63 protein-coding genes and 1 other RNA gene (1 of these 64 cut by a window edge) are annotated in these 56389 nt (G+C 45.9%); 28 read left to right on the forward strand and 36 right to left on the reverse strand.

Annotated elements, in window-relative coordinates; all coding sequences use genetic code 11:
- Positions 1 to 214 (forward strand): hypothetical protein (locus tag MiSe_RS15180; RefSeq protein ID WP_226580972.1); only part of this gene is annotated, 214 nt, incomplete at its 5' end.
- Between the two features lie 132 nt (positions 215 to 346).
- Here MiSe_RS15180 and MiSe_RS15185 read toward each other — a convergent pair.
- Positions 347 to 1246, reverse strand: coding sequence for a tetratricopeptide repeat protein (locus MiSe_RS15185; RefSeq protein WP_226580975.1), 900 nt, complete (start codon positions 1244 to 1246; stop codon positions 347 to 349).
- Positions 1247 to 1420: 174 nt separating this feature from the next.
- Positions 1421 to 2653 (reverse strand): tRNA preQ1(34) S-adenosylmethionine ribosyltransferase-isomerase QueA, encoded by a 1233-nt coding sequence (gene queA, locus MiSe_RS15190; RefSeq protein WP_226580978.1) that lies wholly within the window; start codon positions 2651 to 2653, stop codon positions 1421 to 1423.
- 230 nt (positions 2654 to 2883) lie between these two features.
- Here queA and MiSe_RS15195 point away from each other — a divergent pair, with 230 nt between their 5' ends.
- Entirely contained in the window at positions 2884 to 3273 is a 390-nt protein-coding gene (locus tag MiSe_RS15195; protein ID WP_226580980.1) for a hypothetical protein, read from the forward strand.
- A gap of 556 nt (positions 3274 to 3829) precedes the next feature.
- On the opposite strand, the gene MiSe_RS15200 is transcribed toward MiSe_RS15195, so the two are convergent.
- Positions 3830 to 4462: a YraN family protein gene (locus MiSe_RS15200; protein WP_226580982.1), complete on the reverse strand. Its 633-nt coding sequence runs from the start codon at positions 4460 to 4462 to the stop codon at positions 3830 to 3832.
- Positions 4463 to 4499: 37 nt separating this feature from the next.
- Here MiSe_RS15200 and MiSe_RS15205 point away from each other — a divergent pair, with 37 nt between their 5' ends.
- Positions 4500 to 5000, forward strand: coding sequence for a pentapeptide repeat-containing protein (locus MiSe_RS15205; RefSeq protein ID WP_444980503.1), 501 nt, complete (start codon positions 4500 to 4502; stop codon positions 4998 to 5000).
- 83 nt (positions 5001 to 5083) lie between these two features.
- Here the strand turns inward: MiSe_RS15205 and dnaG are convergent, their stop codons facing one another.
- Together dnaG and MiSe_RS15215 are read right to left on the reverse strand one after the other, a co-directional pair.
- Positions 5084 to 7003, reverse strand: coding sequence for a DNA primase (gene dnaG / locus MiSe_RS15210; RefSeq protein WP_226580986.1), 1920 nt, complete (start codon positions 7001 to 7003; stop codon positions 5084 to 5086).
- 849 nt (positions 7004 to 7852) lie between these two features.
- Positions 7853 to 8623 (reverse strand): hypothetical protein, encoded by a 771-nt coding sequence (locus MiSe_RS15215; protein WP_226580988.1) that lies wholly within the window; start codon positions 8621 to 8623, stop codon positions 7853 to 7855.
- 123 nt (positions 8624 to 8746) lie between these two features.
- Between MiSe_RS15215 and MiSe_RS15220 the strand changes: the two genes are divergently transcribed.
- Both MiSe_RS15220 and MiSe_RS15225 read left to right on the forward strand, forming a co-directional pair.
- Positions 8747 to 9244: a DUF4385 domain-containing protein gene (locus MiSe_RS15220; RefSeq protein WP_226580990.1), complete on the forward strand. Its 498-nt coding sequence runs from the start codon at positions 8747 to 8749 to the stop codon at positions 9242 to 9244.
- A gap of 150 nt (positions 9245 to 9394) precedes the next feature.
- Complete coding sequence (locus MiSe_RS15225; protein ID WP_226580993.1) at positions 9395 to 10057, forward strand: class I SAM-dependent methyltransferase; 663 nt, start codon at positions 9395 to 9397, stop codon at positions 10055 to 10057.
- Positions 10058 to 10373: 316 nt separating this feature from the next.
- Here MiSe_RS15225 and MiSe_RS15230 read toward each other — a convergent pair whose 3' ends face one another.
- Entirely contained in the window at positions 10374 to 10997 is a 624-nt protein-coding gene (locus MiSe_RS15230) for a DJ-1/PfpI family protein (protein WP_226580996.1), read from the reverse strand.
- 154 nt (positions 10998 to 11151) lie between these two features.
- Between MiSe_RS15230 and MiSe_RS15235 the strand changes: the two genes are divergently transcribed.
- Positions 11152 to 11346, forward strand: coding sequence for a hypothetical protein (locus MiSe_RS15235; RefSeq protein ID WP_226580998.1), 195 nt, complete (start codon positions 11152 to 11154; stop codon positions 11344 to 11346).
- A gap of 206 nt (positions 11347 to 11552) precedes the next feature.
- Here MiSe_RS15235 and MiSe_RS15240 read toward each other — a convergent pair whose 3' ends face one another.
- From MiSe_RS15240 to bchL, 15 genes are all read right to left on the reverse strand, one after another.
- Positions 11553 to 11912: a DUF4926 domain-containing protein gene (locus tag MiSe_RS15240; RefSeq protein WP_226581000.1), complete on the reverse strand. Its 360-nt coding sequence runs from the start codon at positions 11910 to 11912 to the stop codon at positions 11553 to 11555.
- Positions 11913 to 12002: 90 nt separating this feature from the next.
- Entirely contained in the window at positions 12003 to 12218 is a 216-nt protein-coding gene (locus tag MiSe_RS15245) for a hypothetical protein (RefSeq protein ID WP_226581002.1), read from the reverse strand.
- Positions 12219 to 12295: 77 nt separating this feature from the next.
- A complete protein-coding gene (locus MiSe_RS15250) occupies positions 12296 to 12574 on the reverse strand; it encodes a hypothetical protein (protein WP_226581004.1) in 279 nt (92 codons plus the stop codon).
- 13 nt (positions 12575 to 12587) lie between these two features.
- The gene (locus MiSe_RS15255; protein ID WP_226581007.1) at positions 12588 to 12773 is read right to left on the reverse strand and encodes a hypothetical protein; all 186 of its coding nucleotides are present in this window, start codon (positions 12771 to 12773) and stop codon (positions 12588 to 12590) included.
- A gap of 112 nt (positions 12774 to 12885) precedes the next feature.
- Positions 12886 to 13644 (reverse strand): tetratricopeptide repeat protein, encoded by a 759-nt coding sequence (locus MiSe_RS15260; protein ID WP_226581010.1) that lies wholly within the window; start codon positions 13642 to 13644, stop codon positions 12886 to 12888.
- A gap of 155 nt (positions 13645 to 13799) precedes the next feature.
- Positions 13800 to 14960, reverse strand: a complete 1161-nt coding sequence (locus MiSe_RS15265; RefSeq protein ID WP_226581013.1) for a hypothetical protein — start codon at positions 14958 to 14960, stop codon at positions 13800 to 13802.
- A gap of 211 nt (positions 14961 to 15171) precedes the next feature.
- Positions 15172 to 15387 carry a hypothetical protein gene (locus tag MiSe_RS15270; protein ID WP_226581015.1) on the reverse strand — a complete coding sequence of 72 codons (216 nt, stop codon included), beginning with the start codon at positions 15385 to 15387 and terminating at the stop codon, positions 15172 to 15174.
- A 174-nt stretch (positions 15388 to 15561) separates the two neighbouring features.
- Positions 15562 to 16179, reverse strand: a complete 618-nt coding sequence (locus tag MiSe_RS15275; protein ID WP_226581018.1) for a retropepsin-like domain-containing protein — start codon at positions 16177 to 16179, stop codon at positions 15562 to 15564.
- Positions 16180 to 16409: 230 nt separating this feature from the next.
- On the reverse strand, positions 16410 to 17234 hold the full coding sequence (locus MiSe_RS15280) for a DUF4231 domain-containing protein (protein ID WP_226581020.1): 825 nt from the start codon (positions 17232 to 17234) through the stop codon (positions 16410 to 16412).
- 108 nt (positions 17235 to 17342) lie between these two features.
- A complete protein-coding gene (locus MiSe_RS15285; RefSeq protein WP_226581022.1) occupies positions 17343 to 17579 on the reverse strand; it encodes a hypothetical protein in 237 nt (78 codons plus the stop codon).
- Positions 17580 to 17611: 32 nt separating this feature from the next.
- Positions 17612 to 17830 carry a hypothetical protein gene (locus tag MiSe_RS15290; protein ID WP_226581025.1) on the reverse strand — a complete coding sequence of 73 codons (219 nt, stop codon included), beginning with the start codon at positions 17828 to 17830 and terminating at the stop codon, positions 17612 to 17614.
- A complete protein-coding gene (locus MiSe_RS15295; protein WP_226581028.1) occupies positions 17775 to 17933 on the reverse strand; it encodes a hypothetical protein in 159 nt (52 codons plus the stop codon). Before MiSe_RS15295 ends, MiSe_RS15290 begins: the two co-directional genes overlap by 56 nt.
- A gap of 44 nt (positions 17934 to 17977) precedes the next feature.
- Entirely contained in the window at positions 17978 to 19375 is a 1398-nt protein-coding gene (locus MiSe_RS15300) for a ferredoxin:protochlorophyllide reductase (ATP-dependent) subunit N (protein WP_226581031.1), read from the reverse strand.
- 181 nt (positions 19376 to 19556) lie between these two features.
- Entirely contained in the window at positions 19557 to 20456 is a 900-nt protein-coding gene (locus tag MiSe_RS15305) for a DUF5331 domain-containing protein (RefSeq protein WP_226581034.1), read from the reverse strand.
- Between the two features lie 33 nt (positions 20457 to 20489).
- Positions 20490 to 21356, reverse strand: a complete 867-nt coding sequence (bchL, locus tag MiSe_RS15310) for a ferredoxin:protochlorophyllide reductase (ATP-dependent) iron-sulfur ATP-binding protein (protein ID WP_226581037.1) — start codon at positions 21354 to 21356, stop codon at positions 20490 to 20492.
- Positions 21357 to 21931: 575 nt separating this feature from the next.
- Between bchL and MiSe_RS15315 the strand changes: the two genes are divergently transcribed.
- The 7 genes from MiSe_RS15315 to MiSe_RS15350 all read left to right on the forward strand — a co-directional run bounded on the left by MiSe_RS15315 (position 21932) and on the right by MiSe_RS15350 (position 30262).
- The gene (locus MiSe_RS15315; protein ID WP_226581051.1) at positions 21932 to 22915 is read left to right on the forward strand and encodes an ABC transporter ATP-binding protein; all 984 of its coding nucleotides are present in this window, start codon (positions 21932 to 21934) and stop codon (positions 22913 to 22915) included.
- A gap of 146 nt (positions 22916 to 23061) precedes the next feature.
- Positions 23062 to 23850 (forward strand): ABC transporter permease, encoded by a 789-nt coding sequence (locus MiSe_RS15320; RefSeq protein ID WP_226581053.1) that lies wholly within the window; start codon positions 23062 to 23064, stop codon positions 23848 to 23850.
- 58 nt (positions 23851 to 23908) lie between these two features.
- Positions 23909 to 24691: an ABC transporter permease gene (locus MiSe_RS15325; RefSeq protein ID WP_226581055.1), complete on the forward strand. Its 783-nt coding sequence runs from the start codon at positions 23909 to 23911 to the stop codon at positions 24689 to 24691.
- Between the two features lie 194 nt (positions 24692 to 24885).
- Positions 24886 to 26535 (forward strand): MBOAT family O-acyltransferase, encoded by a 1650-nt coding sequence (locus tag MiSe_RS15330; protein WP_226581057.1) that lies wholly within the window; start codon positions 24886 to 24888, stop codon positions 26533 to 26535.
- A complete protein-coding gene (locus MiSe_RS15335; protein WP_226581059.1) occupies positions 26501 to 27673 on the forward strand; it encodes a hypothetical protein in 1173 nt (390 codons plus the stop codon). The genes MiSe_RS15330 and MiSe_RS15335 overlap by 35 nt, the downstream gene beginning before the upstream one ends.
- A gap of 482 nt (positions 27674 to 28155) precedes the next feature.
- Positions 28156 to 28545 carry a hypothetical protein gene (locus MiSe_RS15345; RefSeq protein WP_226581061.1) on the forward strand — a complete coding sequence of 130 codons (390 nt, stop codon included), beginning with the start codon at positions 28156 to 28158 and terminating at the stop codon, positions 28543 to 28545.
- A 10-nt stretch (positions 28546 to 28555) separates the two neighbouring features.
- Positions 28556 to 30262: a caspase, EACC1-associated type gene (locus MiSe_RS15350; RefSeq protein ID WP_226581063.1), complete on the forward strand. Its 1707-nt coding sequence runs from the start codon at positions 28556 to 28558 to the stop codon at positions 30260 to 30262.
- 10 nt (positions 30263 to 30272) lie between these two features.
- Here the strand turns inward: MiSe_RS15350 and map are convergent, their stop codons facing one another.
- From map to MiSe_RS15390, 8 genes are all read right to left on the reverse strand, one after another.
- Positions 30273 to 31028: a type I methionyl aminopeptidase gene (gene map, locus MiSe_RS15355; protein WP_226581066.1), complete on the reverse strand. Its 756-nt coding sequence runs from the start codon at positions 31026 to 31028 to the stop codon at positions 30273 to 30275.
- Between the two features lie 107 nt (positions 31029 to 31135).
- Positions 31136 to 32020 carry a DNA cytosine methyltransferase gene (locus MiSe_RS15360; RefSeq protein WP_226581068.1) on the reverse strand — a complete coding sequence of 295 codons (885 nt, stop codon included), beginning with the start codon at positions 32018 to 32020 and terminating at the stop codon, positions 31136 to 31138.
- 13 nt (positions 32021 to 32033) lie between these two features.
- Entirely contained in the window at positions 32034 to 33008 is a 975-nt protein-coding gene (locus MiSe_RS15365; protein ID WP_226581071.1) for a BsuBI/PstI family type II restriction endonuclease, read from the reverse strand.
- Positions 33009 to 33237: 229 nt separating this feature from the next.
- On the reverse strand, positions 33238 to 34293 hold the full coding sequence (locus MiSe_RS15370) for a DNA cytosine methyltransferase (protein ID WP_226581074.1): 1056 nt from the start codon (positions 34291 to 34293) through the stop codon (positions 33238 to 33240).
- 97 nt (positions 34294 to 34390) lie between these two features.
- Entirely contained in the window at positions 34391 to 35143 is a 753-nt protein-coding gene (locus tag MiSe_RS15375) for a DUF364 domain-containing protein (protein ID WP_226581077.1), read from the reverse strand.
- A gap of 188 nt (positions 35144 to 35331) precedes the next feature.
- Entirely contained in the window at positions 35332 to 35442 is a 111-nt protein-coding gene (locus tag MiSe_RS15380; RefSeq protein WP_226581080.1) for a helix-turn-helix domain-containing protein, read from the reverse strand.
- A gap of 3 nt (positions 35443 to 35445) precedes the next feature.
- A complete protein-coding gene (locus MiSe_RS15385; RefSeq protein ID WP_226581085.1) occupies positions 35446 to 35715 on the reverse strand; it encodes a helix-turn-helix domain-containing protein in 270 nt (89 codons plus the stop codon).
- 7 nt (positions 35716 to 35722) lie between these two features.
- A complete protein-coding gene (locus tag MiSe_RS15390) occupies positions 35723 to 35962 on the reverse strand; it encodes a helix-turn-helix transcriptional regulator (protein ID WP_226581090.1) in 240 nt (79 codons plus the stop codon).
- A gap of 210 nt (positions 35963 to 36172) precedes the next feature.
- On the opposite strand from MiSe_RS15390, the gene MiSe_RS15395 reads away from it, so the two are divergent.
- The 4 genes from MiSe_RS15395 to MiSe_RS15410 all read left to right on the forward strand — a co-directional run bounded on the left by MiSe_RS15395 (position 36173) and on the right by MiSe_RS15410 (position 38488).
- Positions 36173 to 36388 carry a hypothetical protein gene (locus MiSe_RS15395; protein ID WP_226581093.1) on the forward strand — a complete coding sequence of 72 codons (216 nt, stop codon included), beginning with the start codon at positions 36173 to 36175 and terminating at the stop codon, positions 36386 to 36388.
- A gap of 100 nt (positions 36389 to 36488) precedes the next feature.
- A complete protein-coding gene (locus MiSe_RS15400) occupies positions 36489 to 37211 on the forward strand; it encodes a pyridoxine 5'-phosphate synthase (RefSeq protein WP_226581096.1) in 723 nt (240 codons plus the stop codon).
- Positions 37212 to 37311: 100 nt separating this feature from the next.
- Positions 37312 to 37641, forward strand: coding sequence for an MgPME-cyclase complex family protein (locus tag MiSe_RS15405; protein ID WP_226581109.1), 330 nt, complete (start codon positions 37312 to 37314; stop codon positions 37639 to 37641).
- 61 nt (positions 37642 to 37702) lie between these two features.
- Positions 37703 to 38488 (forward strand): hypothetical protein, encoded by a 786-nt coding sequence (locus tag MiSe_RS15410; protein WP_226581112.1) that lies wholly within the window; start codon positions 37703 to 37705, stop codon positions 38486 to 38488.
- Between the two features lie 3 nt (positions 38489 to 38491).
- Here MiSe_RS15410 and MiSe_RS15415 read toward each other — a convergent pair whose 3' ends face one another.
- The 4 genes from MiSe_RS15415 to MiSe_RS15430 all read right to left on the reverse strand — a co-directional run bounded on the left by MiSe_RS15415 (position 38492) and on the right by MiSe_RS15430 (position 41212).
- Complete coding sequence (locus tag MiSe_RS15415) at positions 38492 to 38947, reverse strand: divergent PAP2 family protein (RefSeq protein WP_226581124.1); 456 nt, start codon at positions 38945 to 38947, stop codon at positions 38492 to 38494.
- A gap of 57 nt (positions 38948 to 39004) precedes the next feature.
- Positions 39005 to 39934, reverse strand: coding sequence for a geranylgeranyl diphosphate synthase CrtE (gene crtE, locus MiSe_RS15420; RefSeq protein ID WP_444980504.1), 930 nt, complete (start codon positions 39932 to 39934; stop codon positions 39005 to 39007).
- A gap of 158 nt (positions 39935 to 40092) precedes the next feature.
- The gene (folD, locus tag MiSe_RS15425) at positions 40093 to 40965 is read right to left on the reverse strand and encodes a bifunctional methylenetetrahydrofolate dehydrogenase/methenyltetrahydrofolate cyclohydrolase FolD (RefSeq protein WP_226581130.1); all 873 of its coding nucleotides are present in this window, start codon (positions 40963 to 40965) and stop codon (positions 40093 to 40095) included.
- A gap of 100 nt (positions 40966 to 41065) precedes the next feature.
- Positions 41066 to 41212 carry a ribbon-helix-helix protein, CopG family gene (locus MiSe_RS15430; protein ID WP_226581133.1) on the reverse strand — a complete coding sequence of 49 codons (147 nt, stop codon included), beginning with the start codon at positions 41210 to 41212 and terminating at the stop codon, positions 41066 to 41068.
- 37 nt (positions 41213 to 41249) lie between these two features.
- On the opposite strand from MiSe_RS15430, the gene MiSe_RS15435 reads away from it, so the two are divergent.
- The 6 genes from MiSe_RS15435 (at position 41250) to mutS (ending at position 48227) form a co-directional block, all read left to right on the forward strand.
- Positions 41250 to 42512 (forward strand): RNA-guided endonuclease InsQ/TnpB family protein, encoded by a 1263-nt coding sequence (locus tag MiSe_RS15435; RefSeq protein WP_226581136.1) that lies wholly within the window; start codon positions 41250 to 41252, stop codon positions 42510 to 42512.
- Positions 42513 to 42608: 96 nt separating this feature from the next.
- Positions 42609 to 43025: a hypothetical protein gene (locus MiSe_RS15440; protein ID WP_226581139.1), complete on the forward strand. Its 417-nt coding sequence runs from the start codon at positions 42609 to 42611 to the stop codon at positions 43023 to 43025.
- Between the two features lie 37 nt (positions 43026 to 43062).
- Positions 43063 to 43494, forward strand: coding sequence for an NUDIX hydrolase (locus tag MiSe_RS15445; RefSeq protein ID WP_226581142.1), 432 nt, complete (start codon positions 43063 to 43065; stop codon positions 43492 to 43494).
- 22 nt (positions 43495 to 43516) lie between these two features.
- A complete protein-coding gene (locus MiSe_RS15450; RefSeq protein WP_226581152.1) occupies positions 43517 to 44785 on the forward strand; it encodes an AAA family ATPase in 1269 nt (422 codons plus the stop codon).
- A gap of 144 nt (positions 44786 to 44929) precedes the next feature.
- A complete protein-coding gene (locus MiSe_RS15455; protein WP_226581155.1) occupies positions 44930 to 45379 on the forward strand; it encodes a hypothetical protein in 450 nt (149 codons plus the stop codon).
- A 94-nt stretch (positions 45380 to 45473) separates the two neighbouring features.
- Positions 45474 to 48227 (forward strand): DNA mismatch repair protein MutS, encoded by a 2754-nt coding sequence (gene mutS / locus MiSe_RS15460; protein WP_226581158.1) that lies wholly within the window; start codon positions 45474 to 45476, stop codon positions 48225 to 48227.
- Between the two features lie 40 nt (positions 48228 to 48267).
- On the opposite strand, the gene MiSe_RS15465 is transcribed toward mutS, so the two are convergent.
- From MiSe_RS15465 to MiSe_RS15470, 3 genes are all read right to left on the reverse strand, one after another.
- Positions 48268 to 49434 (reverse strand): serine/threonine protein kinase, encoded by a 1167-nt coding sequence (locus tag MiSe_RS15465; protein WP_307731436.1) that lies wholly within the window; start codon positions 49432 to 49434, stop codon positions 48268 to 48270.
- Positions 49435 to 49596 (reverse strand): hypothetical protein, encoded by a 162-nt coding sequence (locus MiSe_RS52020; RefSeq protein ID WP_307731437.1) that lies wholly within the window; start codon positions 49594 to 49596, stop codon positions 49435 to 49437.
- A gap of 346 nt (positions 49597 to 49942) precedes the next feature.
- A complete protein-coding gene (locus tag MiSe_RS15470; RefSeq protein ID WP_226581162.1) occupies positions 49943 to 51127 on the reverse strand; it encodes a GNAT family N-acetyltransferase in 1185 nt (394 codons plus the stop codon).
- 247 nt (positions 51128 to 51374) lie between these two features.
- Here MiSe_RS15470 and MiSe_RS15475 point away from each other — a divergent pair, with 247 nt between their 5' ends.
- From MiSe_RS15475 to glgP, 5 genes are all read left to right on the forward strand, one after another.
- Positions 51375 to 51614 carry a hypothetical protein gene (locus MiSe_RS15475; protein WP_444980505.1) on the forward strand — a complete coding sequence of 80 codons (240 nt, stop codon included), beginning with the start codon at positions 51375 to 51377 and terminating at the stop codon, positions 51612 to 51614.
- 150 nt (positions 51615 to 51764) lie between these two features.
- Positions 51765 to 52155: a transfer-messenger RNA gene (gene ssrA, locus MiSe_RS15480) on the forward strand.
- Between the two features lie 46 nt (positions 52156 to 52201).
- Complete coding sequence (locus tag MiSe_RS15485; RefSeq protein WP_226581168.1) at positions 52202 to 53164, forward strand: hypothetical protein; 963 nt, start codon at positions 52202 to 52204, stop codon at positions 53162 to 53164.
- A gap of 67 nt (positions 53165 to 53231) precedes the next feature.
- Positions 53232 to 53732, forward strand: a complete 501-nt coding sequence (locus MiSe_RS15490; protein WP_226581170.1) for a universal stress protein — start codon at positions 53232 to 53234, stop codon at positions 53730 to 53732.
- 735 nt (positions 53733 to 54467) lie between these two features.
- Positions 54468 to 56389 carry the 5' portion of an alpha-glucan family phosphorylase gene (glgP, locus tag MiSe_RS15495; protein WP_226581173.1) on the forward strand. The gene runs 709 nt beyond the window's last position, so only the first 1922 of its 2631 coding nucleotides appear in the window; its start codon is at positions 54468 to 54470; its stop codon lies beyond the right edge, outside the window.

Here is a 56389-nt window from a genome sequence, read left to right on the forward strand (position 1 = left end):
TCTTGCCCGCCTTGGTTGCCCATGCCACAAGAGAAGAATTTTGCTTGTGGGGTGGGCATCTTGCCCGCCTTGGTTGCCCATGCCACAAGAGAAGAATTTTGCTTGTGGGGTGGGCATCTTGCCCGCCTTGGTTGCCCATGCCACAAGAGAAGAATTTTGCTTGTGGGGTGGGCATCTTGCCCGCCAAAGTTTATCGGTGCAAGATGTGAGATAAGGTACACCTCTCGTTTGTATAGCGGCACCATTAATGGTGCCGCTATACAAACTCAGCCTTTTGGCTTTGCTTCACTCGCTGGCAATCCGCTGTAAAATCTGCAATCTTAAATCTACAATCTGCAATTCCCCTTCATTTTGCCTGAATTTCCCGCACAAACTGGTCGATTTGATCTGCTGTTTCCAGGTCGCCTTGCTGTCTATATAAATCTCTCGCTCTTCTCAGTCGCCCGCTGGCATCTCGAATGCGGCCTAAATTATACAAAGCCATGCCCCAGTTATAGTTAGCACTTGCATTATTAGGCTGGCGGTTAACGGCTTCCCGATAGGCAATTATTGCGGCTTCTAACTGGTTTTGTCTCGCTAAAACGTTCCCCAAACTATTTCGCGCCGCCACAAAACGAGGAGCGAGATTAACAGCTTGTTGATAAGCAGAAGTTGCCGCTTTTAATTGACCTTCTTTCTCCAAAGCCAATCCCAAATTATAATAAGCATTGGCATTATTGGGAGCCAATCGAATTGCTTGCTGGTAGGCAGTACTGGCTTGAGAAAACTGCTCTTGTTCATACAAAGTCAATCCCCAATTGTAGAAAGCATCCGGATTGCCGGGATCGATTTGAATCGCTTGTGCAAAAGCGGCGCTGGCTTCTTGCAGTTCGCCTTGTTGATACAAAGCGACGCCCAAGTTGTAGTAAGCTTGTGCCAAACTCGGATCGAGTCGCACCGCTTCCCGAAAAGCTGGGATCGCACCGGGAAAATTGCCTTGTTTGCTTTGAATAATCCCCAAGTAATGGTACGCTAGAGCAATATTAGAGTCGCGTCCCAGTGCTTGACGAAATGCGCGACCTGCTTGTTCAAAGTCGCCTTGGTTGTAAAAATTCACCCCTTGCTGGAACGAACGCGCCGCTTCCAGGTTTTGCGTTAAAACACCTTCCACCAGTTGTTTATTACCGGCGGTGGCTGGATCAAACGGCGTTAAGACAAAACTGGTAACCGCAGCAACAAGATAAATCGACAAGGACTTTTTAAACATTTTTGGTAATTGCTAATTGGTAATTGCTAATTGGTAATTGCTAATTGGTGATTGGTAATTGGTGATTGGTAGATTTTAGCCGTTACCCATTACCCGTTACGGTAATTGGTGATAGGTAGATTTTATCCAATGACCCATTACCCTCGTGACCCAGGCGGTCGCCTGGGAACGCCATTATCCATTACCAGATGTTGGCAAAATCAACATGGCATCGCCAAAGGAATAGAAGCGATAGTTGTGTGCGATCGCTTCCCGATACAAATCTAGCAGCCTCTGACGCCCCACCAACGCACTCACCAGCATCAGCAAACTAGACCGAGGCAGGTGAAAATTAGTAATCAGTCCATCGACGACGCGCCACTCATATCCCGGATAGATAAACAAATCCGTCTGATCGCAAAATGTTTGCAATTCGCCCGTTACCGCTGCCGCCCCTTCCAACGACCGCACGACGGTAGTCCCGACAGCAATCACCCGCCCCCCTCGCGCTTTGGTAGAGCGGATTTTTGCTACGGTTTCCGCCGATACTTCTACCCATTCCTCGTGCATTTTATGCTGGGTTACGTCTTCCACCTCCACAGGTCGAAATGTCCCCACGCCGATATGCAGCGTCACAAACGCTCGCTCAATGCCCCTTTGTTCTAAGATTTCGAGTAACTCTTCGGTAAAGTGTAACCCCGCCGTAGGCGCAGCTGCCGACCCCGCTCGAGAGCCATAGACAGTTTGATACTGTTCTGGTAAAGCTTGGGAGTTTGTAATATAAGGCGGTAACGGCACATGTCCGAATTCCTCCAACAACTCGGTGAGGGATTTCCCTTCAGGGATATCAAACTGCAAAATGCGTCCCCCAGTCGCCTCATCTACCTCCAGAACCTTGGCACTGAGTGAGGAAGACGCGGGGACAAAGGGACGCTCTGACGCGGAGAGTAAAGATATCTTTCCCTCCTCACTTGTCTCATTTTGCCTATCCTCTTCCCGACTAGATGGCGGTTCAAAAATAATCTTCGCACCCACTAGAAGGCGTTTACCCGGTCTGACCAAGGCTAGCCAAGTGTTTTTTTGGCGCTCTTGGAGCAGTAAAACTTCCACCGATGCGCCGCTGATTTTCCGCCCGTAGAGTCTGGCTCTGATGACGCGGGTATTGTTGAGTACCAGTAGATCCCCCGGTTGGAGCAGATCCGGCAAATCGCGAAATATGCGGTGGGCGTGGCTTTCTGGAGCGACGACGAGCAGGCGGGCGCTATCCCTGGGCGTGACGGGATTTTGAGCGATCAGATGCTCTGGAAGAAAGTAGTCATAGGCGGCGAGGGTGCGATCCGCTTCCCTGTCAGGAGCGGGGGTGGGTGTCGTTGTATCGATCGGATGGGCAATTTTAATATTGGCTTTAGAAAATTCGTTCACTTGCATGGGATCGCTCCGGGTACAATAAGATTCCTGGCAGATTTTTGTCGCGGTAAAGCTGCGTCATCTATCTAAGGATACAGATGGATACGATCTCAACGCACCCCTGGATTGGGGGTAGAAATTGGGTAAAACTCCCCAGTCAAAATTGGGGGCAAATCCCCTAGTTTTTACCTGTTGAGCTGGGGAAAATAATATCAGTAAAGTATTGGCTTGGCCCCCCAAGTACAAACATAATGGAATACCTCTATTTCCTCGCGAATGCCAGCCTAACGCAGAGAGTCGTTGATTTCCTACACGTAACCCGCCAACTCCCGGTGCATTCGGTCACAGTCCTTCATCAAATTGATGGCTGGGTGGTGAAGGTCAAAATGAGAGAACCCCTGAAACCACAACAAGATGGGGACTTTAGGGCGTTCTTGAACGAAATAGGCATTCCCTATCAACCGGAAGTCCGAGTCAAAATGGCACTCTGGAGTTTGGATGCGGGACAATCACCCATTGAGGTGATGCGTCGCTATCAGGTAGCCGTGGTTTCTCACGGTCATCCGGATCGGGAGGAAATTGAAGCTTTTCGCAAGCAGTTTGTCAATGGATTGGGATACTGTCCCGAAACGCTGTCTTAAGACAATTAAACACTTAAAAATTAAAGATTAAGACAGTTATTTCTTGGTTTTTAATTTTTAACTAACCTCGCGGAATTCCCCATCCGCCGTTAGCGGTGGGGATGGATAGCGACGGCGCTCTCAGAGCCAATCTCTCTTGGGAATCTCCAAGCAAATCAGGTAAACTTGTATTGGTCGATGACCCGCCTGACTGTATGGAACATCAAGGCTAATTCCGAAGTAGCGGTAAGACGCTAGCCGTTCGCGTCAGCGTGGCGTAAGCCATAGAAACATCAGAGATCAGGGAAAGAACTTCTCCCACTTCTCGCCATTGCAGAAATCCACGAGAAGTTGTACGTACAAAGCTTAAACAACCTGTGGAAGACGGGTTGCTGCCTGTGGAGGCAAAGTAAGACCATCATCGGACCCTAGCTCCGAACTCGTAAGAGTCCCTAACGTGGCATTTGCCTGTGAGACGGGAAATCCCGAAGACGAATAAGACCGTCGCTGAATTGAGTTGTTGTTGGAGAGCCACCAACCTCAGCTTGAGCAGGTTGGGGTACTTCAGTTTGACACTTCAGTTGTCGAAGGCTGACTGGATGTAGTCTCGCAAGAAGAGGCGATATCCAGGTATCTGTAAGGATCTATCAGAAATGATGTCGTTGGCGATCGCTGCTTCAGATAGCTTACGGGATAGCCGTTGATAGCCAACGCAAGCAACGTCAAATCGGCAGGGGTATTCAGCTTTCTCTGGATAGGCTGCGAGAAAAGCAGTAGCAGCACTCCAGAGTTTAGCTTGTTTTTGGGGCGGGATCGCTTCTCTTCCATCCCCATCCCAATTCCTTTGACTGCGGGTTTTAACTTCTACGAAGGCGATATAGGGCATTGAGGAAGAAGGCAGAGGAGCAGGTGGGCCTGTGGGCCCAGGAGAATTTGAACGTACATTCTCCCCTGCTCCCACAGGCGAGACGCCTGTGCTACGCTGCTCAAGAGCTCCCACAGGCGAGACGCCTGTGCTACGCTGCTCCCCTGCTCCCTGTTGAGCAATGATATCCAACTCTCCCCAGCGACAGCGCCAGCGGCGATGTAGAATTGTCCAACCTTGTGCCTGTAACCAAGAGGCAACGAAATCTTCTCCTAAAATACCGATATCGGCGGCAGAGGATGGCGGGTGGCTGGGATCGACCATAGTATGAGGTATCGTAAACATTGATAATAAGAATCGCAGAGTTTTAGCCACAGGGAACATGAGGAGCGGAAAAGGTCATCGAATCAAGAGATTTTTACTGATTTTAGCGAGCGCAATTTTGGCAATTGTTAGCACGATAACCTCACCAGCTTTCGCGTTGGAATATAACGAGGAATTTCTCATCGGTGCTGACTTTTCCAATCGCGATCTAAGGGATGCTAGCTTCACTAGAGCTAAGCTGCAAAAGAGTAACTTTAGCCATTCAGATTTGCGCGGGGTGAGTTTATTCGGCGCTCATCTAGAAAAGGCGAATTTAGAAGGCGCTGACTTGAGTTACGCCGTCATCGGTCAAGCACTTTTCCTCAAAGCGAATTTGACTAACGCCGTCTTAGAGGGTGCTTTTGCCCCCAATTCTAGGTTTAACGGCGCTACTATCGATGGGGCAGATTTTACCGATGTCATGCTGCGCGACGATCAGCAAAAAATGCTGTGTCAAGTCGCCAAAGGCACTAATCCAATCACCAAACGCGATACTCGCGATACTTTAAATTGCCCTTAATCCGGAAATAAATTTCCGGCCTGATTGCTTAAACCCATTAAAATGGGTTAGGAAATCGTAGAAATCGTAGGTTGGGATTTTGGTTACGAAACCCAACCTACAGCAAAATTGAGTTTTCGATTCAACTCTTTAAGCCGCTGTTTAGTTTTGTAGAGTTCATTAACAAAGTACTGCCAGCGTTCCGTCTCCTTGGTTGGGTCAGTTTTTTTCAACAGCTCAGAAAAGTAGCTGTATTGTTTTTCGCACATTACCTTTTCCTGGCACGCAACGGCAGATTGAATTAATTCCTCCGCGCAATAAATATCCAGTTGAGTTTTTTCGTCGAGGTGAAATAAATGCTGGACTTGAGCCATTTCTTGCTTGAATTCTAGGCAGCGGTCTTGTAACTTCGAGAGCAGATCCAAGTCTTCTAAAGAATTTGTTGCCTGTAAATCTAGTATTTGCGCCCATAAAAACCGATGGTGGGAAAGGCTAAATTGTAAATCTCGCTCCTGTAAAGCCTGGATGACAGCTTGACGGTGTTCTGGACAATGCAGGAAAATACGTAGCAGTAAACCTTCTGCTTTCAGTAAGCGATCGCGATCGCTTTGTACTACGACGGTTTCCGCAGGTTGCTTTGTTACCACCCCAGTTGATTTTTGTCGCTGGTTTCGTTTAATTTGACCCAGGAGCGTTTGGGCATAATTGGGTACCAGTCGCAACTCGCCTTTAGAGAGAATTTCTGCACAACGGTTAATGTATAAGTTGCGCGTCTCTAGGTTGGGAATTTGTGCGAGTAATTTCACCATTTGCTGCACAACTCGCTGATATTGATCCGCCTGTTTGAGGTTTTGATCTTTAATCAGAAGCTGAATTTGCCAATCTAACCATAACGGTGCGGTTTCCAGCAGATGGCGATATTTTTCCCCACCGTCGCTGCTGCTGTTGAGGAATTCATCCGCGTCTTTACCATCGGGGATGTTGAGAATGCGTAATTGCACTTCCCCAGCGTAAGCTAAGTCGGCAATTTCCCCGATGGCGCGAGAGGCGGCGTTGGTACCGGCGGCGTCGGCGTCGAAGTTGAGTACGAGTTGTTTGGATTCGGTGTAGCGCAGCAGTTGGCGGACTTGCGCTAAACTGAGTGCGGTTCCCAACGAGGCGACGGCGTTGGTAATCCCGACGGCGTGGAGGGCGATCGCATCAAAATATCCTTCGACTACAATACCTTGGTCAAGCTTTGCGATTGCATTCTTGGCTTGATCGAGGGCGAATAAAGTTTTACCTTTATTAAATAGTTCGGTTTCTGGCGAATTGAGATACTTGGGTTGTTCGTTGGTGAGGGTTCTACCGCCAAACCCGATGACTCGTCCGCTGGTATCGCAGATTGGGATGATGATGCGATCGCGGAAATAATCGTAATACCCTTCCCCCTCCCGCCGCCGTCGAATCAATCCCGCTTGTTCTAATAATTGCACCGGGTAGTGTTTATCTTCTACCAGATATCTGTACAGCGTTTCCCACCCTGCGGGTGCATATCCTAACTGAAAGTGTTGGATCGTTTCCTGGCGCAAGCGGCGCTGAGATTGCAAATATTCCAGCGCCTGATGTCCTTGGGACTGACGCAACGCATGTTCGTAAAACCGCGCCGTCAGTGCCAGAATCTCGTATAACTGCTCGCGTAGCGAAAGTTGCCGTTGCAGTTCTTGCCTTTGTTCTGCTTGGAGAGTTTTTATCGGCACTTGGTAGCGTTGCGCCAATTCCAACACCACATCGCCAAACGATTGCTTACCCAGTTCCATCAGGAACTTGATCGTACCTCCCCCAGCTTGACAGCCAAAGCAATAGTACATCTGCTTACTCGGACTGACGGTAAAACTAGGTGATTTTTCGGTATGGAACGGGCATAATCCGACAAAATCTTTACCCCGCTTCCGTAGCACGACATGTTCCGAGATTACATCCACAATATCGGCTCGTTGCTTGACTTCTTCGATGGTATCTGGATGCAGGCGGGGATTTTGCATTGCTTGCCAAAGGTCAAATCCATACCTATTGTATGGGGCATGAACGAAGCTGGGGAAGATGGGGGGACGAGGGGCAGAGGTGCAAAAGGGGCAAAAGGGGCAGAGGTCCAGGGGCCCAGGAGAATTTGAACGTACATTCTCCCCTGCTCCCCTGCTCCCTTGCTCCCTTGCTCACCTGCTCCTCTGCTCCCCTGCTTCCTCATTCCCCACTATTTTTACTTTGATCCCAGTGAAATTATGAGACTTTTTTTTGCCAAAATATTTCTGCTCTGCTCCAGTATGGGACAATTTTGCCACCGAAATTTTAATGGCAAATTTTTCTCATCTCAGATGAAATTTGGCGGTAATTGTTGTTATTTTTAGTCGTAAATTAGGAAGCGTTAAAGTAGGGTGGGCATTACCGCCCTACTTTCGCGTTTGATTTGGAATGCGTGGATTACTGTATTTAAGGGTGACAAATTCAGAAGATGTACGTCAAGCGTAGATTTACGATGCCTTAAGATTTCCCAAGTCCCGTACTATTACTGAAATACTGAGAGATTGCCTAAAAATTCCTTGGCTTCACCCTAGCATTGCCACTTATAAATAGTCTGGTATTAGCAGAGCTTATATAGAAAATCACCGTATTATTACTGAAAAAAGAGTCAAAGTATACCCTTTGCCTGAGTGTTGCTAAATATAAATTTCTCATAAACTTTTTTCTCATCCCGTAGGAGGGCGCAGAGATACGAGAAATGGAGAGCGATAGGTGGGTAGCAGGCGCTGGGCGAACGCAACCAAATCGCTCTTTACCATCTTCAGAAAATTTATGCAGGCAAATTAATTATATTTTCCTTTCTGCCTCGCCTTTTATGCAGTCTTGAAAAAGCGGATAATTTCCCGGACGTGGTCGAGAAATTGGCTGTCTGTGGTCAGTTGAGCGATTGCATGTTGTGCTTCGCAAGAGAGGCGTTGATGTTCCGCCTGATTTGCGGCGCGCAGTTCTTCCAGGGTAGTAGCGATGCGAGATAAATCGTTGCGAGTTGCTTCCAAGAGGCGCTGTTGCGTTGCGACAATCGATTGCGGTTCTTCTGGGTTAAGTTGGGCTGAAAGACGCTCTACGGTTGATTCTAGACTGGTAAAACGCGATCGCAACTCCAAAATATCTTCACGAGGATAGACGACTTGTTGGCGAATCGCTGCCAGTCTAACGGCTAAATACTCATAAGCGCGGTAAGCTGGACGCAAAAACGTTAACAATAAAGCCGCACCGGAACTAATATATCCGATGGGACTAATACCCGTGGCGGCAAGGGTGTAAAATGCGATCGCAGAAATTAGGTGGAGTGTAATCGCGATGGGCAGCGATCGCTTAGCCACCATTTTGGCGTAATTAACTTGTTTTTCATCAACACTAATTCCTTTTTCAGAAGATTGAGCCGCTTCTGCAATAACTTCTTTTGCTTCAAAATGGATATTCCACGGTACGGTTACAATAACTAACAGCCACTCAAAAATAGCGACAGCAATTACCCAGTCGAGAAAGCTACCAGTTGGCACGTGCAACCATTGTAAAATGCCATAAACCAGCAGCACAAAAAATACAACTCCGATATTAATACTGATAATGCTGTAATACATTCGAGTCACCTTCAGATAAGTTTCGCTTCAATCCTGGCTGGGTTATGTGGCAATATTTGAAGAGTCTGTGACGGTTTTACAAGTTGCACATAATTTTTTTGAACCGCCAAGGCGAGGGAAGTTATGAAACAATTTGATTATTCGTGGGATTTCAAGAATATCAATTTTCGAGAGCATCCGGAACTGTATCGAGTCGGGAAAGGGGAACAGGGAGTTTTGTTAGTTGAACCATATAAATCGGAAATTTTACCCCACTGGCGGTTTAAAACACCGGAAATAGCTAGAGAGTCGAGCGAAAAAATATATCAGATATTTTTGGAATATCTGGAACGAGATGATTTTGTTGGGGCGGATATGGCGCGGAAGTTCTTGCAAATGGGTTACCCGAGATCGCGGAGATATGCTAACCATAAAAGCGGCAGGAAATATAAGAACAATCCGCAAAAAGAAACTTCAATAGCCGCCCAAAAACAAGCCCGTAAAGAGATTCTGCCTAACGAACCAGACCCGGTAAAAGCCGAATCAGCCGCTATTTTCAAAGTTAAGTGGACAGCAGCTAAGACAAATGAGAAATATCAACAGCTTTTAGCGAAGCATCAACAGTTGTACGAGCGGGAATAGAAAAATTTAAGTTGCTAATTGCTAATTGCTAATTGCGAGAGAGGTTCATAATATCATTCGATTAGCCATTAGCCATTAGCCATTAGCCATTAGCCATTAACCGCACAAAATTGAGTTAATATAGTTTTAGATTAATCTGTAAATACAACGATGTCAAAAAAGACGCTTGGCCTTGAAAATCAACTGTACAATTACCTCTTATCTAGTTCCTTGCGCGAACCAGAAATTTTGCGCCAATTGCGGGAAGAAACCGCAAATCATCCCTACGCCAGGATGCAAATTGCCCCAGAACAAGGACAATTTATGGCACTGCTAGTGCAGCTATTAGGAGCAAAGAAAACGCTGGAAGTGGGTGTATTTACTGGTTATAGCTCGCTTTGCGTCGCGCTGGCAGTACCAAAAGATGGAAAAGTAATTGCTTGCGATATCAGCGAAGAATATACTGCAATAGCGCGTCGTTATTGGGAAATAGCAGGAGTAGCAGACAAAATCGATTTGCGAATTGCACCCGCATGGGAAACTTTGGATAAATTATTGGCAGAAGGAGAGGCGGGTACGTTTGATTTTGCCTTTATTGATGCAGATAAAGGGAATTACGAGGGGTATTACGAGCGAGCGCTTCAACTAATTCGCCCCGGTGGCTTAATTGCCGTCGATAATGTTTTATGGGGTGGAAGAGTCGCCGATTCGCAAGTTCAGGATAGTAGTACTCAAGCAATTCGAGATTTCAATAAAAAATTACACCAGGATCAACGAGTAACTTTGAGTATGGTTCCAATTGCAGATGGATTGACTTTAGCACTGAAGCGATAAAAGTGAGATGTAGAAACCGGGTTTTTTGGAAAAACCCGGTTTCTGACCAACCGGCGATCGCTGGCAGTGCTAGATTGATAAAAAAGGCGAGCGAGTAAATTTTCCAATTCGTTGAGTAACTTCTCCAACTGTCTTTGCTGGTTCGGATCTGTCCAAACTGTTATCCCGTGCTTAATAGCACGGGATAACAGTTGTTAATCGCTCTGAGAATTTAGGTAGCGTATCATCTGCTGGTTTAAAATGCAGCTCCCTTACCACCCCCCGACCGAATTTCTTCTACCGATAAGTTGTTTTGAATGGCTTCCAGAAGCAGTCCCTATGCTGACCGTCGCCACACAGTACCGCGCCGTTCATACTCCAACAGAGTTTCTGTTTTATCGGCAATTTCAGGCGTGAAATATCGCTCTACCAGCCACAGGGCTAAGTCTAAGCCAGAAGTGACCCCTCCTGCTGTAATAATATCACCATCATCCACCACACGAGCTTTGATAATCACCGCACCTTTATCTTCGAGATCTTTAATTGCGTTATGATGAGTAATAGCTGGACGACCAGAAAGAAGTTCTTTTTCTGCAACTAACATCGCCCCTGTACAGACTGATGCGATCGTTACCCCCTTTTGGTATAGGTCATAGATGATCTGTGGTATTTTGCCTTGCAGTTCAGCCCTGACTCCTGCCGGTGGTGGCTCCTCACCCTCATACTCACCCCAACCTCCCCCCGGCACGATCAAAATATCGATCTCCGCTTCGTTTGTAAACTGGGCTTGAGGGTGAACTTGTGACCCATGACTAGCAGTAATCACCGCATTGGGATCGAGTGCAACAAGTTCTACTTGCATATCGGCACCGTTTGCCGCTGCAACTTTCAGGACCTCATATGGAGCTATACCATCAAGTTCATCAAATCCATCGAAGATGATGATTTGTACTTTCAGCATACTTAATCCCCTGCTTTATTAGGTTCCATTATTTTACATGGAAAGGCTATGATGAAGATACAACGAGTGCATTGTATGGGTTCGCAGACAAGCGTCAGCACCCCCCTCTCCCATAGGCGGCGGCTCACTGCCCCAAATCTTTAGGTAAGGGAAGGTGCTGACGGGTCATAGTCCCGGCAACGGGGAAACTAGGTTATCGGCAAGTGTTAAAGACCTACCAGGGAATGCTCTCGCTAGTTCGCAAGCTCATAGAACTCAAGGGTTATTTTCTGAATATGACGGAGAAGCGACTGTGTTATCTTTAACCTCCGTAAAATTTGAAATTCCATTAGGCGATATTTACCAATAAATTGAATTTGAAGCTGAGGAAGAAGAGTAGCGATCGCTCCCATTTCTTCTCTCTGCGTCCTGGAGCGCCTGGAGCGGTTCAAAAAAAGAGCGATCGCTTTATATTTGCTATCCGTCCCACTATTAATCACCAGTCTTAAAGCTCTATGATGGCTAACATCTTGATCGCTAACTTGCACTCTTGTGTTGCTGTTTCTGTTGTAAAAATTAGGCAAAATACCTGACTTCTGCTACTAAATCTTCAGATAAATCATCTAACACAGCTGCCAAATGCTCCCGAACTCCCATAATTTCCCGCGCCGCCACAGTCAATACTAATTGCTGTGGATAGACAGTTTCCACACCAATCATTTCCATAAATGCTCCCTGCTCATCCTGGGTTGCTGGTACAAAATTTTCTTGTTCGTCGTATTTAACCCAGACCCCAAACAACTCGACAATATAAGCCTCGCCATTATTCAGAACTTCGACAATTGCTCCCACGGTTCCTACTGGCGCTACTCCCCCATCAGTTAAGGTAATTTCCTCGGTTAACTTTACCCCATCAAATAACTGAAATTTCATCATTGCAAGAGCTACATCAAGATTAAAAAACACAATCCAAACCGTGGGTATCCGCCGCGACAAACCAGAATGCCCGGTAAGCTGGATATAAGCTCAATAAAGCTCACCTTGGGGATTCTGACTCTGAGGTTGTAGCATATCCAAAGATACTGATGTCAGGATAGCTTCTGGAATTGCTTCCGGCGACTCAAACCCCATTACCTCGCGCCAAAATTTTCGCTTATCTTCACCTTCTCCAGATTCAGCAGCACGTTTGAGGAGATATTGCGCCTTAGCAATAGGAAATTCAAAACTTGCTGGGGAAGTCATGGTTGCGCCGATCAAAGAGAGCGATCGTTCCTTACAGTATAGAATAATGGGAGTGCGTTCGCTTAACTCACCCCACACTAATTGAGATAATTATGAAAATCTTCCCCCACCTCGCGAATATCCGAATCTTCATGCTGCGCTCGTTTAGCGAGTCTTTCAGTTAATTCCCTATCAATTTGAATATATAGCTCTAACAAACGTCTATACTCCTCGTCTGTCCCATTTTTGAGCAACGGTTCAGCAATCTTTTCAAGATTTTCCAACAGCCAGGTTTTAGGAAGCGAAAGAATACCTTGTCTGCAAATTTCAATATCCGAGTGAGAAATACTTGCTAAATCGACTAGATTGCTTAACAAATTCTGACGTTCTTCAATTTTCAGATATTCTATCAGCCTGTTCTCTTTCAGTGGGGTTATGTAGTGCTTTCTTAATAAAAGCCATTCTATCTGTACAATTGTTCAGAAAGTCTTGGCGAGTTTGGATGTAAACAAGTTCTCTTTCAACAAGATGATGCCAAAGTTCGCGTTCTTTCTCTGCATGTTGTTCTTGAAGCATAGTTCCCTTTCTGCTTATCTTAATTCCTTCTTCCCTGCGTAAACCCACCCGCTATTGATAAATTTATCAACAAATTCTGTCAAAGGCATTTCTCGAATCCTTTGTTTTTGTTCTATTTCCGATAAGACTTAGCCCAAGCATAGCGCGAGGGGTCTTTTTTCAACAGATACTCTACAACTTCCCGTTGCTTGTTCTTATCTTTGGAATTTTTAACTATACGCTTAATTTCTGCATCCTGATCTTTGGTAGAAGCACCGCGTTTAATTGCTTCGGCAAACCAGTTTTCACCCTCATAGTATTGACCACGCTCAAAACAGATTGCTCCCATTAAAGTGTAAGGATGATGGCTATTTGGTTGGTACTCGATAGCTTTTTTAGCACAATCTTCCGCATTATTTAATTGCTCGATATCTCGAAATGCACCGCCTCTAGTGGTTAACAAAGCTGACTTAAGCTTATTTTCCTTGATTTTGTCAAAATCCAAATTTTCTGTGATTTTCAAAGCTAGTCGCGGTTGCTCTGCCTTACGCCAATGACTACTAGCATTTGGTAAATTCCATTTATTGCCCGTCCTATTATACTCCTGTTCATAGAACGTGGCTTCAATTTTGTGGTAAGCAATGAAAATCTTGCCAGAGAAAAGTTTACGCCCTCCATAGCTTTGATCCTCTCGCCAGCTATAAGAGCTATAATTCTGTTGATATCCTTCAGCTTTATTTTCCTCTAGCCAAGCTACATCCGTTGGTTCAAGCCGCTCTAATTTCTCCAGTTTTTGTAGAATTGCATACAGAGGACTGCTAGGTGATTTATCTTTATAACCTGAAACATCATACTTAGATTTCAGAGTAGCAAAGTGGTTTGCTTGACCCAAGGTAATTATATCCTCGCGTCCATTCTGTTTCAGCCAGTTAATAACTCAAGTTGCTAGTTATCTCTCTGGGAGCGGCTAATGGCTAATGGCTAATGGCTAATGTCAGTAAAAATCCTAGATTAGCAATTAGCAATTAGCAACGCCCTTGTTTATAACTAGCAACTTGCGTTAATATCAGCCTCACTAAGTTGCTCTCCTGATTCTATCTTGAATTTCATATTAGCAGCGTATTTGTCTAGAGCAATATTAATCGTCTCAGTCAGTTTACGCTTTCTCAGGAAGTTAAGATCGGACTCTGGTAAACAAATATCTGTTTCAAGTCTTTTGAGAACTTTGTACAGGTGACTGGAGAGGGATAAATCCTCAGATTGAGTAGCTTTATACTTGATTTTCAGAGATGCAAAAACTCTCTTTTGTTCAAGCTCATCAGCAATGGTTATTGTCTCGGTGAGTTCATGCTGCTTTAGCCATTCTATCTGTGAATTAGTTAGCTGACAGTTTGCATCAAGTCTTTGTAGAATTAGATACAGAGGACTAGAAACAGAGGGTTCTAAATATTTAGTTGCTTGGTACTTCTCTTTTAGTTGTGCAAAACGAGCTTCTCTGACTTTCTCTTGCTGCTGGAAGATATCTAATGTGGACAATAGTTGGTTTTGCTTTAGCCATTTAATATCTGAATTACTTAACCTTTCTTCCGCTTCTAGTTGTTTCAAAATTTGATATAGGCGACTATCAGGCGATGAATCTTGATATTCAGTAGCTTTGTACTTAGTTTTTAGCAAAGCAAAGCGTCCCATATCCTGAGCCAGAGCGGCTATGTTAGCAAAACCATTCTGTTTGAGCCATTCAAGTTCTGTATCATTTAGGTTATTTTCTGAATCAAGTTTTGTCAGAATTGGATATAAAATACTTGAATAATTTAATTTATCCTTTAGAGTAAGAGCAACGTTTTTGTATTTAGAGGTAATTCGATTTATATGTTGATATAAAGGGCTGGAAATATCTAATTCATTTTTGATTTCAGTGACTTTGTACTTATACTTTAGTTGGGATAATTCATTTTCTAAGTTGCTGATTTCTTTAGATCTATATTGTTGGTCATGCTCAATAATTTCAATCGTTTCAAAAAGTTCATGTTCTAGGAGCCAATTAAACTCTAAGTCAGTTATCTCAACTCCTATGACAGCTTTTCGCAGGATCAGGTACAGAAGACTAGAGGGTGATGAGCATTCGTGCTTCTCTGCTCGGTATCTGCGTTTGAGATCGCTAAATTGTTGTATCCGTAATTCAGCCTCTTTATTTATTTTTATATTCATATATTTTACACTTTATAACGTAATAGGAACGGGTAAATTTTGCCCAATCATATCTTAAATTATAGCAATTGCTCACTTTGTCTGGAGATAAGCGATCGCTCTCTCCCCTCTCTTCCTTCGCGTCCTTCGCGCCTTCGCGGTTCAAAAAAAAAAGAGCGATACGCCTCCGGCACGCTTCGCGATCGCACACAAAGCGATCGCCCCTATAAATCTAATTTTGATCAGAACGACCACCCATATAAAGAGCAGTAGCCAAAGCGATTCCCGGTAAAGCAATGACTACAGACAAAGGAGACTGAAACCAACTCGTTTGCTGATATCGTGCTTGGCGATAGATGCAAGCAACGCTTGGAGTAGCAGAACTCAACAAAACGCTACTTGCGATCGCAACACTAGATACAATAGCCGCCGACAATTTGGCATTCATAGTGGTTCCTCCAACTTGGATCAATTCTAATCCCAATCTCTCCCACCGAGTACCAACACAAAAAAGGCGACCTCATGCGATCGCGCTGCGATACAGGAAGCCACTTCGTGTCTATGGCGGTACTTAAAAAAATAGCGATATGCCATCCAGCACGCTACGGGAACGCGATCGCATTCAATCTCCACGCCAGGTAAACATAATTTGCTCGTCAGCTTGCCTAAACTCAATATTAAACTTATCAAATACAACCTCTCGCCCCAAGAGCATCACATCTGCCGTATTATTTTGTAACCAGGCAACTGGAATTGTAAAACTATGTCCATCAATCGTAACTTCAATCCTGCGTAAAACATACTCTACCTTTCCACCGATTGCCTGACCGACTAATATTTCCTCATCATCAGCCAAAGCATAGCCTAAATCTTGACCTACTTTTAGAGAAATGACGCTAAAATCTGCCCCTGAATCTACCACCATCGTTGCATCCATTTCAAACTGTTTATGCTTCAGTTTGACTTGATAGTCTGGCGACCACTCATGGCGGCTAATCGTGCGAAAGTAAATCGGTAAAATTACAATTGAACCGACAAAACCGGGGACTAAGTAAATTGAATAAAGCTCTCCTGAAGCTTCAGCTAACTGCAACACTTCACGCAAATTTTCACTATGAGCAATAATTCCATTGGCATTATAGACAACATATTGATGGGCATACTTTTGTAACTGGCGACGGTTATGATTTAGCCACTTGAGCATGGCGCGGCTTTCTTCAGGAGTTGGTGTTCTACTCATAAGTTTTGCCGAAGATAAAGGAATCGGAGCATCGCACTTCGATTATAGACAAGGGCAAGAGCGAGCGCTTAACTCACCCTACACTGATTGAGATAATGTTGACAAATTTCTCAACAAATTCTGTAAAAGGCATTTCTCGAATCCTTAGGTAAGTAAACCTTACCTATAGGAGTTTAGACTAACCGCGCTGATCTGCGCGGTTAGTCTAAACTCCAGTAATGAGGTCAATTTTACGCTCCAGCTTTTGCTGTTTCTGTGGACTCAGTTGTTGGCTTGGCTTCAGTTTGAGGAGATTGAATCTGCTTGAGGTGAATCGTATTCACTTGGTTAATAAAGGTTTCCACCGATTCCTGTACTTTTTGTTTGCGCTGGGCTTCATCTGGTAGATCGTAGAAGCGATAGGGCGAAACTCCTAGAATAAATTTTTCCTGTTCCGCCTCCAATAATTCGACAGCCGTGTTGGCTCCAAGCCAGGTTTTCTGAAATGGAAACGAGGTTGAAATACTGGTGACAACCGCTGCTATAGCCGGGAAAATGACGGGTAACCAACGGATCGCAGTAGAGCTGCTATCGATCTTGTCCAAAAGTACCAAGATGGGCGTCACTCCTGATAAAACAACTGTAGAGATTTGAAAGATATAGTAGATGTTTCTGGCATTCCGTCGCGTCTCTTTGTAATCGTTAATCAGTTCCTGAGAATATTCAATCGCTCTACCTCGAATCAGATTGATCGGATCGTCCTCAACTCCAATCGCTTTGCCAAACATACAATTGTAAAGTTCGGCTTTTCTTTGATTATCCAGTTGTTTTGCCGCTCGCTTGTAGGTTTCCTGGAAACGCCGATTGAGAAGGATAAGAAAGACGATAATGGTGAGAGCCGCGATCGTGTAGATGACTATTGTTAAATGAGCTTGGAACAAGACAGCGACTGCGAGCGCACCAACGCAACAGGCGAGCAGCAGAAACTCTATGAGGTTAAAAATTAGGGGAATCTTCACATCGGTTGTTCCCAAGCCACTGGAAGCTACTGAGTTACTGTTCAATTGATCGCTCATCTTCAAATTCCGACTGCTACAACACAAATTGCTACAAACAAAATCTATTATAGGGCAAACTATATGTCTGCTCTAATGTACTTCTATTTTACCATAAAAAATTACCAGTTATTGTGCGGAATAGGTGGTGGTAGCAACGATTGCAGCCTCAACATTGGTATCCTTCAGCTTTGCCCCATGGTGTAGGAAATTTTTACCGCTACGCCGCATGATACCCAATATAAAGATGGGTGATGGAGACTGGGGGGATCGAGCATGGTGCTTATCTTTACACTTGGATGAGACGGTTACCTTGAGTCTCCCAAAGGTGATAATAGTGACCGCCACGTAATAGCAGATCGGCATGGGTTCCTTGCTCAACTAAGCGGCTCTGGGCTTTAATTGTGATCAGAACGACCACCCATATAAAGAGCAGTAGCCAAAGCGATTCCCGGTAAAGCAATGACTACGGACAAGGGAGACTGAAACCAACTCGTTTGCTGATATCGTGCTTGGCGATACATGCAAGCAACGCTGGGAGTAGCATCACTCAACAAAACGCTACTGGCGATCGCCACACTCGATACAATACCCGCCGCCGACAATTTGGCTTTCATAGTGCTTCCTCCAACTTGGATCGATTCTAAACCCAAACTCTCCAACCGAGTACCAACACAAAAAAGGCGACCTCATGCGATCGCCCGTGATAATATTCTTCATCTTCTTACTTCCCTCTCCTCGCAGGAGAGGGGTAGGGGGAGAGGTCAAACCTTCGCCTCATCCCGCACCAACTTATCCCAACCCAAATCCTTCAGAGAATTATTCCGACGCAAAGGACGAGTCACCAATTCCAACACATCGCGCGCATTAGTAAACCCGTGAATTTGAGCAAAAGTAAACTCAACCGACCACTTAGTATTAATCCCCCGCGCTTCCAACGGATTTGCATGAGCCATCCCCGTAATCACCAAATCCACTTTTTGCTCGTAAATCCGCTGAATCTGATTGTAATTATCCGGCTTTTCCACAATTTTCGGCAGCGGCACGCCCATTTCCTGACAGGTCTTTTCTAACAATTCCAATTCAGCCGCTTGATAGCGCTTATCCATGTAAGGAATGCCGATTTCTGGACAAGTCATACCGCAGCGAATTAAGAACCGTGCTAGCGATATTTCCAGCAAATTATCGCCCATGAAAAATACCGACTTGCCGCGAATTAAACTAATGTAATCTTCCAAACTTTCCCAAATTTGTTTTTCCCGTTCATCCAAACCTTTCGGTTCAATTCCGAACACCGCGCAAATTTTTTCAATCCAAGCGCGAGTACCATCGGGACCAATTGGGAACGGTGCGCCAATCAATTTGCACTTGCGACGACGCATTAAAGTTGTGGCAGTTCGCGACAAGAAAGGATTGACACCCGCGACATAATACCCTTCTTCTAAAACGGGCAATTCAGTGTAGCGCTTCGAGGGTAACCAACCAGAAACTTTAATCCCTTGCTTCTTCAATTCCAAAGTTAATTGAGTTACAACCGGGTCGGGTAAAGAACCGAAAAGAACTAAGGTTGGATGCTTGACATATTCCGATTCTTCTGCTAATACTTCTTCTTTCTTTTTACCGAAGTTGAGCAGTTTTTGAATGGCATTGCGTTCTTCTTTTTCGGCTTCCTTTTCTTTGCTGGGACAGCGCGCCGCCATTGCGGCTAATACGGTATCTTCCCCTTGGGTGAAAGCGTAGTCCAGACCGTTGGCGCGCGCGGTGACAATCGGAACTCCAATTTCGGCTTCCAGCTTGGGTGCTAAGCCTTCCAAATCCATTTTGATGATTTCCGTCGTGCAAGTGCCGATAAAGACAATTACACTGGGGTTGCGATCGCGCTTAATCTGCAAGCACAATCGCTTCAATTCCTCATAGTCATTCAATTGCGCCGAAATATCTCCCTCTTCCAACTCCGCCATCGCGTAGCGGGGTTCGGCGAAAATCATCACCCCCATCGCGTTTTGCAGGAAATAGCCGCAAGTCTTAGTACCAATCACCAGGAAAAAACTATCTTCAATTTTCTGGTACAGCCAAGCCACGCAGCTAATCGGACAGAAAGTATGGTAATTCCCAGTTTCGCACTCAAAGGTCAGCGCTTGGGGTTGTTGAGTAACAGTCATTTGATGTTAATCCTCTCTCTATAAATGGACGCAGAAATCAGTCGGGTACTCGCCCCGTTATTTCAATTTCTATTAATTTGGGCAACCAGGAGTGTAAGTGCGGAGTGTACCCAACCTTACAACTCCAACAGATTTTTTGGCGATACTGACGGCGGTTAATCGTTAACTGCCAACAAATTTGTTATTTCTTCCAGACATCATCATCGTCTTTCAAGTCCACTTCCCCAAGCTCCTCGAAAGTCATATCGCCAAAGGCATCCAAGTCATCATCATCCGATTTCTTGGACGATTCTTCGCCGAATCCAAGGAAGCTGATGTCACCCAAATCTGCCAAGGACTCATCTTTAGACTCAGAAGCAGTTTCGTCGTCGTCCCATGCATCTAGGGAGATGTCTTCCATATCCATCAGCGACGCTGCGGCAGATTCATCCGACGCTTCGGTGTCAAAATCAGCGAGTGCCATGGCACCAAAGGCATCCTCTTCTTCTTCGCTCGACTCATCAGATGCTTCGCTGCCAAAATCATCGAGCGCCATGACACCAAAGGCATCCTCTTCTTCTTCGCTCGATTCATCAGATGCTTCGCTGCCAAAATCAGCGAGTGCCATGGCACCAAAGGCATCCTCTTCTTCTTCGCTCGATTCATCAGACGCTTCGCTGCCAAAATCATCGAGCGCCATGGCACCCGACTCCAACGAGGATACTGCGAGCAAATCTTCAGTTGCCTCTTCCTCTTCTTCTGCGAGCAATCCCACCTCAGCAGATGCCTCAGATGGCGTTGGTTCAACTTTCCCAGGTGGACGGTTACCCAGGGCGATGTCGGGGTCGAAATTCAACTCCAATACATCGATGAGGGAGTCTGGATCGGAGTTTAGCCTGGAAAACGGGAACATCAACTGCGCCAGCTTGGGTTCGATCGCGTTGAGTACCCCCAGGATGAGGTAAGAGGGAGGTCGACGACCGCCATCTGGAGTCTTGACGCTATCGACCTCCATTTGTAAGGTCATCCAACTGTGATTTAGCTGAAAATATTCCAACCACTTCTTTTTTAGAGATGCCGTGAAGTCGTCAAAGAAAGCCACAGGTTCTCCCCCTCATCCTGAAAACTAGACTGTTTAAACCATCATTAAGTCTAGTTCTTCTTCCTCCGTCTTTGGCGTTGGTTTGGTCGGATTTAGGTAAAAATCTGACAACAATGCGAACAAATCCCGGTCTGGAGCATCGTTTGGCACCACGCCTTCTGGCAGCGCCAGTAGTTGGTCGGCGATGTTGAGGTAGTAGTCGCAGACGTAGTTGAGCGAGGGGTCGCTTTCTGCCATTTCAAACAAGGTCTTGCCCTTGACGCGGGACACGCGAATGTCTTCAATCAAAGGCAGCACTTCCAGCACCGGCATGGGGACGGATTCTACGTATTTATCAATCAAATCGCGCTTCGAGGTGCGGTTGCCAATTAAACCAGCCAGACGCAACGGGTGAGTCCGAGCTTTTTCCCGCACCGAGGCGGCGATGCGGTTGGCGGCGAACAAAGCGTCAAACCCGTTGTCGGTGACGATGATGCAGTAGTCGGCATAGTTGAGGGGCGCTGCAAAACCGCCGCAAACCACGTCACCCAATACGTCGAACAGAATCACGTCGTATTCGTCGAAGGCGTTGAGTTCTTTGAGCAGCTTCACAGTTTCCCCCACCACGTAACCGCCGCAACCCGCACCCGCCGGAGGGCCACCCGCTTCCACGCAGTCCACTCCGGCGTAGCCAGTGTAAATCACATCTTCGGGCCAAACATCTTCGTAGTGGTAGTCCTTCGCCTGAAGCGTATCGATAATCGTGGGGATTAAGAAACCAGTCAGGGTAAAGGTGCTGTCGTGTTTGGGGTCGCAACCAATTTGCAGCACTTTCTTCCCGCGTTTGGCTAAGGCTGTGGAGATGTTACAGCTGGTTGTGGATTTACCGATTCCCCCTTTTCCGTAAACTGCTAGTTTCACAGGCTTTTGTTCTCCTTAATTTTGGCTTGTCAGAATATGCTTTATTTGTCGAATTCTGCTTGGGTTTCGCTTTGTACACAAAAGCATTATTGTCCAACTTTCCCTGGATTGAAAGGGCTTCTCAAGACAGTTTAGGGTTTAAAACAGAGCATCTGCTTTTATTAGTTATTTATAAATTGCCAACCGCTTTCCCTTCAATATATAGCTTTTAAAAATCATTTAATTAAAGTTTATGTAGTTAAATATAATAATTTGGTACAATAAGCAAAAGTAAAAAAATCGGTTTCGCGGTGGGGTGCGATATGCATCGGGCAAGCTGAGGAAAAGCACTTCTGCTGAGTATGAATTGGGTGCGGTGATAAGACTTGGTGAAAGTTGCTCACCTACTCACCTGCTGACCTGCACCCCTGCACCCCTGCTGATCTGGGAGGTTTGGCAAGGGCGGTGTGAAATTAGTAAAGAATAATTAATTTTAGCGCTGGCTCGACTTCTGTCTTTGGTTGGTAGTCGCGGAAAATGGGTTAGTTACAATGAAGTGACGTTTGCCCCGCGATCGCATCATGTAACCAAAGAATATGCAAATCATCGAAGCGCTTGACCTGAGCAAGGTCTATCCGGTGGCAGTCAAAGAACCGGGGCTAAAAGGAACGCTGAAGCACTTTCTGCGCCGCACCTACCGCCAGGTAAAAGCCGTGCAGTCCGTTTCCTTCCAAATTGAAGCGGGCGAAGTGGTGGGGTTTTTAGGCCCCAATGGTGCGGGAAAAACCACGACGCTGAAAATGCTCACCGGACTGATTCATCCCTCCAGCGGCAAAGTCCAAGTAGCAGAACGCATCCCCTTCAAGCGGGACAAGGCATTTTTGCAAAAAATTACCCTAGTAATGGGGCAAAAACAGCAACTGCTGTGGGACTTACCAGCATTGGACTCGCTCAGAATCAACGCCGCCGTCTACGATATACCAGAAAAAGAGTTTCGCTATCGGGTGGGAGAACTCACCGAAATGCTTGCCCTCGAAGGCAAATTAAACCAACCCGTGCGAAAACTATCTTTAGGCGAACGCATGAAAGCGGAATTACTCGCCGCACTCTTGCACCGTCCCCAAGTACTATTTTTAGACGAGCCAACTTTGGGACTAGATGTCAACGCTCAAGTTGGCGTGCGCGACTTCTTGCGCGAGTATAACCAGCGCTACCAAGCGACAATACTTTTAACCAGCCACTACATGGCGGATATTACCGCTTTGTGCCAGCGAGTACTTTTAATTCACCAAGGACAGCTAATTTACGACGGCAGTTTAGAAGGGTTGTTAGAAAGATATGCCCCCTGTCGCGAAGTTCAACTCGAACTAGCTCATGCCCTACCTGAAGAAAAATTATCTCCCTACGGTGAAATAGAAGCAATCGAAGCGCGGGAAGTGCGCTTGCTGGTGCGACGGGAAGAACTCACCCGCACGGTTTCTCGGATGCTGGCTGAACTGGAAGTATTAGATTTGACCATTACAGATCCGCCGGTTGAAGATGTAATAGGTCGGGTATTCCGTGCCGGGGTGGTATCGTGAAATTGAGTTGCCTACACCCTAAAGGGTGCGGCTACACGAACTAAGCCTGCCTCCGCAGGCTTTGGTTTAGTCCGCGCAGGCGGACTTGGTTTGTATAGCCCCAGGCTTCAGCCTGTGGGCGTTATTAAGACAAGCGCAAGAGTGAAATGAAAAAAATTATCAGAAAAGCCAAGACGCTGATTGAAGTTTACTACGCCTACATGGTGGAATACCGAGCCGAGGTAATTTTATGGGTGTTGTCAGGATCTTTGCCGATTATTTTAATGGGCATTTGGATGCAAGCGGCGCAAGGTGGGCAGTTTGGACTAAAACCGGCAGACTTTGCTCGCTACTTTCTGGCAGTTTTTATTGTGCGGCAGTTTAGTACAGTTTGGGTAATTTGGGACTTTGAACGGGACGTAGTAGAAGGAAAGCTTTCCTTTCGATTACTTCAGCCGATAGATCCAATTTGGCATCACATTGCTTCCCACGTTAGTGAAAGGTTTGCCCGCTTGCCGTTTTCTTTAGCGTTGGTGGGTTTATTTTTCCTTCTGTATCCCCAGTCTTTTTGGATACCGAGTTTATCCAGATTATTACTGTTTGTGCTAGCGCTCGCTCTCTCCTTCTCCTTACGTTTCCTGGTACAATACACCTTCGCCATGTTCGCATTTTGGGTAGAACGCGCGGTGGCGATCGAGCAATTCTGGTCGTTGTTATATCTCTTTCTCTCTGGTATTATTGCTCCGTTAGAACTATTTCCCAGCGAAGTGAGCCAGGTAGTACTTTGGACACCATTTCCCTATTTAATCCATTTTCCCGCAGCATTGTTAATAGGATTACCTGTAGATGCAGTCAGAGGATTTTTGACAACATGGGGTTGGTTAATAATTTTCTTCGTTGGGAACCGTTGGTTGTGGCGTCGAGGATTAAAGCAATATTCTGGGATGGGCGCGTGAAGATGCGGGTATGCTGAAACTGCTTTTACAATTAGCAATTAGCAATTAGCAATTAGCAATGACAAGATATTTACGAGTATTGGGGTTATTTTGGGGAACTGCGATCGCAGCCGAATTGGAGTATCGAGTTAACTTTATTTTGGCAGCACTGAGCAGCTTGGGCAACCTGTTGGGCAGTTTATTTACCCTGTTTTTGTTTTACCGCACTGGTTATAGCTTCCACGGGTGGAAGTGGGAAGAAGCATTAGTAGTGCTGGGAGTGTTTACTTTACTACAGGGTTTTTCCAGTACCTTCCTCGTTCCTAACCTAAATCGCATCGTGCGACAAGTCCAAGAAGGCACTTTGGACTTTGTATTATTAAAGCCGATTAGCAGCCAATTTTGGCTTTCTGCCCGTAGCGTTTCGCCTTGGGGACTGCCAGATTTAATCTTTGGTTTGGTGTTAGTTGGATATGCCGGTACGCGACTGGGGATTAAAACCAGCGATTATGCGATCGCTGCCGTACCGATTGTATTTGGTTTGGGGATTCTTTACAGCTTGTGGTTTATGCTGGGAGCAACCAGCATTTGGTTTGTCAAAATTTATAATGTTACCGAAGTGCTGCGCGGGTTGTTAGAAGCGGGAAGGTTCCCGATGGTAGCTTATCCAACAGCTTATCGATTTTTCTTTACTTGTATAGTGCCGGTAGCATTTTTAACAACTGTACCAGCAGAAGCGATGTTAGGGCGGGTGGAAATTGGTTGGGTGATAGGTGCGGGAGTATTGGCGCTGGGGTTATTTTTGATTTCGATAGGGTTTTGGCGATTTGCATTGCGGTTTTATACGAGTGCGTCGAGCTAGCATGACTATGGGAATCCACTTGCGTGGTTACGGGGAGTTAAAATTAGCGAAAAACCGATTGTGCTAGTTGAATATACCGAAAGCGATTTAAGAATAAAAAAAACTTTCTGCCAGTTTAACCAACTTCTATTTCAAACCATATAATGGATTTGAACTCGACGGTGTTGGTAAATTCACTTTTTTCAAACAGAAAAATGACGTTTAATTCCGTTGACTTTGTAATTTTTGTTACAATAACTTATTTACTCTACCGGGTGCCTCTGGGCGGGCAAAACTTGATATTGCTCGCGGCTAGCTATATATTTTATGCCTGGTGGGATGTGAGGTTCGTTTTTCTGATCGTCTTATCAACCGCAGTAGATTTCTACTGCGGGTCTATGATTGAGACGGGTCGATTAACCCGATCTAGGCGCAGGGTTGCGGCTTGGTGCCTGATATTGGCAGCGTTCTTTTGTATTACCGTGCAATGGAATGCAGTTCGGCTCAACACAGAAACATTCGCTTTATCAGTGCAGTGGAATCAACTTCTACCTGCTGCACCGTCAGGGTGGGTGGTATTAATTGCGACAATAGCATTAGTAGCGAGCGCTAATCTGCTGTATCCAAGGTTTAGCGCAATCAAGGAAAAACAACGACGGGATTTGTTCCTGTGGATTAGTATATGTACAAACCTGGGACTCCTTGGCTTTTTTAAGTACTTCAATTTCTTCATTGACAGTGCTGTTGCAGGCATTCGCTCCCTGGGGATTGAGGCAGAATTATTAAATTTAAACATCGTTCTGCCTGTAGCAATCTCGTTTTACACGTTTAAGACGATAAGCTACACCGTTGATATCTATCGAGGCAAGATCGAGCCAGCGCAAAAATTTGCGGAATTTGCCCTTTTCTTAGCTTATTTTCCCTCATTACTTGCGGGTCCAATCGATCGCTCATACCACTTACTGCCGCAGTTGTCAAAGCCACGTAGGCTAAGTTTCGAGCAATCTGCTCAAGGCATTTTTCTGATATTATTCGGCTTGTTCAAGAAAGTGGCAATCTCTGACGGGGTAGCAGGTTCGGTCAATGCAATCTACGGTACGAGTGGGGCGGTTTCTTGGATTGATGTTGTTTTGGCAACTTTCCTTTACGCTATCCAAATCTACGGCGATTTCTCCGGCTACACCGATATGGCTAGGGGAATATCCAAACTGTTCGGCATCGAACTGATGCTCAACTTCAATCTGCCATATTTCTCCAAAGATCCTAGCGAGTTTTGGCGGCGGTGGCACATCAGTCTCTCTACTTGGTTGCGGGATTATCTCTACATTCCCCTGGGTGGAAACCGTAAAGGAGAGTTACGAACTTATCTAAATCTGATGACGACAATGGTGCTGGGTGGACTTTGGCACGGTGCGGCATGGAACTTTGTCCTCTGGGGCTTTTATCAAGGCGGACTTTTGTGCGTGTATCGAGTTTTTAGTCCCAAAGATAAGAAACAAAGTGCATCGCCAAATGGTTTGGGAAATTGGCAAGGGATAGTAGCAACATTGTTCTTCTTTGTATTAACTTGCTATGGGTGGCTGTTGTTCCGAGCAACATCTCTGGCTCAGATTGTCACGTTGACAAAAATTCTGTTTGTGGATATAGGAAACTTCGCCCTCACCATGCCAAAGCCGCCGTTACCTGCCTTGTTGGGTATTCCAATACTCATGGGGTATGAATTTTTGGCCTACAAATCTCAGAATCAAGATTTTTACCTTCGTTATCCAACCCCAGCGCGTGCAGCCATTTATGCAACAATGCTGGTTATTGTGTTTATGGGATTGAGCAATGCACCTGCACAGTATATATACTCTCAGTTCTAAGCTAGCTAAAAGTCAACAAATCCGTAAGGCATTTGTAACCGGAATGTGGATAGTTTTCTTCCTATTTGTGTTCGATATCTCGATCAATTTTCTGTTTCCGTATCCATCAGATCCGCGCGTAACTTCCCCCGGACAGCTTAACCTTTATTTTGAATACGGGCGGTCTGTGGAAGGAAAATTGGCGCGGATGATAGGGCCGACAGACGAATTAAGTGGGCCCGTCGCACAGGCTGGCTGGTTAGACCCAGAAATGTGGAAAAAATTAAATAGACCCACAAACCCTGCGCCTGGTGAAGATTTGCTTGTTGCCATCTACGGCATGTCATTTTCAAATCATGTGGGTGAGGCGATGAAGGAAATGGATGCCAAAATCGGGTTAAGATTAATCGCTGGACCGTCTGCGCCACCGAATTACGCATTCGCGGCGTACAACTTAGATCGGGGTAAGCACCAAGCCGATGTAGCGATTTTAGGGATTCTGGCTTCCAGCGTTAAAGCACTCCGAACAATCAGCGGTTTGACCTGGAATTTTGAAGTGCCTATTCCTTACACTTACCCGCGCTACTTTGTGGAAGATGGAAAATTGAAGGCGATTTGGCCTCAAGTTTTGTCGCTGGCTCAACTCCGCGCCGTCAGGCAAGACCAGCAACAGTGGAACGAATTTGTCACCCAAATTCGAGAAAACGATCAATTCTTTAACTCATTCTTGTTCAAGCGGAATTGGCTGGATAATTCTGCAATTGTACGGCTGATTCGCAGAGCTTATGCACAGCGGCATCAGGCGATGATTGCAAATAAAATTTATAATTCAGCCGGGTTCAATGCAGAAATAGACATCCCCGTTTTAAGCGCAATTGTTACCGATTTTGCGGCAACGGCTAGAAGTGACGGCAAATTGCCAATTGTGCTTCTGATTAGCGATCGCGGCTATGAAGATCATTTGTTTCAGGCGCTTTCGCCGACTCTGGAGGGCGCTGCAATTCCCTATATCAGTACTCATAATATTGCTGCGGCTACCGACATCAGAAACTTTGTTGCTGAGGGACACTTCACCAAGAGTGCTAACAAATTAATCGCCAAAGCAGTACTAAAGTTGATTAACGAACATTTTGACCGCCGCGATGTCTTGAAGCAATAGGGGAAGTTTCAAGTTCAGGACTTACGCACGACGCCGCCATCACCTTTGTTTCGACCGTCGTTCGCGAAGCGGAAGGGAGGCATATCTCTCGTTCCCAAACCAACGATTTTTTGTATCACCTTTGTTTCTTTGCCTGTTCACTTTCTCGGCTCCTCAATAGTCGTTTTTTCTTTACTTTGAGATTGCCTGTAGCAGTTTTAACAACTGTATCGCCGGAGGCGATATGAGGGCGAGGTGAAGTTGGTTGGGTGATAGGTGCGGGAGTATTGGCGTTGGGGTTATTTTTGATTTCGATTGGGTTTCGGCGGTTTGCGTTGCAATTTTATACCAGTGCTTTGAGTTAGAGCGAATGGGGAGCGCTCGCTGTAAATTTTTGTAAAAAATATTTAAGTTAACCAGGAGATTCCTAGTTTTTCTCGGATCTAAATAGCAGAAGGGAAAACAATTCCTTGGCAATACTTAACAATATTTAGAGGTTTAAAATGACAGACGAATCTACAGTTAAACTTACCCTAGCTCTCAAAGATCCGGACTTAGAGGAAGAAAGGCTAGATAGGACAACGCGAAATCTATTGCGAGATATAAAAGACCTGGATGGCGTAGAACAAGCAGGTTTGGTGTCACCAGAAGAAATGCCAGAGGGAGCGAAGGCGTTTGGAGGCACACTACTAGGAATTCTGACGGCTGAGGTCAGCCTACAAAATATTAAGGCTTTGCTGGGATTTGTGGGCGATCGCTTGGGGGACAAACCGATTGAGATAGAACTCGAAGCCAACGGTAAAAAACTCAAAATCAAAGCCAGCAGTAAGCAAGAGCTAGTAGCAGCGAATGAGGAAATAGTCAAGCCATTTTTTGCATCCCTGGCTTGTTAGGAGGTAGCAAATGAATAAGGTGGCACTGCTGATAGGAGTCAGCGAGTATGGTTCGGGGTTGAACCCGCTCCCTGGTGCAGCCAAAGATGTCGAGGCAATGCAGCGCATTTTGCAGCACCCAGAAATGGGCTGTTTTACCTCAGTAAAACAGTTAATTAATCCCGAACGACAAGCGATGGAAGAAGCAATTGAAACTTTATTTTCCGGTTGTCAAAAGGATGACCTCGCACTGCTTTTTTTCACAGGTCACGGCGTTAAAGATGAGAGCGGCAAGCTTTATTTTGCAACGCGCACCACTCGCAAAAATATCCAGGGAGAACTAATAAAAGCCACAGCCGTTGCAGCCAGTTTTGTACAGGATGTTATGAGCGACAGTCGCTCGAAGCGACAGGTGGTAATTCTGGATTGTTGTTTTAGCGGAGCTTTTGCCGAAGGTTGGTCTGCTAAAGATGATGGGTCTGTGAATCTTCAGGCTCAACTAGGTGGCGAGGGACGTGCGGTTCTCACATCTTCTACTTCAACTCAGTATTCTTTTGAGCAGAAAGAGTTAGACCTCTCGACTTACACTCATTACCTGGTCGAAGGGATTGAAACGGGTGCAGCAGATTTAGATAATGATGGTGCAATTTCTATTGATGAATTGCACGAGTATGCCAAAAAGAAAGTCAAAGAAGCCGCTCCCGCGATGAAACCAGAAATTTATGCGGTCAAAGAAGGCTTTAGGATTCTGTTGGCTAATGCACCCAGAGGCGACTCGAAGCTCAGGTATCGCAAAGAGGTAGAAAATTTTGCCTTTCGCGGCGAGATTTCTCATGTGGGTCGCTCGACATTAGACGAACTGCGAAATAATTTGGGATTGCTGCCGGAAGATGCTGCGGCAATTGAAGCTGAAGTTCTTAAACCTTACCAAGAATACAAGCGAAAATTGCAAACATACGAGGAAGTATTTGTTAAGGCGATTCAAAATGGATATCCTCTTAGTAGCCTGGCTCGCGATGAATTAAAACATTTTCAGCGGGTTTTAGGTTTGAGGGAAGAAGATATCGCTCCGATTGAAAAGCAACACAAACCCGTTAGATTTAAGCTGAGCGAAGTTGTTTCTAAGAAAGTCTCAGCCTTGAGAAATCCCAGAGCGATCGCTGGGACAGGTACGCTCGCGGTGGTGCTTTTAACAACCTATTTTCTGGTGATTCCGCAACTGCCCGTTTTTACATGCAGAGTTTTTGAGTCACCTCCTACCTGTACTGAAAAATTCTACAAGCTCGGCTTAGAAAAGTCTAAGAAAAGAGACTTTAAGGGAGCGATTGAGGATTTCGAGCGCGCGCTTGGCTTCAATCCCATACACGCTAAAACCTACCACAGCCGAGGCAGGGCATACTTCAATTTGGGCGACCATCCCAGAGCGATCGCTGATTACGAAACAGCAATTAAAATTAACCCCAACGACTACGAAACCTATCAATTTCTCGGAAACGTCTCCGCGAAGTTGAGCAAATATACTCAGGCTATCGAGTATTACAAGAAAGCCATTCAACTCGATAGCCGGGAAATCAAAGACGCCTACGTTTACGATGACCTGGGGGAAGCTTACTCTAAACTGGGAGACAAGCAGGGAGCGATCGCAGCTTATCAAACCGCCGCAGAACTTTATCAGAAAAAAGGATATACCCAGCAATACCAAGCGGCATTAGATAAAATAGCCAAACTTCAGGGATAGCCATAATTTTCTAAGTAAGAATCTCGACCCCAGAGTTAGTCACCGCGACGGTATGCTCAAACTGGGCAGAAAGTTTTCGATCTAACGTGAGAGCAGTCCACCCATCATCTAAAACTTCTACTTCCCAAGTCCCCTCATTAATCATCGGCTCAATTGTAAATACCATACCCGGTCTTAAACGCTTCCCCGTACCCCGCTTACCATAGTGGGGGATTTCCGGTGCAGCGTGGAAAATCCGGTGAACGCCGTGTCCGGTAAAATTTCGCACAACCGAAAAGCCTTGGGCTTCTGCGTATTCTTGAATTGCCGCGCCGATATCGCCAATCCGCGCCCCTGGTTTTACTTCAGCAATGCCTCTTTTGAGACACTCCTGGGTTACTTCTACGAGCTTTTTCGCTTTGGGTGAAGGCGTACCGACGAAGAAAGTTTTAGACGTATCGCCGTGGTAACCATCCACCAGCGGCGTCACGTCGATGTTAATAATGTCACCTTCTTTAAGAATTTGCTTAGCGCTGGGGATGCCGTGACATACGACTTCATTGACGCTGGTGCAGATAGACTTGGGAAAACCGTGATAGCCAAGGGGGGCGCTTTTAGCACCATGCGCTTTTGTCCAGCGTTCGGCTTCATCGTTGAGTTCGAGGGTAGTAACTCCTGGTTTTACCATTGGTTCGAGATGCTCCAGGAGTTGAGCAGCTAAACGCCCAGCTTGACGCATTTTATCTAATTCGCGGCTCGATAACAGTTCGATGGTTTCGGTGGTCATAGTGTTTTGTTTAATTTTTACTGGTTTTTGGGGCTGTATATATCAGTATCTCCTTAAAAGAACTTGAGTAAGCTGGGTACACAGCTTACCCTGGATGTTTTGTTGGTTTAATCCTGACTCTGGATTTCTATGATTTTTCTGCCAATCCATTGTGCGATCGCGGGGACGACGGCGTTACCAAGGAGTCTCCGTCTGCGAGAGTCCATCCGGGAGGAAACCCCATCAGCTTTTCCCACTCTGTCCAAGTCAAGTTTCTCGCCACAGAGTATTGGTCGGTCTGAATGACCTCCTTGATGTCCTCCAGTTTGGGCGCGTAACGTGGGGCAGATGCTTTTTGCCAGGGTATACCCGAAGCCACCGCGACGTTGTACCACAAGCGGATTGTCTCCGACAGCGCCTTCACGAAAGCTCGATCCAGTTTGCGTTTGGCTCGATTTTCGCGACGCAGAATCCCCAGACAATTCGCTGCTGTCAGTAAAGATTCTATAGGCACGTTGCGATCTAAAACTGGCAATAAAGAATACTCGATCTCGGTCGTGGGGTATGCCCGTATCGAGAGCGTTACACGATAGCCATCCCCCCAAATACCCGTGCGCTTCCAACGTGTCGATAACTGACTCAAGCGCGGTTCCTTGCTCTGCCGAGAGCAACCCAGGCACATTTTCCAACACCAACCACGCTGGCTGAACTTCTGCAACAAGTTCCATAAATTTGTAGAACAGTCCGCTTCGTTCCCCTGCGAGTCCTTTTCGGTCTGTATTGGCGTTGCTGAGGTCTTGACAGGGCCATCCGGCACACCATAAGTCAGCGGCAGGGATAGTTGCAGGTATGAGGGTTGTGATGTCTTCATGGATTGGTACGCAAGGCCAGTGACGTTTGAGGATTTTTTGGCAAAAGGGGTCTATTTCGCATTGGAATACGACTTTCATTCCCGATCTTTCAAAGCCAAGATCGAACCCACCAATGCCTGTAAAGAATGAGGCTACCCGCATGATGACCCAAAATTCAAGGGTACGGCCCTAAGAAGCGATCGCCGTTAAAATGGATGATATGAGTCGGTGCATCAGCCACCCAGACTTCCGTTTCCCAAGCAATTTCATTTAGATATTTTGCCATATCGCTGCGGAGATTAAAAGCAGTGACAAATACAAGCCCAGCAGTAGAATTTTGAAATACTGCTTGAAGTTCGTTCCTGCGTTTTGGAGTCACTGGGCCATGACTGGTAGTTGCTTCAACCAGCACCAGCCAATTCTTCTGAACATAGTGAACCACAACATCAGGCATCTTTCCATGTGCATCGGCAGTAACACCCAACGCTTCGAGTGACTCGCGATCGAAATAACCCCATTTATCACCCGTATCGCCTACATAAATTAGCCTTCCTCCAGGCGTGAATAGCTCGCAGAAATCATTGATAATTTTCTCTATCATAAGATTCTGCCCACCCGGTGACAAAGAGATTTTTTGCCCAGTTTTCAGCGTCACCGGAATCCGTTGTATCTCGCGTTCTTGAGCAGATCGCTGCTTCAATGTCTTAATAGACGTTAAGTAATTTTTTAGTTGCTCGCTCCAGTAATTTGTTTGGTAAGTACGAATCAATTCCAGGGCGCGACGCTCAATCTGATAGACGGTTTTTGGACTATTTGTAGGTCTTGAAGGCCAATCTGGATTGGGAATCAGAAAGCCAGCTTCTACAAACTGATGAACGGTGAAGCGACGAATCGTTTCGCGCGTGTTGGGTGCGTACATTTTACCATATTGTTGGGCAATAAACTCCATAATTGGAGTAATGCCGAGTAAAGGATTACTTGCTTCTGTCCACGGTGTATCGACCTTTAAATTAAGCAAAGCTAGTAATGTGAGGGCAGAGCGTTCGTTTTGCTGAGCGGGTGGTAACCCGATATCTCGGAGGATAGCTTTAGCTTCCTCAATCTTTTTGATAGCTTGAGTTGGATCGGGAGAAATAGGCGTATTAGACATGTAGTTGCGAGACGAGTTGATTTATGGCAAGTAGGTTTGCTCAGATCTTGCACCTGTGATTTTCGCCCGCCGTGGACTCAAGTCCAAAGGCTTTTAGCCCAAGTCCACTTCAGTGGACTGAAATCAGATTAACAGTCCATTTCAATGGACTTTCGCTATTAGCCAGAGAATTGATTCTCTGGCGGTTGTGGACTATGGTACAAGATCTGAGTTTGTCTACAATGTTTCTTTAAAAATCAAAAGATAACTGTATATATTGTGCGGGTGAAGTTACCTGCTCAGATGAGATGTTTTCCAAATTATCTAAGTATGCCCTTACAGAACGCGCTAAAGCTTTTGCTAATAGCGGCGGTACGGCATTCCCAATCTGATTAAACTGACTATTTTCAGACCCTTGAAACTCAAACCAATCTGGAAAACTTTGAAGCCGCGCCCCTTCTCTAACTGTTAGCCTTCTGCGGCGTCCGTCGGGTAAGCGGATTCGCAACATATCGCCAGTTGCACCGCATAGATTGCGGCAAGTGACTGTTCTAGCAGGCGCGTCAAGATGTAAGTCTCTTGGTCTAATACATTTAGAGGCTTTCTCATATTTTTTGACATATTCATCCATACTGCTCGTGAGGAATTTTGATTCAGGGGTGGCTGATAATGCCAGTTCTCCTAATGCTTCTCCTGCTGTATAATGCCAGGATGAATTTGTTTTTTGAGGCCATTTCCAACCGCCTTTATGGGCTACGCAGAAAAGCCGCTCTCTCCGTTGTGGAACTCCATAGTCAACTGCATTTAAAATTTGCCATTCAACAAAATAGTTTAATTTTTGCAAAGCCTTGACAATTTCTTGAAAATAAGCTTGATTCCGAAATAACATTCCTCGCACGTTCTCAAATAAGGCAAGTTTAGGACGATACCGCTCAACGGCAGATAGAAATGTGGGAAAACCATCGCGGCTATCTTTTAATCCTCGTTGATTTCCTCCCACGCTAAAAGGTTGACATGGAGGGCCACCAATTATGACATCGGCTTCATCAACTAAATCCGATCCAGGTGTTAAATTAACTTGATAGCATGAACTTTGGAGATTGTGTCGATAAGTCGCGCTGGCATCTGCTAACATTTCGTAGCCAATCGTTCTAAAACCTGCGGCTTCAAAACCAAACGCCAAACCGCCACAACCAGCAAACATATCTATAACTAACGGCGCATCTGGTTGGTTTGACGATAGTTGCAGTTCTTGTTCGATTAGCGCTAGATAAGGAAGTTTATTTGTGAGTATTTTTGAGGTCATATAGTTCGGGTATAGTTTCCGGATAGCAGTGGAGACACGAAAGCGATCGCTAAACCAATGCTATCGCTTTCCTTGCCCATAAATCAAACAAATTTCCTCATAACTTCAGGACGCAATATTGCACACCCGTGTCAAAAATTCTCACACCTCCTCCCTCGGCAACTGTCTGCCGTAATGCCTCGGTATTAGTAACTTTTACACCAGCCAAATAATCGATTCCCATATGCGCTAAATCTGGCAACCAGGGTACTGTTGGCCCCATCAAAACTAAGTTGGCATTTTGCGACAACTCTACTAAGCGCGGAAAAGTTTTATTCACAATCGAGGTGGCTGTGAGAAAAACCCAATCGGCTTCTGGTAAGAGATATTCACAGGCAGTATCGGGTAAATCTTGACCGCTCGGTTGACGCTCAATTACCGTAATTTCTGTCTCTTGTTCGTACTGAGACAGTCCGGGATAGCGACCAATTACGACTACCCGTTTTCCCCGAATCAACGGTAAAAAATGCTCAAAAACAGCGAGGTTCGCCGCACCTTTGGGCGCAATTGGCTGGGCTTTTTCCAATAGCGGTGAAGATGGATTAATCGCTGCATTAATTGCTGCCATTCCAACAGTTGCTTGATAACTATCCCAAGAACGCAGCCAGGGGGCTAACTGTGCGATCGCTTTGTTAACCAACGTTCCTGCCCAAGGCAAGGTGCGGGTTGGCTGCCCCGGACTCATGCACAATCCCATCCCCTCTGCTTGGCAAAATGTCCAGGTTAAACCGATCAATACCTCGCGCACCAATGCCGTCGTTTGACTCGACTCCAGCAGTAAATCGTAGATTTCTCGTGGGTGTATTTTCATGCTTCCGTTGGTAAATCAGCACCTAACTTAGTATCTACTTTTCTTTTACTCCCTTCGCGCTAGAAGACTATCTACATCTTTCTTCTTCCTTCTTCGTGTTCTTCGTGTCTTCGCGGTTTATTAAATAGTTATTCTTACCTAGCGAAGCGAGTAATTTGTTTAGCTGCACCTATTGCTCTGCCTCTTTCTCAGTTAGCAACTGTATTTTGTGTAACGCCTAAAGCATCTGCAAGTTCCTTCTGTGTCAAATGTCGCAGCTTCCTAAGACGCATCAGAGGCGATGTTGCGGGTTCAGTCATGAGTTATTCGTCAGGTTGTCGCAAGGGTGGTACGTCATCAGGTATGCCCTCAACGTCTAACCGCATCGCTTTAGCCAGAGTTTTAGGAGAAACATTTAACTCTCGACACATCGCCAAAAAATGATCGACTCTCGGCAGTTTCCTCCTGTTAGCCCAGTTGTTGATGCTTAACTCTGTAACGTTTAGCTTCTGGCTTAGTTGCCGTTGAGTTATCCCCGCTGCTTCTATCAGTGTTTGTACGGTTGGTTCGTTGCTATCAAACGATTTTGTCATCTTAATACTATGGATCGGATTGTGTTCCTGACTGCGGCCCAAAATCGTCGGGTAAGTCTTCCAAACCGATCTGCAACAGTTTAACCAGGGTTTTGAATTGGCTGGGCGTTAACTTGGGTATTGCTCTGCCTCTTTCCCAGTTCGCAACTGTATTTTCTGTCACGCCTAAAGCATCTGCAAGTTCCTTTTGTGTCAAATGTCGCAGGGTTCTGAGACGCATCAGCGCTGATAAGGGCTTTTCTGCCATCTTAACCTAAATTAATTTAGCCTAAACAGGTTGACGGTTATCCCTAATTTGGTTTAGGCTAGAAAACATCAACCCTAAATCAATTTGGGGATAACGAGCAAAAAAGGCAGGCATCACAACAGGGCGATGCTGTTGGTTGCTGCTTGCCTTTGCTTTAGTGTCTCATCACGTTCTGCTGTTAGTAACCAACTCAAATCGTCAAGAGGTAATATGACTCACAACACCTACAAGACAAGTCTTTTTAACTGGGCAATTTTTCGCTTTGTGAACTGCAAACCCATTGCCGTTGGTCGGTTTCGGAGTCGCAGCGACGCTGAAGGGCATTTGCAAGTGTTGCGGCGTTTGATACCGGGGGTGGAATTTGCGATCGCATTTATCCCCCCTGAGTCAAATGATTCTGTAACTGTAGGGGCACGGCAACCGTAAATATTCGGGTAATCCAACAATATCCAGAACGCCGTGCCCCTACTCGCTGCCTGTGGGGTAAACTAAAAGATTGTGGATTCGCCCATAGGAGAATCTAATCTTGCCTACTCTCGGCGTCAACATCGACCACGTTGCCACAATTCGGCAGGCACGTCGCACGGTAGAACCCGACCCCGTGGCGGCGGCGGTGCTGGCAGAACTTGCAGGTGCCGACGGCATTACCGTGCATCTGCGGGAAGATAGACGGCATATCCAAGACCGGGATGTGCGAATCTTGCGGCAAACTGTTCGCACCCATCTAAACTTGGAGATGGCGGCGACGGATGAAATGGTGGACTTCGCATTAGACATTAAACCCGATTACGTAACGTTAGTCCCCGAACGTCGCGAAGAAGTCACCACCGAAGGCGGACTCGATATCGCCGGACTTATTCCCCGCATCACCGATGTGGTGGCAAAATTACAAGATGCTGGAATCCCGGTCAGCTTGTTTATCGATGCGGATGATGCACAAATTGACGCATCTGTCAAGGTGAAAGCCAAATTTATTGAACTGCATACGGGGAAATACGCCGAAGCGCAGGATGAAGCGAGTCGGGAAAAAGAATTAGCCGTTTTGGCGAAAGGATGCGAAAATGCGATCGCATCCGGTCTGAGAGTGAACGCGGGACACGGACTCACCTACTGGAACGTCTACCCCGTCGCTGCGCTCAAAGGGATGGAAGAACTCAATATCGGTCACACGATCGTTAGTCGCGCCGTTTTAGTAGGATTAGAACGCGCCGTCCGCGAAATGAAACAAGCAATATTGGGTAATGGTTAATGGCTAATGGCTAATGGCTAATGGGTAAGAAAAAATCAATTAGCAATTAGCAATTAGCAATTAGCAATTACACTTCACCAATTACACTTCACCAATCACCATGACAACTTACTACTACGTCCTAGCAAGCAAACGCTTTTTACTCGAAGAAGAACCCCTGGAAGAAGTTTTGAGGGAGAGAACCCGGAACTATCAAGAACAAGAAAAAGAAATCGATTTTTGGCTGGTTGTACAACCCGCTTTTATAGAAGCAGCAACAATGGCAGAAGTTAAAGCCAAGTGTCCCCAACCAGCAGCGGCAATTATTTCAACGAATCAGCAATTTATTACTTGGCTGAAATTGCGGTTGGAATATGTGGCAACTGGCGAATTTGAAGCACCCTCCGCTCAAATTCCCAACCCGCTAGCTTCCCTCGCAGGCGTATCCTGAAAAATTTTATCTTGGGTAATGGGTAATGGCGTTTCCAGGCAAGTTCCAGGGAACTAGGGTAATGGTAAAAATCCAATTACCAATTACCAATTACCAATTACCAATTACCAATTCACCAGTTATGCATCAAACTTGTTTCATCAGGGTAGCGCAATCTATTTTAGGGTCAACCTTGCTAGCGACGGCTGGGTTGGCTGTTAAAATAGATGCTGCTGTGGCTCAGTCTTCAATTCCCAATTGTCAATTGCCTCAACCGGGCGAGTATTTATTGTTGGTGGAAAGCAAGACACCCCGGACTCGCGAGTTGGTGCGACAAACCGTGCCAAATACTACCAACGTTACTCTGTGTAGATATTCAGACAATGTAGTGACGCGCATTGGTGGGTTTGCTGACGCAGAGGAAGTGCAAAAATGGGTGCGTTACTTAAATGATATTGTCGGGTTGCAAGCTTTCCTTGTGGAACCCCCTGTAGTGGTTCAAACTGCTAGGGAAACACCGAGTCAAAGCGGGGTGACGACGGTGGGACAGGTGCGAGAACAAACGGTAGTATCTCAGAATATACCTGCTTTTAATCCTCAACCCTTGGGAAGGGGTTATGCGATATTGGTAGATTTCTTTAACAAACCGGAAATTGCCGAACAGGTACAGCGACTGGTAGGGAAGGAAGTGGGTTTAGTTTCCTTCGCGCAACGTCCTTATTTATTGGTGCTGCATACAACTAACGATAAGAATGCGACGAATACATTTGAGTTGCTATCGGAGCGCGGCTTTTTTGCGATGATGGTAGATGGTCGGCAGGTGACCTTATTGCGAGCGCAAGTTTTACCGAACCAGCCAAGAAATTAAAATTTAATATGCTGGTGCAGCTAGCCAGGAAATCGTCACGCCCAACACCGATCCTACAATTACTTGAACCGGCGTGTGACCGAGCAATTCCTTGAGTCGATCTTCGCTAAAGGTAGGGTGTTCGCGGAATAATTCATCAATCATTTGATTGAGGATGCGCGCTTGCTTACCCGCCGCCTGACGGACTCCGGCGGCATCGTACATGACAATGATGGCGAAAATGGTGGCAATGGCAAATTCGGGAGACGCCCATCCCACCGTCTGTCCTACACCTGCTGCTAAACAGGTTACCAAAGCCGAATGGGCGCTGGGCATTCCGCCAGTCGTCGTCAAAACGCGCAAACTTACCTTGCCGTGTCGGGCAAGTTCGACGATGATTTTAGACAGTTGAGCGATGAGACAGGCTATAAGAGCAACCACCAGCACGTGGTTGTCTAAAATTTTACCAAAGTCCTGCATATCGATTTGGGGTTTTGGATTTTGGATTTTAAATTATCCGGATTAAAGCGGTTGTTTTTAGTGCGTGCGGCTAGTAATAAAATCAGCCAGCGCCTGTAGCGGTTGAGCTTTTTCAGCAAAGGGTGCTAATTCCGCCTTAGCATCCTCAACCAATTGCTTCGCTTGTTGGCGCGATTCTTCTAACCCCCAAAGACTGGGATAGGTTGCCTTTTTCGCTTGCAGGTCTTTACCTGCGGTTTTGCCCAACTCGGCGCGAGTTGCGGTGATATCCAAAATATCATCCACAATTTGAAACGCCAGCCCAATATTTTGAGCATAACGGGACAGGCGTTGCAAATCGGCAGCGGATGCGCCTGCCAAAATACCGCCGCAAACTACGCTAGCTTCTAGCAGCGCCCCGGTTTTGTGGGTGTGGATAAAATGCAGCGTTTCTAGGGTTGTATCAGTGCGTCCCTCGCATTCTAAGTCAACCACTTGACCGCCGACTAAACCCGCCGCCCCGACGGCACGCCCCAAACGGGCAATTACCTTTAAAAGTTGTTCGGCGGGTACGTTTTTAGTTTCCTCAACTACATGCTCAAAAGCGTAGGCTAACAAACCATCTCCAGCCAAAATCGCGATATCATCACCGTAAACTTTATGATTGGTCAGACGCCCCCGCCGATAATCGTCATTATCCATCGCGGGTAGGTCGTCGTGGATCAGCGACATCGTGTGAATCATTTCCAGGGCGCAAGCAGTTGGCATCGCCATTTCCACCGTCCCCCCGGTGAGTTCGCAGGTAGCGAGACAGAGAATGGGGCGTAGGCGCTTTCCACCCGCCAGCAGGGAATAGCGCATCGACTCGTATATTTTTTCAGGATAGATGACGGGGAAGGCACGATCCAAAGCTGCCTCCACCAAAGCCTGTCGCTGGTTCAGATAAGCTGATAAATCAAAGGTTGGAGATTCCCCTGTTGGCGAATGCCGATCGTCCGTAACTACCATCCCTGGATTCCTTACGTTTGTCATTTCCGTACCAATTTTACAGGTGATTGGTAATTGGTAATTGGTAATTGCTAATTGCTAATTGCTAATTGCTAATTGCTGGTTGGTCATTAAGCTATCGGTCGAATTTTTACCCATTAGCGATTACCCATTACCCATTACCGCTTTTGGCTATAACTCCACACTGTATTTTGCAACAGCATGGCGACGGTCATCGGGCCAATGCCGCCGGGAACGGGGGTAATAGAAGAGGCGACGCAAAGCACCCCCTCAAACTGGACATCTCCCACGAGGCGGGAATTACCCGCGTCATCGGTAACGCGATTAATGCCAACATCCACGACTACGGCGTTTGGTTTGACCATTTCAGGGGTGACCAAATTGGGACGCCCTACTGCCGCAATTAGGATATCGGCACTGCGGGTGATGTCGGGTAGGTTTTGCGATCGCGAGTGAGCGATCGTTACCGTCGCATCCGCTTCTAGCAGCATCAAAGCCATTGGCTTGCCCACTAAAATACTACGCCCAAGGATGACCGCTTGTTTCCCTTTTAATTCAATTTCATATTCTTGCAGGAGGCGCATGACGCCTGCGGGGGTGCAACTGCGTAAACCGGATTCTCCCCGCACCAGACGCCCCAAATTAACCGGATGGAGTCCGTCGGCGTCTTTATCGGGTGCGATCGCGTGCAGCAGTGCTACGCTATCCAAGTGGGGCGGTAAAGGCAGTTGAACTAAAATCCCATCTACCCGTTCATCCTGATTCAGAGATTGAATCACTTGCTCTAATTCGCCAAAAGCAGTTTCGGCGGGAAAATGCTTGCCAAACGAAGCAATCCCGATTTTTTGGCAAGCGCGCTCTTTATTGCGCACGTAGGCGGCGCTAGCGGGGTTATCGCCTACCATTAGCACCGCTAGACCCGGCGGACGCCCAATTTCAGCTTGTAACGACTGAATTTGATCGGCAAGTTCAGCGTAAATTTTTTGGGCGAGGGCTTTACCGTCTAGGATTTGGGCAACTTTTGTATCCATCTAGATCTCCGGGGTACTCCCGCCACATCGGTACTCCGATTGGCGGTGATGGGGGAATTGAGCGGCAGTCCTAGGGGATCGATGCCGCGTAGACTGCCAGTTAACTGTCTGTTTCATGTTTTATTTTCCTCTTCAGATTTCTAATAAATTCTCTAATCACATCTGTCTGGGTTCTGTTTTCCTGTTCACAATAAGCTTTCAACGTTTCTAGATCGGACTCAGGAAGTCGAATATTAAAGGTTTTCATTTGAAAGGTGTAACGATATTTGCGTTACAATACTATCATGCTACTCACCTACCAGTACAAAATCAAGCCCACAGAATCACAGGCGGCAACTATGGCGATCTGGGGTGAGTTATTGCGTAGGCACTGGAACTATGCGCTGGGACAACGATTGGATTGGCTCAACAGAACCCGTTCGCCAATTGATCGTTGCAGCCTTGTTCTAGAGCGAATTGGTGAGATTCCAGGACGGGTTGATTACTACACTCAAGCATCGGAGTTACGCCAAACGAAACAACTGTTTCCCGAATACAAAGACATCTATGCAGACTGCCAGCAGCAAAACCTGATGCGGCTCGATAAAGCCTGGAAGCGATGGCTAGTGCCTGACAAGAACGGCAAAAGAGGAGGCAGACCGCGGTTCAAGAAACAAGGTGATATCTGCTCATTCACCTTTCCAAGGGTGAACTGCCTTAAAGCAGGAGCTACTTTCACAGGCAACCGCTTAAAGCTCTCCAAGATTGGTGAAATCGAGGTGATTTTGCATCGCCCAATCCCTGATGGCTTCACTTTGAAGCAAGCCACGATTCTGCACAAAGCAGATGGCTGGTACATCAGCTTTTCACTAGAAGATGGCGCGGTTCCCTCGCCGCTGCCTGTGGATGAACTCAAGTCTGCTGTAGGCATAGATGTTGGGTTAGAAAAGTTTTTAGCAACATCGGACGGGCAAGCGGTTGAGATTGGGCAGTTCTACCGCAAGTCTCAAAAACGCTTAGCCCGTCAGCAGCGGCAACTGGCAAGGAAACAGAAGGGGTCGAACAACTACCGCAAGCAAGCGAACAAAGTAGCGCGATTGCATCTGCACACAGGTCGTCAGCGCAAAGACTTTCACTATCAGGTGGCACATTGGCTTTGCGCGACCTATGACCTGATCGCGTTTGAGAACTTGAACATCAGAGGACTTGCCAGAACCCGATTGGCAAAGTCGATACTGGATGCCGCTTGGGGCGCATTCCTTTCCATCCTGCAAGCAGTGGCGGTAAAGCGCGGTAAGTGGGCAATGGAAGGCAACGCCAGAGGAACCAGCATAGAATGTTCTCGCTGTGGTGAACGGGTTGAGAAGACGCTGAAAGATAGGGTTCATAGCTGTAGCTGTGGGCTAGTAATTGACCGTGATGTGAACAGCGGCATCAACATTTTGAATCGAGTACAACGGACGCTTGGACTAGCGTTTGCTGGCTGTGGAGGATACTCGGATGCGAGTCCTGTGAAACAGCAACTCTCATTTGTGAATTTGAGAAGCCCCCGCTACACCGAAGGTTAGCGGTGGGAGTTGTCACCAGCTTCCAGAAATGCTGGTGCTTGCGTTACTGTCTTTAACAGCAAGCAAATAATATCCTAGTTTCGCAGATTAATCAAAATGAGTATCCGGCTAAGCCAAGTTTTTACAATACCAGTTCAGCACCAGGTACTTCGGATCGGTACTGTATCACTGATGATGGGAGGATTGTGCGGTTGCGCTAACTTGGCAAAATCGAGATTGAGTTTCCTGCCAAGACCTAATGTCCCGATTACCACTATCGGCGATGTGCAGAAGTCTTCGCCTAAATCTTCTACTGTATACCTGGAAGGGGAGGTTGGCAAGCAAGTTCCCTTTGTGGATAGTAGCGCCTATGAGTTGAAAGACTCAACGGGGAGTATCTGGGTAGTTACTAAACAAAAAGCCCCGAATCAAAAAGATCAAGTTTTGCTCAAAGCCAAGGTGCAACATAAAAATATTAGTGTTGGTGGCAAGACTTTAAAAGAAGTGTACGTTGAAGAACAGCAGCGACTATAACAGGGATTTCTTACGGATTATATGGATGAATAGCGGTATGAATAATCAACAGAAACAGGTAGCGATCGCCATCTTATATCGCGACGGTAAATTTCTCATGCAACTGCGCGATGATATTCCCGGTATTGCTTATCCCGGACACTGGGCCTTTTTTGGCGGACATATCGAACCAGATGAAGCTCCAGAAGACGCACTCAAGCGAGAATTATTAGAGGAAATTGGTTACGTACCTGCTTCTCCCTCATTTTTTGGTTATTATGCCGATAACAACGTATTTCGCCACGTTTATCACGCACCCTTGACAGTGGAATTAAATCAATTAATTTTAGGCGAAGGTTGGGATATGGGACTATTAACACCCGCCGAAATAAGAGCAGGCGAACGTTATTCGGAAATAGCAGGACAAGTGCGACCTTTGGGACCTACTCACCAAAAAATTTTGTTAGATTTTATAGAGAGAGCATTTTGAAAATTGAATTGGGAAACTGGTCATGCTTAAAAAACTCATCCTGGAAAACTGGAAAAGTTTCCGCCATGCGGTACTTGACATCGCTCCGCTTACCGTTCTTATTGGAACCAATGCTAGTGGCAAGTCCAATGCACTTGAAGCATTGGAATTTCTGAAAAGAACCGTAGAAGGTAGAGAATTTCAATCAGCTTTAGTAGGAGATTTGATAGTTCCCTCAATACGGGGAGGTGTAGAGTGGGCTGCACTAAAACCAGAAACAAAATTTACTTTGAAGGTATTAATTCAGGGTGAAGATGATAGTACGTATTACCTTTATAGCATCACGGTTGAAACTAAACCACAAGTTCAACTGATGGCGGAATCTTTAATCCTGATTAAACAGACCGTGAAGTCTGAGAAGGAAACAGAAAAAGAAATATTATTTCAAACAGAACCGCCGACGCCATATGGAGCGATTGAAGCAAAAATTTACGATACAAATAATCAAGGCAAACAAGCATTTTTACGTGAAAAATCTATTTTGAGTCAATTAATTTTTCAGTCATTTCCAGGTTTATTGCCGAAGGATTCGGTGGTGGGCAAACTGGCAAAAGGGATTTTTATAATTTGGGAAACAATAAGTAATATATTTACTCTAGATCCTATTCCTTCTAAAATGCGATCTTATTCACCCCTTTCTCCTCAACTTCTAAGTGATGCATCGAATATTGCTGGGGTGTTAGCAGCACTGCCAGATGAACAAAAAAAACAGGTGGAATCAACTATACTTACTTATGTAAAGCATTTACCAGAAAAAGATATTCAGAAAATTTGGGCAGAACCAGTTGGCAGATTGAATAGCGATGCAATGCTATACTGCGAAGAACAGTGGATACCCGCTCAACCGCCCATGCTAATAGATGCAAGAGGAATGTCAGATGGAACTCTGCGGTTTCTAGGTATTATCGCAGCACTTATGACACGCCCTGAAGGTAGTCAATTGATCGTTGAAGATGTGGATAATGGACTGCATCCATCTCGTTCAGAATTGCTTGTAAAAATGCTAAGAGGAATAGGGAAAAAGAGAAAGATTGATATATTAGTTACTACCCATAATCCAAGTTTGCTAGATGCTTTAGGGAGAGAAATAGTACCCTTTGTAGTGGTAGCGCATCGAGATACAGAAACTGGAAAAAGCAAGCTTACCCTCGTAGAAGATATTCAGAATTTTTCCCAGATGTTTGCATCTGCCTGTTTGGGTAAACTTAAAGAGAATAGTGCAATTGAAAGAAGTGTTGTTAGTAGCAGCTAGCCTGAGATATGAGGAAGGCTATTAGTAACTCAAATTGCTAGTTATCTCTCTGGGAGCGGCTGGCTAATGGCTGGCGAGATTGGTAAAAATCCTAGATTAGCAATTAGCAACGCCCTTGTTTATAACTAGCAACTTGCGTTAGTATTGATTTTTTGCGTTTGGTTAGAAGTACCGGGAATGGAAATTTGTGGTTCTGATGATAATCGGTGGTATTTCGCACGGGTGAACAAACTGATAGAAGAGGAAAAGGCTAAAGGTACAACTCTGGTACTTCCCATAGTTACCCTGGTAGAAACTGGTAAGCATATCGCTCAAGCTAGAATAAAAGATGCCGCTGCTCAGACAAGTCCAAGGGCAGCTTTCGGCGCACAGTTTGTCCTGTGGAATGCTGAGGAACTGAAAAAATTAGCCGCCCAATGGCCTCATCTAGCAGCACAACAGACTTCCATGGGCGATGCAACTATTAAGATTGTTGGACAATTCTACGCAGAAAAAGGTTATCAGGTAGAATTTTTAACAGCTGATGAGCAGTTAAAGGCACAAGATCCGTCTCCCCCAGCTAGGACTCAAAAGAAAAGGAGAAGTGGAAATTGAGCGGTTTTTACCGCAGAAAAATAGCCACAAAAGACAAGACTGGCTACGGGGTATGATCTTTAAATGGAAATTCCATCTCTATCACCGAACGTCCATGAGCTATTCTACCGAAGCATCGACTCCAAAAACAACCAAAAGCGCTAGAGTGAACGAAGCTACGATCCCCAATGCAGACTACCGACTCCTGGATCGGACAAAGCTGTCGCCGATGTATCAGCATTATGTGGAAGTAAAAGAACAGTATCCTCATGCGTTGCTGTTGTATCGGTGCGGCGATTTTTTTGAAACGTTTTTTCAGGATGCGATTACCGTTTCGCGGGAATTAGAACTGGTTCTGACGAGTAAAGAAGGAGGGAAAGAAATTGGGCGAGTTCCGATGACTGGCGTACCGCACCATGCTTTGGAAAGATACTGCGCGATGTTAGTCGAAAAAGGGTATGCGATCGCTATCTGCGACCAAGTCGAAGATGCAGCAGAAGCACAAGGTTTAGTCCGCCGAGAAATTACCCGCGTTTTTACACCAGGAACCCTCTTGGATGAGGGAATGCTCACTGCAAAGCGCAATAATTTTCTAGCAGCAGTTGTCATGGCAGGCGAACATTGGGGTTTATCTTATGCAGATATATCTACAGGGGAATTTTTAACCACGCAATCGAGTAATTTAGATCATTTAACGCAAGAATTAATGCGCTTGCAGCCTTCGGAAATCTTAGTACCAACCAACGCCCCAGATTTAGGCGCTTTGCTACGTCCTGGAGAAAAATCGGAGAGTTTACCAGATTGTTTACCCAATAGTTTTTGTTATGCATTGCGTCCCCAAAGTCCGTTTAGTTTATCCGAAGCCAAGCCGAGATTATTGCAAAAATTTAATTTGAAATCCCTCGAAGGTTTGGGATGCGAACACCTCCCCCTCGCGGCTCGCGCCGCTGGTGGATTATTAGAATATCTGGAAAGAACGGTCAATAAAAAAGTAGAAGAAAAGGAAAGCAAAGGAAAAAATTCAATCCAAAATATCAAATCACAAATCCAAAATAAACTCCAGGTTCCTTTACAACTTCTGCGAACTTACACCATCGCCGATTATTTAATATTAGACTACCAAACCCGCCGCAATTTAGAAATTACTCAAACCGTCCGCGATAACACCTTTCACGGTTCTCTATTGTGGGCAATAGATAAAACCTGTACCGCAATGGGAGGTCGCGCCTTGCGCCGATGGGTTTTGCAACCTTTGCTCGATATTAAAGGAATTCGAGCGCGGCAAGATACAATTCAAGAATTAGTAGAAAATAGCTCTTTGCGGCAAGAATTGCGTCAGTTATTGCGGCAAATATACGACATTGAACGCTTGACAGGACGCGCAGGATCTGGTACGGCAAGTGCGAGAGATTTAGTAGCATTAGCCGATTCGCTGTTAAAATTACCAGACTTAGCAGCACTGGTAACCGATGGGCGATCGCCCTACCTGAGAGCATTGCAAAAAGTGCATCCAATTTTGGAACAATTGGGTCAAAGAATTCGCGCTTATTTAGTAGAATCGCCGCCGATTCATATCACCGAAGGTGGTTTAATTCGAGATGGAGTCCATCCGCAATTGGATGAAATGCGCGCAGGGGCAAAAGATGACCATGAATGGGTTTCCAATTTGGAAGTAACCGAAAGAGCTAGTACGGGTATTTCTACGCTAAAAGTAGGATATAACAAAACTTTTGGATACTATATCAGTATCTCGAAAGGGAAAATAGACCAAGTTCCAAAAAACTATATCCGCAAACAAACGCTAACTAATGAGGAGCGTTATATTACTCCGGAATTGAAGGAACGAGAAGCGAGAATTTTAACAGCTAAGGAAGATTTAGACCGTCTGGAATATGAAATATTTTGCGATTTGAGGGCGGAGGTGGGAGAACAAGCGGAGTTAATTCGTAATGTTTCTCGTGCTGTGGCGGCGGCGGATGTTTTGGCTGGTTTGGCTGAAGTTGCGGTATATCAAGGTTATTGTCGTCCTGAGATGGTGATGGGACGGGAAATTATCATTGTTGATGGGCGTCATCCGGTGGTTGAGCAATCTTTACCCGCTGGGTTTTTTGTGCCTAATTCGACAAAATTGGGTAATGGGGAAGAACAAAACCAATTACCAATTACCAATGACCAATCACCAGATTTGGTAATATTAACTGGGCCTAATGCTAGCGGGAAGAGTTGTTATTTGAGGCAGGTGGGGTTAATTCAGTTAATGGCGCAACTTGGGAGTTTTGTTCCGGCGCGGGAGGCGGTTTTGGGAGTATGCGATCGCATTTTCACCCGCGTTGGTGCCGTGGATGATTTGGCAACTGGTCAATCTACGTTTATGGTAGAGATGAACGAGACGGCAAATATCCTCAATCACGCCACGCCGAAGTCTTTAGTATTGCTGGATGAAATAGGAAGGGGGACGGCTACGTTTGATGGTCTTTCTATTGCTTGGGCGGTAGCAGAATACTTGGCTACGGAAATCAAAGCGAGGACTATTTTTGCCACCCACTATCACGAGTTGAACGAATTGGCTTCGATGTTGTCTAATGTGGCTAATTATCAAGTGACGGTGAAAGAATTGCCCGATCAAATTATCTTTTTGCATCAAGTGCAACCCGGAGGTGCAGATAAGTCTTATGGAATAGAAGTAGGACGTTTGGCGGGGTTACCAGGGGTAGTAATTCAGCGGGCAAAACAAGTGATGGGACAGATTGAGAAGCATAGTAAAATAGCCGTGGGATTGAGAGAGGGAATTGGCAGCGAAACCCGCACTAATACACGCAAGAAAAAATCCCCAAAAACCCCTACATCCGACGAACAACCAACCGAATAAAAAATCGTAGGGTGCGTTAGCGACAGCGTAACGCACCGTTCTATATTTTTAAATTTAGCCAATCTTGAATCTCTTGAGCCAACCAAGTAGCCTCATCTTCATCTAAAGCACCACCCAATTGATAAAATCCATCTTCGGTGCGAATACAGACTTCATAAACCCAACCTTGGAGAGTTAGGAAAACACCTAAAATATCTTCAACATTCCCTTTTCTGCTACTGTAAGTAAAGTTAAATGCCTGCCGGACAATTTCAAAACGCTTGCGGTCAAAGTAAATGTGAGTTTGTTTGCCAAAGAAAATTGCTAATCCAGCACCGAAGAATGCGAACATTGTCAATCCAATAATAGGGTTTACCCACACTATAATAAAAAGTATTAGGGAGAATATAAATGTCCAAAAAGATAGAAAAAAGATTAGGCCAAAACAGCCGAATCTTTCAATTTGTTTGGTTCCCCCAGATGTCAGATGAATTTCCATTTTTTCCGCAGATTTACTTAATTTTATGAAAGTAAAAGGTTCAGGTATTTTTCTAGTATAAGTACCGCGAGAAGGTCGATATATTCCAGATTTCAGCCCTTGCAGTGCTTCCTTCGCTGTACTGAATCGCTTTTCTATTGATATTTCTGTCAGCTGCTCAATCCAAGTTACAAAACTGGGGTTTAGGGTGATGCGATCGCTAAATTGAATCCGCGCATCTTTCTGCGGTAAATCCGCAGGAGCAATACCAGTTAATAAGTGAATTAAACTGGCTCCCAAAGCATATAAATCCGATGCGGGAACTGCCCTTCCCCAAAATTGTTCTAACGGTGAATACCCGCTAGTGCCAACAACAGTAAACGTCACCCCCGTAAAAGCAGCTTTATCCTGAACCGCCCCAAAATCTACCAGATAAATTTGCTCATCTTCTGTTAAAATCAGATTACTCGGCTTAATATCGCGGTGCAAAACAGGGGGACTGAGTGAGTGCAGATAAATCAGAATATCCAAAACTTGGGTAGCAATGCTTTTCACCTGTTTTTCCGAAAAACGCTTACCTTGTTCTAATAATTCCTGTAGAGAAGCACCGGGAATATAATCTTGCACTATCCCAAACCAAGGCAACCCTTCTCCTATTTGCCTATCTAGGGAAAAATAATCCCGATAGCGAGGAATTCGCGAGTGATTCAGATTCGCCAAAACTTGCGCTTCCCGTTCAAATAATTTCAATTAGTCCCACTGCATTTGAGGACTAAACGCCAGTAACTTAACAATTACCTGATCGTTAGATTCTAAATCCCTTGCTAACCAAGTTTGACGACCTGCGGCAGTTCGTCCTAATCTTTCTTGGAGTTGATAGCGTTCCTGTAATATCTGTTCTGGTTGCAACATTTGGTATCGCTTCGTGGGAAGTGTATTTCTATATTGGCACTGGGCAGGCGAGACGCCTACCCCACAAGAATCATTTTTTCTTGTGGGATGGGCATCTTGCCCGTCCTGTGATGTTTGACATTTCTTGTGGGATGGGCATCTTGCCCGTCTTATGACCAATTAGATGGCGTAGGGTGCGTTATCAGCGGAGTACGGCACCATTTTTGCTCGCGGTGCGTTACGGCGCGGATTACAATTTAAAAAAAACAGTAAGATTAAATGCCGCGCCTAACACACCCTACAAAAACTTATGAACAATTAGCAATTAGCAATTAGCAATTAGCAATTACCAATTACCAATTACCAATCAAAAGTGATCCGGCATCCAAGGTTCAGCACCCGCAAATATCTGCGTCGCCGCCGCAACAGCATTATCTGTCCCTGCCAAATAACCGCTAACTTGTAACTGAGAAGGCGTATACAAACCCGTATAAAGCGGTGCAAGTCCGCGTATATTTAACTGCAATTCGCCTTTACCTCCCCGCGTCACCTCGCCTCGCCCACCGGAAACCCTCACCACAAAATTACCGTTATTTTCAGGCAATAATTCATCCACAACTGCCAAATGTAATTCGGTTTCCACTCCCATTGGATAACCTCTACCCTCCAACGCTTTAGCCACATCAATTATCCGGAGCATCCAGCGTTCTAAATATCGCACCTTCGCGGTTTGTTCCGCCAGCAATAATAAGAAAGGATCGCTCGCTGCACCCCGCCATACCGCTTTTTGAATTTGGGAACGGTGATCTGCTAAAAACATCCACAAACGTTGTGCCGCCGCCGCACTTAGCGCTACCCAGTCCAGAATTACTATTTGGAATTCTTTGGCATCCTGTTTAAAAATAATGTAGCCTGACGGTTGATTTGGCGAACCGACTAAATAAGCATAAATTGTTTCTTGTTCTCGCGGTTGGATAATTGACTGCCAAATGGCTGAGTTTCTGTCTAAATTGCCGTTATTTTGTACTGCCCATTGGCGGTAAATCTCGTGAAAAACTTCGTGGCGGATGGGTGTTACTGAGTGCATTGGGATGGCACGAATTGTTTGATTAACTGATAACCTCAACCCATCCAGCCGAATTTCAAAACCACCCGCCGTTCCCCCTTGTTCGTAACCCACTTGCCGATAAAGATACTGCGTCGCCGGATACAGTACCGATATCGGCACTTGCTTCGCCTGGAGTTCCAAAAGCGTGCGGGTAAGCAATTCTACCGCGACCCCCATCCCCCGATACTCTGGCGGTACACCCACCGCCGCCAACCCTGCCATCGGGACGCTACATCCCCCAAACCACTGTCCCATCTGATAAATTGCCAAACCACCCGCAACTTGTCCCCCTTGGCGAATCACCCGGAAGTTTTCCACCCCGATGCGGTTGAGATAAACAGGCCATTCGCTCAGCGGCGAGTTGAAGCACTGGCTGAGAATAATTCCTAACTGCTGAGTCTGTTCGGGGTTTGCCGGCGTGGCAAATTCAAAATTAGGTGTCATCGTCGTATCGCTACTTTAGCTGGAGACACAGGAGGCTCAGCCTCCCAACTCGTTCCCAGGCTCAGCCTGGGAACGAAGATTTAGAGGCTCTGCCTCGCTAATTTTAGTCCCAGTCTCTTTAGCCAAAATGCGAAGAAATTTGAATAACTGACCCGATAAATTTACTTTACTTAACAATTAGCAGGCAAAAGCGTTAAACTTCATTGCGGAGTACCAACATAGCAAGACTGTCATGGTACTTTCATTGATGTTGACAAACGGCTTAGAGACAGGAACGGAGAACACTGTGGCAATCCCGACGCACCAATCCTCAACTGCTGCATTTCGTGAAGATTTTAGCGAGTATGTTGCTCACCTCCAGCTTCACATGGCGTTACAAGCTCGTAACCTAGTTCCCACCCTCACCCAAGCGGTAGATAGCCGCCAGCAGTTGCTACAGCAGACTCAAGCAGATTTTGAAAAGCTAGTTTCCAGACAAGGGTTTTAATCCAAAGCTTTCAATCTTCCAATCATCCGGAGGCAGAGCCTCCTACTACTCGTTCCCAGGCTGAGCCTGGGAAAGAGAATCTAGAGGCTCTGCCTCTGGTGGGAAAACACAAACCCAAAAGCGCACACTATAATAAGAAATGTAAGACACGGGGCCTTAATGGTTTCGACAGGCTGGCGAACGCCGCCCCGTGATACAGGCCGAGAGTGAGTCTGCTCTCGTAAATACAAGGCTCAAAAAAAAGTAAATGCGAACAACATCGTTCCTTTTGCTCGTAAGGCTGCCACTGTAGCTGCCTAATAACCCCTAAACAAGGTTCGAGCGTCTGTAGTCTGACTCCGTTAAGGGCTGCGGACAAACCCCAACGGATGCTATAGAAAGTAGCCTCTGGTCAGCTTTCTAGCTAAGAATTAACCAGAGCATCCTGTCATCCGGGATAATGGATGGTTCCCGCTCTGAGGGTAAGAAGAGCTAAGCCTGTGAATGAGCGGTAGGTTAATACCCGGTTTGGACACGGGTTCGACTCCCGTAGGCTCCATTTTAAAACCACCCCGTACAATTAGTTACAGGGTGGTTTTTAAGTTTTTATGGGGCAATCGTTAATAATTTTAACCTGTGAGAATCCGGCTTGTAGCCAAGAATTTACTAAGTCGCTGGCTGAGTTTAAAAGAAGTGAAAAGTTAGGCAGACAGCATTTTTGCTGTTTAAAATGCTTTGCACAGTGTAAAGGAATCCGAAATTTTAAGGATAAAATTAATACAAATACGGAACATTTACAAAAAGGCAGTGAAAGAGACGAGTTTTCGCCGTTTCGCCATTCCTTAAAAATTATTAAAAAATCGAGTAAACAGAGAAATAAAGAGTATTCTGTAACGCTGGAAGACCTAAAGTTTTTATGGGAGCAACAGCAAGGTATTTGTCCTTATACGGGATGGAAGTTAGAGCTTTTACCTTGCGTGACTGACTGGGAGAAGGCGCCTTTAACGCCCAGAAGAGCTAGTGTAGATCGGAAAGATTGTTCTAAAGGATACACGATTGATAACATACAATTTGTGGCGGCGTTCGCCAACTTCACTAAAAATGCGTTTACCGACCAAGATTTAATCGAATTTTGTCAAGCAGTAACTCAATTTAGACAAGAAAAAAAAGTTAACGCTGGGTTAATAAAGTCCTCGATCAAAGCAAACAGTATAGATGAATACTTAGGGTTTCGCTATTATTTTAAAATGGCAAGAAAGAATGCAAAAGCCAAAGGGAAAGAATGCACTATCACCCTGGAATATTTAAAATATTTGTGGGAAACACAAGGTGGACGCTGCCCTTATACTGGGTGGAAACTAGATAATCCACAAACAACTAAAGATTGGGATAATTATAGGTTCCACCCGCAGAGAGCCAGTTTGGACAGAATAGATCCGCATCAAGGCTACGTGCCGGGAAACGTCCAGTTTGTATCTGTCATAGCTAACTTGGGAAAGAGAGATTTTAAGGAAGAGGAACTTTTAGAATTTTGTCAAGCAGTGGCGGAATATAGGGGAGGAAACGGTTAAGGTGGAAGAGCGAACGCACGCCATAAACTAAACTGGGATTACCCAATTCCGATTCACCTTAAGAATTATGTTTGAAAAAATTCTAGTCGCGATCGATAATTCCCCCACCAGCAAACAGGCGTTTGAGCAAAGCACGTTCTTGGCAAAAGCCACAGGTGCTAGTTTAATGCTAGTTAACGTCTCGTCTCTGGCTGGACTGGATTCGGGCTATCCGAACCTGGTGATGCCAATTGCGAACGCTGCTTACATCTCCGCGCAAACCGAGGCTTTGCAAAATTATCTACAACAGTGGGAGATCGTGAAACAGCAAGACCTGGAATTGCTGAAATCTTTGGCAGAACAGGCTAAAGACGCAGGTATTGCTACAGAGTACGCACAACCAATCGGCGATGCGGGTAAAGAGATTTGCCAACTGGCGCGTAGTTGGGGAGCCAGTTTGATTGTCATGGGTCGCCGGGGTCACACGGGATTGAGCGAACTGATTCAAGGTAGCGTTAGTAACTACGTGACGCACCATGCGCCTTGTTCGGTGCTGACCGTGCAAGGTAAGGATGGGGGGGAGGAGTGAGGGTGCGATTCGCGCTCCGCGATAGCTTCGCTTCACGTGAAGCGTGCCCTTGGCATATCGCGTTGTGTCAAATTCCACAAAATTGAAATATCCGCGTCACAACAGCGTCAAAAGGATTAGTCAATATAATCATAGTTAATTATTTAACTCCTCACACACCAACATAAAGCCTGGAGGTCGGTCGCCCTGGGCTTTTTTATTTTGGGGTTTACCTCTCCTAGTAGTCCTTTGATATCTGATATAATTGACATATCAGAATTAAGTTTCTGAATTAACTCACGGCTGAAAGTGCCGGAGAAAATTCGTAATATTCCCGTTAAGCGGGAAACATTGAAGGCTATCTAGGTAGAGACATTAATTGTCAGGGTCGGAGCCGATCCGGTAGGACATATCTAGAATTGATAGTCAATAAACCGCAAGATGATTAGGCTAGTCCGAAAGCAGGTGTTTCAATGCCCCTCAGAGCGGTTGTCCTCGTAGCTAGAAAAGATTAACCAGATAGCCAATTCCTGGAGATTCGGGCGAAAAGTTAATCCCAACTTCTAGCCAGAATCCCCGCACCCCCGCGCGGGGAGTGGCTCAACAACGAGAAGCCTAGAGGTCGGTCGCCCTGGGCTTTTTTATTTTCCGGCGTACCTCTCCTAGCCGACAGGACAAAATGAGTATTAAGATCGTCCTCTCCCAGCAGAAGTGAAGGCACAATAGCCATATCTAGACTAGGAGGAAAGCCCGCCCATGCAGCCGATTCGCACTTTTAACGTTACTCCCGCCCTGCCCTCGCGACTCGAACCGTTGCGGCGGCTAGCCTACAACCTGCACTGGGATTGGAATGCAGATACTAAAGACCTGTTCCGCCGCCTCGACCGCGACTTGTGGGAATCGAGTCGTCATAACCCAGTATTAATGTTAGGCACGATTTCCCAAGCGCGGTTACAGGAAGTAGCCGAAGACGAAGGCTTTATCGCCCAGATGGAACGAGCCGTCCAACAATTAGACGACTACCATCACCGATTAACTTGGTATCACAAAACTCGCAAATTGGTCAAAGGGTCATCGGTAATAGGTAATGGGGAAGAAGAGACTGCACCCACGACCAATAACGCATTACCCAATAGCCAAAAAGAGTGCTATGCCTACTTTTCAATGGAATTTGGCCTGGCGGATTGCATTCCGGTCTATTCTGGTGGTTTGGGAGTTCTCGCGGGCGATCACTTGAAATCTGCTAGCGACTTAGGTTTGCCCTTAGTAGGGATGGGGTTGCTTTACCAACAAGGTTACTTTTCCCAGTTTCTTAACGCCGATGGCTGGCAAAACGAACACTATCCGATCAATGATTTTTACAACATGCCCCTACAATTAGAGCGGCATCCAGATGGATCGGAAATTCGGATTGAAGTCAATTATCCGGGGCGCAAAGTTTACGCTCGCATCTGGCGGGTGCAGGTGGGAACGGTACCCTTATACTTGCTCGATACCAATATTGAAGCTAACGCCAGTCAATACGACCACGATATTACCGACCAATTATATGGCGGCGATATCGACATGCGGATTCACCAAGAAATTATGCTCGGTATCGGCGGCGTTTTGGCGCTCAAAGCGTTGGGATTAAACCCGACGGCGTATCACATGAACGAGGGACACGCGGCGTTTTTGGCGTTAGAACGCATCCGCATTTTAATGCAAGAAAACGGCTTAGGTTACCAAGCAGCTAAGCAGGTGGTGACGGCGAGTAGCATTTTTACGACTCACACGCCAGTACCTGCGGGGATTGATTTGTTCCCGCCGGATAAGGTGTTGTATTACCTGGGTTACTATGCAGATATTTTTGGCTTGCGGCGAGAAGAATTTCTGGCTTTAGGGCGGGAAAATACGGGAGATTTGGCAGCGCCTTTCAGCATGGCAATTTTAGCCATTAAAATGGCTTCGTTTGTTAACGGGGTTGCCAAGTTGCACGGTGTCGTCGCCCGGTCGATGTTCCACCGCCTGTGGCAGGGTTTACCGTTGGAGGAAGTACCGATCACATCTATTACCAACGGGGTACACGCGCGCAGTTGCACTTCGCCGGTAATGCAAGGATTGTACGATCGCTACCTGGGTCCGCGCTGGCAACACGCGCCAACTGACGATCCGCTGTGGGATAAGATGAATTCGATGCCCGATGAAGAATTGTGGCGGTATCACGAACGGTGTCGCGCCGAGTTGGTAGTATTTGTGCGGGAACGGATGGCGAAAAAGTTGCGCGAGCGCGGTGCATCTCCCGCTGAAGTCGCCGCCGCTGCTGAATTCCTCGATCCGGGGGTTTTCACTATCGGTTTTGCTCGTCGGTTTGCGACTTATAAACGGGCAACTTTGTGGATGCGCGATGTTGAACGGATTAAGCGCATTTTAGGCAACAAACATCGCAAGGTGCAGTTTGTAATTGCCGGTAAAGCGCACCCGATGGATATTCCCGGTAAAGAATTAATCCGCGATATTAACCACTTTATTCGCGAACAAGGATTGGGTCGTCAAATTGTATTTATTCCCGATTACGATTTGCACGTGGCGCGATTAATGGTAGCCGGATGCGATGTTTGGTTAAATACTCCCCGTCGTCCCCGCGAAGCATCGGGTACTAGCGGCATGAAAGCTTCGATGAACGGGTTATTAAACCT

The sequence above is a fragment of the Microseira wollei NIES-4236 genome (assembly GCF_020521235.1).
Classification (GTDB): domain Bacteria; phylum Cyanobacteriota; class Cyanobacteriia; order Cyanobacteriales; family Aerosakkonemataceae; genus Microseira; species Microseira wollei.

Excerpts from the sequence above, each read along its gene's own strand:
- MiSe_RS15325 (WP_226581055.1), top strand. The coding sequence starts at position 23,909 with ATGACAAGATATTTACGAGTATTGGGGTTATTTTGGGGAACTGCGATC.
- MiSe_RS15205 (WP_444980503.1), top strand. The coding sequence starts at position 4,500 with ATGAGGAGCGGAAAAGGTCATCGAATCAAGAGATTTTTACTGATTTTA.
- MiSe_RS15270 (WP_226581015.1), bottom strand. The coding sequence starts at position 15,387 with ATGAATGCCAAATTGTCGGCGGCTATTGTATCTAGTGTTGCGATCGCA.
- MiSe_RS52020 (WP_307731437.1), bottom strand. The coding sequence starts at position 49,596 with ATGTTGCAACCAGAACAGATATTACAGGAACGCTATCAACTCCAAGAA.
- MiSe_RS15215 (WP_226580988.1), bottom strand. The coding sequence starts at position 8,623 with ATGTATTACAGCATTATCAGTATTAATATCGGAGTTGTATTTTTTGTG.
- MiSe_RS15375 (WP_226581077.1), bottom strand. The coding sequence starts at position 35,143 with ATGAAAATACACCCACGAGAAATCTACGATTTACTGCTGGAGTCGAGT.
- MiSe_RS15385 (WP_226581085.1), bottom strand. The coding sequence starts at position 35,715 with ATGACAAAATCGTTTGATAGCAACGAACCAACCGTACAAACACTGATA.
- MiSe_RS15475 (WP_444980505.1), top strand. The coding sequence starts at position 51,375 with ATGTTGACAAACGGCTTAGAGACAGGAACGGAGAACACTGTGGCAATC.
- MiSe_RS15440 (WP_226581139.1), top strand. The coding sequence starts at position 42,609 with ATGAGTATCCGGCTAAGCCAAGTTTTTACAATACCAGTTCAGCACCAG.
- MiSe_RS15240 (WP_226581000.1), bottom strand. The coding sequence starts at position 11,912 with ATGATGAAATTTCAGTTATTTGATGGGGTAAAGTTAACCGAGGAAATT.
- MiSe_RS15405 (WP_226581109.1), top strand. The coding sequence starts at position 37,312 with ATGACAACTTACTACTACGTCCTAGCAAGCAAACGCTTTTTACTCGAA.
- dnaG (WP_226580986.1), bottom strand. The coding sequence starts at position 7,003 with ATGCAAAATCCCCGCCTGCATCCAGATACCATCGAAGAAGTCAAGCAA.
- MiSe_RS15220 (WP_226580990.1), top strand. The coding sequence starts at position 8,747 with ATGAAACAATTTGATTATTCGTGGGATTTCAAGAATATCAATTTTCGA.
- MiSe_RS15300 (WP_226581031.1), bottom strand. The coding sequence starts at position 19,375 with ATGACTGTTACTCAACAACCCCAAGCGCTGACCTTTGAGTGCGAAACT.
- MiSe_RS15320 (WP_226581053.1), top strand. The coding sequence starts at position 23,062 with ATGAAAAAAATTATCAGAAAAGCCAAGACGCTGATTGAAGTTTACTAC.
- MiSe_RS15445 (WP_226581142.1), top strand. The coding sequence starts at position 43,063 with ATGAATAATCAACAGAAACAGGTAGCGATCGCCATCTTATATCGCGAC.
- MiSe_RS15230 (WP_226580996.1), bottom strand. The coding sequence starts at position 10,997 with ATGCTGAAAGTACAAATCATCATCTTCGATGGATTTGATGAACTTGAT.
- MiSe_RS15255 (WP_226581007.1), bottom strand. The coding sequence starts at position 12,773 with ATGCTTCAAGAACAACATGCAGAGAAAGAACGCGAACTTTGGCATCAT.
- MiSe_RS15370 (WP_226581074.1), bottom strand. The coding sequence starts at position 34,293 with ATGACCTCAAAAATACTCACAAATAAACTTCCTTATCTAGCGCTAATC.
- MiSe_RS15335 (WP_226581059.1), top strand. The coding sequence starts at position 26,501 with ATGCACCTGCACAGTATATATACTCTCAGTTCTAAGCTAGCTAAAAGT.
- MiSe_RS15275 (WP_226581018.1), bottom strand. The coding sequence starts at position 16,179 with ATGAGTAGAACACCAACTCCTGAAGAAAGCCGCGCCATGCTCAAGTGG.
- MiSe_RS15410 (WP_226581112.1), top strand. The coding sequence starts at position 37,703 with ATGGTAAAAATCCAATTACCAATTACCAATTACCAATTACCAATTACC.
- MiSe_RS15435 (WP_226581136.1), top strand. The coding sequence starts at position 41,250 with ATGCTACTCACCTACCAGTACAAAATCAAGCCCACAGAATCACAGGCG.
- MiSe_RS15345 (WP_226581061.1), top strand. The coding sequence starts at position 28,156 with ATGACAGACGAATCTACAGTTAAACTTACCCTAGCTCTCAAAGATCCG.
- MiSe_RS15265 (WP_226581013.1), bottom strand. The coding sequence starts at position 14,960 with ATGAATATAAAAATAAATAAAGAGGCTGAATTACGGATACAACAATTT.
- MiSe_RS15280 (WP_226581020.1), bottom strand. The coding sequence starts at position 17,234 with ATGAGCGATCAATTGAACAGTAACTCAGTAGCTTCCAGTGGCTTGGGA.
- MiSe_RS15295 (WP_226581028.1), bottom strand. The coding sequence starts at position 17,933 with ATGAAGAATATTATCACGGGCGATCGCATGAGGTCGCCTTTTTTGTGT.
- MiSe_RS15380 (WP_226581080.1), bottom strand. The coding sequence starts at position 35,442 with ATGACTGAACCCGCAACATCGCCTCTGATGCGTCTTAGGAAGCTGCGA.
- MiSe_RS15415 (WP_226581124.1), bottom strand. The coding sequence starts at position 38,947 with ATGCAGGACTTTGGTAAAATTTTAGACAACCACGTGCTGGTGGTTGCT.
- MiSe_RS15490 (WP_226581170.1), top strand. The coding sequence starts at position 53,232 with ATGTTTGAAAAAATTCTAGTCGCGATCGATAATTCCCCCACCAGCAAA.
- MiSe_RS15485 (WP_226581168.1), top strand. The coding sequence starts at position 52,202 with ATGGGGCAATCGTTAATAATTTTAACCTGTGAGAATCCGGCTTGTAGC.
- MiSe_RS15245 (WP_226581002.1), bottom strand. The coding sequence starts at position 12,218 with ATGACTTCCCCAGCAAGTTTTGAATTTCCTATTGCTAAGGCGCAATAT.
- map (WP_226581066.1), bottom strand. The coding sequence starts at position 31,028 with ATGACCACCGAAACCATCGAACTGTTATCGAGCCGCGAATTAGATAAA.
- MiSe_RS15470 (WP_226581162.1), bottom strand. The coding sequence starts at position 51,127 with ATGACACCTAATTTTGAATTTGCCACGCCGGCAAACCCCGAACAGACT.
- MiSe_RS15195 (WP_226580980.1), top strand. The coding sequence starts at position 2,884 with ATGGAATACCTCTATTTCCTCGCGAATGCCAGCCTAACGCAGAGAGTC.
- MiSe_RS15450 (WP_226581152.1), top strand. The coding sequence starts at position 43,517 with ATGCTTAAAAAACTCATCCTGGAAAACTGGAAAAGTTTCCGCCATGCG.
- MiSe_RS15360 (WP_226581068.1), bottom strand. The coding sequence starts at position 32,020 with ATGCGGGTAGCCTCATTCTTTACAGGCATTGGTGGGTTCGATCTTGGC.
- MiSe_RS15315 (WP_226581051.1), top strand. The coding sequence starts at position 21,932 with ATGCAAATCATCGAAGCGCTTGACCTGAGCAAGGTCTATCCGGTGGCA.
- queA (WP_226580978.1), bottom strand. The coding sequence starts at position 2,653 with ATGCAAGTGAACGAATTTTCTAAAGCCAATATTAAAATTGCCCATCCG.
- MiSe_RS15350 (WP_226581063.1), top strand. The coding sequence starts at position 28,556 with ATGAATAAGGTGGCACTGCTGATAGGAGTCAGCGAGTATGGTTCGGGG.
- folD (WP_226581130.1), bottom strand. The coding sequence starts at position 40,965 with ATGGATACAAAAGTTGCCCAAATCCTAGACGGTAAAGCCCTCGCCCAA.
- MiSe_RS15290 (WP_226581025.1), bottom strand. The coding sequence starts at position 17,830 with ATGAAAGCCAAATTGTCGGCGGCGGGTATTGTATCGAGTGTGGCGATC.
- MiSe_RS15395 (WP_226581093.1), top strand. The coding sequence starts at position 36,173 with ATGACTCACAACACCTACAAGACAAGTCTTTTTAACTGGGCAATTTTT.
- MiSe_RS15390 (WP_226581090.1), bottom strand. The coding sequence starts at position 35,962 with ATGGCAGAAAAGCCCTTATCAGCGCTGATGCGTCTCAGAACCCTGCGA.
- MiSe_RS15365 (WP_226581071.1), bottom strand. The coding sequence starts at position 33,008 with ATGTCTAATACGCCTATTTCTCCCGATCCAACTCAAGCTATCAAAAAG.
- mutS (WP_226581158.1), top strand. The coding sequence starts at position 45,474 with ATGAGCTATTCTACCGAAGCATCGACTCCAAAAACAACCAAAAGCGCT.
- crtE (WP_444980504.1), bottom strand. The coding sequence starts at position 39,934 with ATGGTAGTTACGGACGATCGGCATTCGCCAACAGGGGAATCTCCAACC.
- MiSe_RS15285 (WP_226581022.1), bottom strand. The coding sequence starts at position 17,579 with ATGCCGATCTGCTATTACGTGGCGGTCACTATTATCACCTTTGGGAGA.
- MiSe_RS15225 (WP_226580993.1), top strand. The coding sequence starts at position 9,395 with ATGTCAAAAAAGACGCTTGGCCTTGAAAATCAACTGTACAATTACCTC.
- MiSe_RS15330 (WP_226581057.1), top strand. The coding sequence starts at position 24,886 with ATGACGTTTAATTCCGTTGACTTTGTAATTTTTGTTACAATAACTTAT.
- MiSe_RS15185 (WP_226580975.1), bottom strand. The coding sequence starts at position 1,246 with ATGTTTAAAAAGTCCTTGTCGATTTATCTTGTTGCTGCGGTTACCAGT.
- MiSe_RS15430 (WP_226581133.1), bottom strand. The coding sequence starts at position 41,212 with ATGAAAACCTTTAATATTCGACTTCCTGAGTCCGATCTAGAAACGTTG.
- MiSe_RS15200 (WP_226580982.1), bottom strand. The coding sequence starts at position 4,462 with ATGTTTACGATACCTCATACTATGGTCGATCCCAGCCACCCGCCATCC.